The organism is Mediterranea sp. An20 (assembly GCF_002160055.1).
GTDB lineage: Bacteria > Bacteroidota > Bacteroidia > Bacteroidales > Bacteroidaceae > Bacteroides > Bacteroides avicola.
Map to the genome: position 1 here is coordinate 1 of NZ_NFJV01000010.1, position 57671 is coordinate 57671.

Annotated in this window: 49 protein-coding genes and 2 tRNA genes; 39 read left to right on the forward strand and 12 right to left on the reverse strand. The window is 42.2% G+C overall.

Annotated elements, in window-relative coordinates; genetic code table 11:
• The first annotated feature begins 127 nt into the window (after positions 1-127).
• The 7 genes from B5F34_RS07260 to B5F34_RS07290 are packed head-to-tail and all read left to right on the forward strand — an operon-like array spanning position 128 to position 6436.
• The gene (locus B5F34_RS07260) at positions 128-1276 is read left to right on the forward strand and encodes a LegC family aminotransferase (RefSeq protein ID WP_087336650.1); all 1149 of its coding nucleotides are present in this window, start codon (positions 128-130) and stop codon (positions 1274-1276) included.
• Positions 1273-1905 (forward strand): acetyltransferase, encoded by a 633-nt coding sequence (locus tag B5F34_RS07265; protein WP_087336652.1) that lies wholly within the window; start codon positions 1273-1275, stop codon positions 1903-1905. Before B5F34_RS07260 ends, B5F34_RS07265 begins: the two co-directional genes overlap by 4 nt.
• Positions 1902-2915 (forward strand): N-acetylneuraminate synthase, encoded by a 1014-nt coding sequence (neuB, locus tag B5F34_RS07270; protein ID WP_087336655.1) that lies wholly within the window; start codon positions 1902-1904, stop codon positions 2913-2915. Before B5F34_RS07265 ends, neuB begins: the two co-directional genes overlap by 4 nt.
• The gene (neuC, locus tag B5F34_RS07275) at positions 2912-4075 is read left to right on the forward strand and encodes a UDP-N-acetylglucosamine 2-epimerase (protein ID WP_087336658.1); all 1164 of its coding nucleotides are present in this window, start codon (positions 2912-2914) and stop codon (positions 4073-4075) included. The genes neuB and neuC overlap by 4 nt, the downstream gene beginning before the upstream one ends.
• Positions 4072-4794 (forward strand): acylneuraminate cytidylyltransferase family protein, encoded by a 723-nt coding sequence (locus tag B5F34_RS07280; RefSeq protein WP_087336661.1) that lies wholly within the window; start codon positions 4072-4074, stop codon positions 4792-4794. Before neuC ends, B5F34_RS07280 begins: the two co-directional genes overlap by 4 nt.
• Entirely contained in the window at positions 4791-5699 is a 909-nt protein-coding gene (locus tag B5F34_RS07285; RefSeq protein WP_087336664.1) for a Gfo/Idh/MocA family oxidoreductase, read from the forward strand. The genes B5F34_RS07280 and B5F34_RS07285 overlap by 4 nt, the downstream gene beginning before the upstream one ends.
• Complete coding sequence (locus tag B5F34_RS07290) at positions 5696-6436, forward strand: SDR family oxidoreductase (protein WP_239448857.1); 741 nt, start codon at positions 5696-5698, stop codon at positions 6434-6436. Before B5F34_RS07285 ends, B5F34_RS07290 begins: the two co-directional genes overlap by 4 nt.
• 114 nt (positions 6437-6550) lie before the next feature.
• Here B5F34_RS07290 and B5F34_RS17870 read toward each other — a convergent pair whose 3' ends face one another.
• Positions 6551-6724 carry a hypothetical protein gene (locus B5F34_RS17870; RefSeq protein WP_239448865.1) on the reverse strand — a complete coding sequence of 58 codons (174 nt, stop codon included), beginning with the start codon at positions 6722-6724 and terminating at the stop codon, positions 6551-6553.
• Between B5F34_RS17870 and B5F34_RS07295 the strand changes: the two genes are divergently transcribed.
• The 8 genes from B5F34_RS07295 to B5F34_RS07330 all read left to right on the forward strand — a co-directional run bounded on the left by B5F34_RS07295 (position 6641) and on the right by B5F34_RS07330 (position 15835).
• The gene (locus B5F34_RS07295) at positions 6641-7513 is read left to right on the forward strand and encodes a sugar phosphate nucleotidyltransferase (RefSeq protein WP_239448859.1); all 873 of its coding nucleotides are present in this window, start codon (positions 6641-6643) and stop codon (positions 7511-7513) included. The two genes, B5F34_RS17870 and B5F34_RS07295, sit on opposite strands and share 84 nt — an antisense overlap.
• A gap of 25 nt (positions 7514-7538) precedes the next feature.
• On the forward strand, positions 7539-8636 hold the full coding sequence (locus B5F34_RS07300) for an N-acetyl sugar amidotransferase (protein WP_087336670.1): 1098 nt from the start codon (positions 7539-7541) through the stop codon (positions 8634-8636).
• 104 nt (positions 8637-8740) lie between these two features.
• On the forward strand, positions 8741-9928 hold the full coding sequence (locus tag B5F34_RS07305) for a glycosyltransferase (RefSeq protein WP_087336674.1): 1188 nt from the start codon (positions 8741-8743) through the stop codon (positions 9926-9928).
• The gene (locus tag B5F34_RS07310) at positions 9904-11442 is read left to right on the forward strand and encodes a hypothetical protein (RefSeq protein WP_140392977.1); all 1539 of its coding nucleotides are present in this window, start codon (positions 9904-9906) and stop codon (positions 11440-11442) included. The genes B5F34_RS07305 and B5F34_RS07310 overlap by 25 nt, the downstream gene beginning before the upstream one ends.
• Before the next feature lie 5 nt (positions 11443-11447).
• On the forward strand, positions 11448-12425 hold the full coding sequence (locus B5F34_RS07315; protein WP_162609302.1) for a glycosyltransferase family 52: 978 nt from the start codon (positions 11448-11450) through the stop codon (positions 12423-12425).
• Entirely contained in the window at positions 12418-13602 is a 1185-nt protein-coding gene (locus B5F34_RS07320) for an O-antigen ligase family protein (RefSeq protein ID WP_087336683.1), read from the forward strand. The genes B5F34_RS07315 and B5F34_RS07320 overlap by 8 nt, the downstream gene beginning before the upstream one ends.
• A gap of 351 nt (positions 13603-13953) precedes the next feature.
• Positions 13954-15072, forward strand: coding sequence for a UDP-galactopyranose mutase (gene glf / locus B5F34_RS07325; RefSeq protein WP_087336686.1), 1119 nt, complete (start codon positions 13954-13956; stop codon positions 15070-15072).
• Positions 15065-15835: a glycosyltransferase family 2 protein gene (locus B5F34_RS07330; RefSeq protein ID WP_087336689.1), complete on the forward strand. Its 771-nt coding sequence runs from the start codon at positions 15065-15067 to the stop codon at positions 15833-15835. The genes glf and B5F34_RS07330 overlap by 8 nt, the downstream gene beginning before the upstream one ends.
• Positions 15836-16030: 195 nt before the next feature.
• Here the strand turns inward: B5F34_RS07330 and B5F34_RS07335 are convergent, their stop codons facing one another.
• The 3 genes from B5F34_RS07335 to B5F34_RS07345 form a co-directional block, all read right to left on the reverse strand.
• Positions 16031-16627: a DUF4251 domain-containing protein gene (locus B5F34_RS07335; RefSeq protein ID WP_087336691.1), complete on the reverse strand. Its 597-nt coding sequence runs from the start codon at positions 16625-16627 to the stop codon at positions 16031-16033.
• Between the two features lie 268 nt (positions 16628-16895).
• Positions 16896-18263, reverse strand: coding sequence for a S41 family peptidase (locus B5F34_RS07340; RefSeq protein ID WP_087336694.1), 1368 nt, complete (start codon positions 18261-18263; stop codon positions 16896-16898).
• Positions 18264-18515: 252 nt separating this feature from the next.
• Positions 18516-23102: a translocation/assembly module TamB domain-containing protein gene (locus tag B5F34_RS07345; RefSeq protein ID WP_087336697.1), complete on the reverse strand. Its 4587-nt coding sequence runs from the start codon at positions 23100-23102 to the stop codon at positions 18516-18518.
• A gap of 143 nt (positions 23103-23245) precedes the next feature.
• On the opposite strand from B5F34_RS07345, the gene tsaD reads away from it, so the two are divergent.
• The 17 genes from tsaD (at position 23246) to B5F34_RS07430 (ending at position 37878) form a co-directional block, all read left to right on the forward strand.
• Complete coding sequence (gene tsaD / locus B5F34_RS07350; protein WP_087336700.1) at positions 23246-24265, forward strand: tRNA (adenosine(37)-N6)-threonylcarbamoyltransferase complex transferase subunit TsaD; 1020 nt, start codon at positions 23246-23248, stop codon at positions 24263-24265.
• An 88-nt stretch (positions 24266-24353) separates the two neighbouring features.
• Positions 24354-24827 carry a CinA family protein gene (locus B5F34_RS07355; RefSeq protein WP_087336704.1) on the forward strand — a complete coding sequence of 158 codons (474 nt, stop codon included), beginning with the start codon at positions 24354-24356 and terminating at the stop codon, positions 24825-24827.
• 251 nt (positions 24828-25078) lie between these two features.
• Complete coding sequence (rpmB, locus tag B5F34_RS07360; protein ID WP_087336707.1) at positions 25079-25339, forward strand: 50S ribosomal protein L28; 261 nt, start codon at positions 25079-25081, stop codon at positions 25337-25339.
• Positions 25340-25359: 20 nt separating this feature from the next.
• Entirely contained in the window at positions 25360-25548 is a 189-nt protein-coding gene (gene rpmG, locus B5F34_RS07365; RefSeq protein ID WP_087336710.1) for a 50S ribosomal protein L33, read from the forward strand.
• 20 nt (positions 25549-25568) lie between these two features.
• Positions 25569-25727: a DUF4295 domain-containing protein gene (locus B5F34_RS07370; protein WP_010537996.1), complete on the forward strand. Its 159-nt coding sequence runs from the start codon at positions 25569-25571 to the stop codon at positions 25725-25727.
• Between the two features lie 150 nt (positions 25728-25877).
• Positions 25878-26837, forward strand: coding sequence for a signal recognition particle-docking protein FtsY (gene ftsY / locus B5F34_RS07375; RefSeq protein WP_087336713.1), 960 nt, complete (start codon positions 25878-25880; stop codon positions 26835-26837).
• Position 26838: 1 nt separating this feature from the next.
• Positions 26839-28149, forward strand: a complete 1311-nt coding sequence (gene rimO / locus B5F34_RS07380) for a 30S ribosomal protein S12 methylthiotransferase RimO (protein ID WP_087336717.1) — start codon at positions 26839-26841, stop codon at positions 28147-28149.
• 32 nt (positions 28150-28181) lie between these two features.
• Entirely contained in the window at positions 28182-28454 is a 273-nt protein-coding gene (locus B5F34_RS07385; RefSeq protein WP_087336719.1) for an HU family DNA-binding protein, read from the forward strand.
• 90 nt (positions 28455-28544) lie between these two features.
• Positions 28545-29189 carry an HU family DNA-binding protein gene (locus tag B5F34_RS07390; RefSeq protein ID WP_087336722.1) on the forward strand — a complete coding sequence of 215 codons (645 nt, stop codon included), beginning with the start codon at positions 28545-28547 and terminating at the stop codon, positions 29187-29189.
• A gap of 186 nt (positions 29190-29375) precedes the next feature.
• On the forward strand, positions 29376-30371 hold the full coding sequence (locus tag B5F34_RS07395) for an AAA family ATPase (RefSeq protein ID WP_087336725.1): 996 nt from the start codon (positions 29376-29378) through the stop codon (positions 30369-30371).
• A 12-nt stretch (positions 30372-30383) separates the two neighbouring features.
• Positions 30384-31253, forward strand: a complete 870-nt coding sequence (locus tag B5F34_RS07400; protein WP_087336728.1) for a DUF58 domain-containing protein — start codon at positions 30384-30386, stop codon at positions 31251-31253.
• 10 nt (positions 31254-31263) lie between these two features.
• On the forward strand, positions 31264-32352 hold the full coding sequence (locus tag B5F34_RS07405) for a hypothetical protein (RefSeq protein ID WP_087336732.1): 1089 nt from the start codon (positions 31264-31266) through the stop codon (positions 32350-32352).
• A gap of 43 nt (positions 32353-32395) precedes the next feature.
• Positions 32396-33379 (forward strand): VWA domain-containing protein, encoded by a 984-nt coding sequence (locus B5F34_RS07410; protein WP_087336737.1) that lies wholly within the window; start codon positions 32396-32398, stop codon positions 33377-33379.
• A gap of 40 nt (positions 33380-33419) precedes the next feature.
• Positions 33420-34445 (forward strand): VWA domain-containing protein, encoded by a 1026-nt coding sequence (locus B5F34_RS07415; RefSeq protein WP_087336922.1) that lies wholly within the window; start codon positions 33420-33422, stop codon positions 34443-34445.
• Positions 34446-34504: 59 nt separating this feature from the next.
• On the forward strand, positions 34505-35200 hold the full coding sequence (locus B5F34_RS07420; RefSeq protein WP_087336925.1) for a tetratricopeptide repeat protein: 696 nt from the start codon (positions 34505-34507) through the stop codon (positions 35198-35200).
• A 33-nt stretch (positions 35201-35233) separates the two neighbouring features.
• Positions 35234-37039 (forward strand): BatD family protein, encoded by a 1806-nt coding sequence (locus B5F34_RS07425; protein WP_087336740.1) that lies wholly within the window; start codon positions 35234-35236, stop codon positions 37037-37039.
• A 17-nt stretch (positions 37040-37056) separates the two neighbouring features.
• The gene (locus B5F34_RS07430; protein WP_087336929.1) at positions 37057-37878 is read left to right on the forward strand and encodes a tetratricopeptide repeat protein; all 822 of its coding nucleotides are present in this window, start codon (positions 37057-37059) and stop codon (positions 37876-37878) included.
• A gap of 139 nt (positions 37879-38017) precedes the next feature.
• Here the strand turns inward: B5F34_RS07430 and B5F34_RS17730 are convergent, their stop codons facing one another.
• Positions 38018-38284: a hypothetical protein gene (locus B5F34_RS17730; protein ID WP_087336743.1), complete on the reverse strand. Its 267-nt coding sequence runs from the start codon at positions 38282-38284 to the stop codon at positions 38018-38020.
• A gap of 64 nt (positions 38285-38348) precedes the next feature.
• Between B5F34_RS17730 and B5F34_RS07440 the strand changes: the two genes are divergently transcribed.
• A complete protein-coding gene (locus tag B5F34_RS07440) occupies positions 38349-38609 on the forward strand; it encodes a DNA-binding protein (protein ID WP_087336746.1) in 261 nt (86 codons plus the stop codon).
• Between the two features lie 132 nt (positions 38610-38741).
• On the opposite strand, the gene B5F34_RS07445 is transcribed toward B5F34_RS07440, so the two are convergent.
• Positions 38742-39962 (reverse strand): tetratricopeptide repeat protein, encoded by a 1221-nt coding sequence (locus tag B5F34_RS07445; protein ID WP_087336749.1) that lies wholly within the window; start codon positions 39960-39962, stop codon positions 38742-38744.
• 34 nt (positions 39963-39996) lie between these two features.
• Positions 39997-42501: a DNA gyrase subunit A gene (gyrA, locus tag B5F34_RS07450; RefSeq protein ID WP_087336751.1), complete on the reverse strand. Its 2505-nt coding sequence runs from the start codon at positions 42499-42501 to the stop codon at positions 39997-39999.
• Positions 42502-42828: 327 nt separating this feature from the next.
• Between gyrA and B5F34_RS07455 the strand changes: the two genes are divergently transcribed.
• From B5F34_RS07455 to B5F34_RS07475, 5 genes are all read left to right on the forward strand, one after another.
• Positions 42829-45354, forward strand: coding sequence for an ATP-dependent Clp protease ATP-binding subunit (locus B5F34_RS07455; protein ID WP_087336754.1), 2526 nt, complete (start codon positions 42829-42831; stop codon positions 45352-45354).
• A 152-nt stretch (positions 45355-45506) separates the two neighbouring features.
• The gene (gene htpG / locus B5F34_RS07460; RefSeq protein ID WP_087336757.1) at positions 45507-47555 is read left to right on the forward strand and encodes a molecular chaperone HtpG; all 2049 of its coding nucleotides are present in this window, start codon (positions 45507-45509) and stop codon (positions 47553-47555) included.
• A gap of 170 nt (positions 47556-47725) precedes the next feature.
• Positions 47726-50026 carry a patatin-like phospholipase family protein gene (locus B5F34_RS07465; protein WP_087336759.1) on the forward strand — a complete coding sequence of 767 codons (2301 nt, stop codon included), beginning with the start codon at positions 47726-47728 and terminating at the stop codon, positions 50024-50026.
• A 75-nt stretch (positions 50027-50101) separates the two neighbouring features.
• Positions 50102-50175: transfer RNA gene (locus B5F34_RS07470), tRNA-Arg, on the forward strand.
• 23 nt (positions 50176-50198) lie between these two features.
• Positions 50199-50272: transfer RNA gene (locus tag B5F34_RS07475), tRNA-Arg, on the forward strand.
• A gap of 450 nt (positions 50273-50722) precedes the next feature.
• On the opposite strand, the gene dapA is transcribed toward B5F34_RS07475, so the two are convergent.
• Together dapA and ligA are read right to left on the reverse strand one after the other, a co-directional pair.
• Positions 50723-51619: a 4-hydroxy-tetrahydrodipicolinate synthase gene (gene dapA / locus B5F34_RS07480; RefSeq protein WP_087336763.1), complete on the reverse strand. Its 897-nt coding sequence runs from the start codon at positions 51617-51619 to the stop codon at positions 50723-50725.
• A gap of 93 nt (positions 51620-51712) precedes the next feature.
• On the reverse strand, positions 51713-53716 hold the full coding sequence (ligA, locus tag B5F34_RS07485; protein ID WP_087336767.1) for an NAD-dependent DNA ligase LigA: 2004 nt from the start codon (positions 53714-53716) through the stop codon (positions 51713-51715).
• A gap of 86 nt (positions 53717-53802) precedes the next feature.
• Here ligA and trmD point away from each other — a divergent pair, with 86 nt between their 5' ends.
• Positions 53803-54480 carry a tRNA (guanosine(37)-N1)-methyltransferase TrmD gene (trmD, locus tag B5F34_RS07490; protein ID WP_087336770.1) on the forward strand — a complete coding sequence of 226 codons (678 nt, stop codon included), beginning with the start codon at positions 53803-53805 and terminating at the stop codon, positions 54478-54480.
• A gap of 93 nt (positions 54481-54573) precedes the next feature.
• Here trmD and B5F34_RS07495 read toward each other — a convergent pair whose 3' ends face one another.
• The 3 genes from B5F34_RS07495 to B5F34_RS07505 form a co-directional block, all read right to left on the reverse strand.
• Complete coding sequence (locus B5F34_RS07495; RefSeq protein WP_087336773.1) at positions 54574-55485, reverse strand: dihydroorotate dehydrogenase; 912 nt, start codon at positions 55483-55485, stop codon at positions 54574-54576.
• Positions 55473-56249 (reverse strand): dihydroorotate dehydrogenase electron transfer subunit, encoded by a 777-nt coding sequence (locus B5F34_RS07500; protein WP_087336777.1) that lies wholly within the window; start codon positions 56247-56249, stop codon positions 55473-55475. Before B5F34_RS07500 ends, B5F34_RS07495 begins: the two co-directional genes overlap by 13 nt.
• Positions 56250-56329: 80 nt before the next feature.
• Positions 56330-56803: a helix-turn-helix transcriptional regulator gene (locus B5F34_RS07505; RefSeq protein WP_087336781.1), complete on the reverse strand. Its 474-nt coding sequence runs from the start codon at positions 56801-56803 to the stop codon at positions 56330-56332.
• Positions 56804-57671 lie beyond the last annotated feature (868 nt).

Sequence of the window (57671 nt, forward strand, 5' to 3'; positions counted from 1 at the left end):
TGGAAGATATTTTCCATGAGCCTGATTTTACCAAGGCCGAAGTGGTGGAAGCCATCAAACGCTTCCTGCCGAACTTTGAGCATGTGGAGAAAGGAAAGAATCTGGATCAGAAAATGTAAAAGATATGATGTACAATCAAATAACCGATTTTATCCATCAACTGTTCGGGACAGAGGAAACCGTTCCCCTGCATGCCCCGCTCTTCATCGGCAACGAGAAGAAGTATTTGGAAGAGTGCATAGATACCACTTTTGTATCCAGTGTCGGTCAGTTCGTGGACCGTTTTGAGGCGGACATGGCCGCCTATACGGGTGCCAGGAAGGCGGTTGTGTGCGTGAGCGGCACGAACGCCCTGCACATGGCGATGATGCTTGTCGGCGTAGAGCGTGACGACGAGGTGCTGACCCAGGCTCTGACTTTTATTGCCACCTGCAACGCTATCAGCTACATCGGTGCCCACCCCGTGTTTATTGATGTGGACATGGATACGTTGGGACTTTCTCCTAAGGCTGTGAAAGATTGGTTGGTAAAGAATGCAGAGGTTAAAAACGGTGTGTGCTATAATAAGCATACCGGCCGCAGAGTAAAGGCCTGCGTACCGATGCATACCTTCGGCCATCCTGTCAAAATAGACGAATTGGTATCCGTCTGCGAAGAATGGCATCTGGAACTGGTGGAGGATGCCGCTGAGAGCATTGGCAGCCTGTACAAAGGCCGTCATACCGGTACATTCGGCAAGGTGGGTGCCATCAGCTTTAACGGCAACAAGACCATCACTACCGGAGGCGGCGGCATGCTTCTGTTCCAGGATGAGGAGTTGGGCAAATTGGCCAAGCACCTGACCACCCAGGCGAAGGTGCCCCACCGTTGGGCTTTCGTGCATGACCATATCGGTTACAATTACCGCATGCCCAACATCAACGCTGCCTTGGGCTGCGCCCAGTTGGAGAATATCGACCGTTATGTGGCGAACAAACGGGAGACGGCGGCCATCTATGCCGATTTCTTCAAGGATATCCCTGACATCACTTTCTTCACCGAGCCGGCCGATTGCCGCTCCAATTATTGGCTGAACGTGGTGATGCTGAAGGACAAGACCGCCCAGCAGGAGTTTTTGGAATATACCAACGACCACGGTGTAATGACCCGTCCAGTGTGGGAACTGATGAATCGTCTGGAGATGTTCAAGCACTGTGAGACGGACGGGCTGAAGAATACGCAGTGGCTGGCGGACAGGATTGTGAATATACCGAGTAGCGTTCGGCTGAAAGCATGAAACCTTTGGTTCTGATAGGCGGCGGTGGTCATTGTCAGTCCGTCATAGAAGTGGCTGAAAGTTGCGGGCGCACTATCCGCGGTATTCTGGATGTACCTGCGGAAGTTGGCAGGGAGGTATTGGGTTATTCTATTATCGGTACAGATGATGCAATAGCCAATTATGCAGCTTCCTGCGAGTTTGTCATTACGGTCGGTTTCATCAAAGATCCCTCGCTCCGCATCAGGCTTTATGAAAAGGTGCTTGCCGCAGGGGGAGAGTTAGCCACGCTGATAGCTTCTACGGCTTATGTATCCCGTCATGCTGTGATAGGGAAAGGAACAGTGGTAATGCACCATGCTTTTGTCAATGCCGGAGCGGAAGTAGGCGAGAATGTGATACTGAATACCGGTTGTAATGTAGAACATAGTGCTCGAGTGGGAAACCATTGCCATATTTCCACAGGTGTCATGGTTAACGGAGACTGCAACATTGGCGACAACTGCTTTATCGGCAGCCAGTCCGTGTTGGCCAATGCCGTAAGCATTTGTAATGACGTGCTGGTTGGCGCAGGCAGTTTTGTCCGCAAGAGTATCCTTAAACCCGGTGTTTATTCGGGAAATCCGGCAATATTGAAAATAAAGAGATGAATTCCAAGGTATTGATTATAGCCGAGGCGGGTGTCAACCACAACGGTTCGCTCGATTTGGCCAAACGTCTGGTGGACGAGGCTGCAACCGCCGGTGTAGACATCATCAAATTCCAGACATTTAAAGCAGACAAGTTGGTGTCCAAGACAGCCCGTCAGGCTGAGTACCAACGTCGCAATATGGGCGATCCCGCGGACAACAGCCAGTACGCTATGCTGAAGCGGCTGGAACTTTCCCGTGAGCAGCATGAAGAGCTGGTTACTTATTGTCGCGCAAGAGGCATCCGCTTTTTCTCCACGGCTTTTGATTTGGACAGCATCGACTACCTGCATTCATTGGATTTAGGTCTTTGGAAGGTGCCTTCGGGTGAAATTACCAACTATCCTTATTTGAGAAAGATAGCCCGGTATGGCGAGCCGGTCATATTGTCTACGGGGATGTGCGAGCTTGCCGACATTGAGGCTGCCCTTCAAGTCCTGCTGTCCAATGGCGTGCGGAAAGAACAGGTTACCATTCTTCATTGCAACACGGAATATCCTACTCCGATGAAAGATGTCAACCTGAAAGCCATGCTTGAAATAGGCAGGATATTCGGAGTGAAGGTCGGTTATTCCGATCATACCGAAGGGATAGAAGTCCCCATAGCGGCAGTAGCCCTTGGCGCCACCGTCATCGAAAAACATTTCACATTGGATAAGACGATGGAAGGACCGGACCACAAAGCTTCTTTGGAACCGGAGGAACTTCGGGCCATGGTGAAAGCTATCCGTAACATAGAACAGGCTCTGGGTGATGGCCACAAAACCATATCTGAATCTGAACGCAAGAATATGACGGTTGCCCGCAAAAGTATTGTGGCTGCTTGTTCCATCCGTAAAGGAGACTTATTGACCGAACAGAATCTGACCGTCAAGCGTCCTGGAAACGGTATTTCTCCGATGCGTTGGGAAGAAGTGATAGGTACCTGTGCCACCCGTGATTACCAGGAAGAAGAACCTATCGAACTATGAGGAAGATTTGCGTAGTAACCGGTAGCCGTGCCGAATATGGATTGCTGAGTGGATTGATGCGTGTCATTCAGGAAGATAAGGACTTGCAGTTGCAAGTTATAGCAACCAACATGCATCTGTCTCCCGAATTTGGTCTGACTTATCGGGAAATAGAGAAAGATGGTTTCCGGATAGACAAGAAAGTGCAAATGCTTCTTTCTTCGGATACTCCGAATGCCACGACAAAATCTGTCGGCTTGGCAACGATTGGCTTTGCCGATGCATACGAAGATTTGCAGCCGGATCTGATAGTGGTTTTAGGTGACCGTTTTGAAGTTCTGGCGGCTGTTTCTGCCGCTTTGTTCTTTAAAATTCCCGTTGCCCATCTGCATGGCGGGGAAATTACGGAAGGTGCTTACGATGACTGCATCCGGCATGCCATCACCAAAATGAGCCATTTACATTTTACCAGTACGGAAGCCTATCGCCAGCGTGTCATTCAACTGGGCGAGCAGCCCGACCGGGTCTTTTATGTAGGTGCCATTGGTGTGGAGAACATTAAGCGGGTTCCCTTGATGTCCAAGTCTGCATTGGAGGAGAGCATTCGGTTTGAGTTGGGAGAGAAATCCCTGCTGGTTACTTATCATCCGGTGACTTTGGAGAACCATACGGCGGCAGACCAGTGCCGGAACCTGTTGGACGCGTTGGATGAGTTTCCCGATTACAAAATCATTTTCACATTGCCTAATAGCGACACGGACGGTCGTATCATTATCCGGCTGATTCATGAATACGTGTCGCTGCATCCGGAACGCTGTATGGCGATTCCTTCTTTGGGCTTGCAGCGTTATCTGTCTGCCTTGAAATACGTGAGTGCCGTGGTCGGTAACTCGTCGAGCGGTATCATTGAAGTACCCAGTTTTGGTATTCCGACATTGGATGTTGGGGATAGGCAGAAGGGAAGGATTGTGGCGGAGAGTGTATGGCATTGTGAAACATCCCAACAGTCTATTGTGGAAGGTTTGTGTAAGATTCTGTCTTCTTCTTGGATTGCTATGTCCAGAAATGTGCACAATCCCTATGACAAAGAAGGTACCATTGCTTTTATTCATAAAATAATTGGGAGTTATCCGCTGAAAAATCTGCTTCAAAAGTCATTCTATAACATTTATCAGAGATGAATATCTTGATTACTATTTGTGCCCGAGGTGGTTCCAAAGGAATACCCGGCAAAAACATTAAGTCCATAAACGGTATGCCGTTAATAGGTTATACCATTAATATAGCCAATAAATTCAAGGCTTCATTCAAAAATGTAGAGATAGCTCTTTCTACGGATTCCGATGAGATTCGGGAAGTGGCTTGTTCCTGCGGTTTGTCTTCCGATTACAAACGTCCGGATTATCTGGCTAATGATACAGTTGGCAAGATTGATGCCATTAAAGATATCCTGCTTTATTCGGAAGGAAAGAATCATTGTAAATATGATTATGTCCTTGACTTAGACGTAACATCTCCATTACGCACTTTGCAGGACTTAGAGGATGCCTTTGCCATTCTTCAGAAAGATGAAAATGCCGTCAATCTTTTTTCGGTCAATGAGGCCGGCCGCAGTCCCTATTTCAATATGGTGGAACAGAAGTCCAATGGATACTATGCTCAGGTAGTCAAACCGGCAGGGAATGTATTTACTCGGCAATCAGCCCCGAAGTGCTATGACTTGAATGCTTCTTTTTATTTCTACAGACGATGTTTTTTTGAGGAAGGCTATCGTGGTGCCATTACGGACAGGTCATTGGTCTATGTGATGCCCCATATCTGTTTTGATATGGATCATCCCATTGATTTTGAATTCATGTCTTATCTGCTTAGTAACGGGAAACTGGATTTCATGTCATGAAAGTCTTGATAATCGGCTTGGGTTCGATAGCCAGGAAACATATCGCTGCCTTGCGTCAATGCCATCCGGAGGTGGATATTCACGCTCTCCGGTCCAGTTGCGATGCCAAACCTTATGAACGTGTCCATGATTGGCATACGTGGGAAGAGGCATTAAGCTTGCATTATGATTTCGCTATTGTTTCTAATCCGACATCCATGCATCGGCAGGCGATAGAAAGGCTCAAAGAAAACGGAATGCCACTTTTCATAGAGAAACCGTTGTTTGACAGCCTGCAAGGGAAGGATTTAGTCGAAAGATTCAAAATGCGACAAATTCCAACTTATGTCGCATGTAATCTGCGTTTCTTGGAAGTAATCCGTTCGTTGCAAAAGTTATTACAGCGTGTTACCGTCAATGAGGTGAATGTGTACTGCGGATCTTATCTTCCGGATTGGCGTCCGGGTACGGATTATCGCCAATCTTACAGTGCCATTCCTGAATTAGGCGGTGGTGTACATATAGACCTGATACACGAGATAGACTATGTGTATTGGCTGTTTGGACAACCGCAAAACATCCATAAAGTATTTACACACAAGTCCTCCTTAGGTATACGTGCCTGCGATTATGCCAATTACTTATTGGAATATCCGGCTTTCAATGTGAACATCATACTTAATTACTACCGCAGAGATAGTAAGCGTATGTGCGAGATTGTGACTGATGAGGATACTTATACAGCCAATCTGTTAAACAATACACTATCCAATAGCAAAGGAGAAATTCTGGAACAGTATTCCCAAAGGATAACTGATACCTATACTGCGCAAATGCGCTTTTTCCTTTCTATGCTGGAGTCGAAGAATTTCAACTTCAATACCATTGAAGATGCTTATAATGTACTCAAAATCTGTTTGGGATGATGATATTAAAAGACAAAGTAATCATAGTGATAGGCGGTTGTGGTCTGATAGGCCGTGAAATCGTCAAAGATGTCCGTCGGAAAGGTGGCATTTGTATCAATGCCGATATTTCCACTGAAACCGATTGGGAAAAAGGTGAATATAAACTGGATATGACCGATTTCTCCGCAATAGAGAATTTCATAGTATCGGTGAAGGAGAGATATGGTCGCATAGACGGGATAGCCAACAGCGGTTACCCACGTACCAAGGATTGGGGAGCTTTTTTTGAAGATGTTCCTTTGGAATCCTGGCGTAAGAACGTAGATATGCAGTTGAATTCTTGCTTTTTTATTTGTCAGAAAGTTCTGGAGATTATGAAGGAGCAAGGTTTTGGTTCCGTTGTGAACTTTGGTTCTATTTATGGGGTGGTCGGTAACGATTTTACCATTTATGAGGGTTATGGTGGCACTTCACCTGCCGCCTATACAGCCATTAAAGGCGGTATCATCAACTTTTCCCGTTACCTGGCTTCCTATTATGGAAAATACGGCGTGCGTGTGAATGTTGTATCACCGGGTGGAATTATTGACAAGCAACATCCTTCTTTCATCGAACGTTATTCTGCCAAGTCCCCTTTGAAACGCATGGGCAGACCGGAAGAAATAGCCCCGGCTGTCAGCTTCTTGCTTTCGGATGAAGCTTCGTTTATCACAGGGCATAATTTGATGGTGGATGGTGGATGGACGGCAATCTAAAGAATGTAGTGATGATTAATCTTGTACAGACGAATGATAGATATTCACATTATTTCGCAAGATCACATTTTGATTGATGCTCTTCAAAGAATCAACAGCATTTCCAATGGTCCTTTAGTGTTGTTCGTTGTTGATAATTTGCAACGAATGGTGGGGACTTTGACTGATGGTGATATCCGTAGGGCGTTGATAAAAGGAGTCGGAGTGGACAGTCCAATTGAGGCGGCAGTTCATCGTAATTTCAATTTCCTTCGCCGAGGTGTAAACGATGATGTGATTCATCTTCATAAGCAACGGGAACTTAAAATGAAGCTTGTTCCTGTCTTGGATGCAGAAGACCATATCATAGAGATAATCAATCTGGAAAAATACCGTACCAAACTTCCCATAGATGCTGTATTGATGGCCGGAGGAAAAGGAGAAAGACTTCGTCCGCTGACGGAAAAGACTCCTAAGCCTTTGATTAAGATTGGAGACAAGTGTATCATTGATTACAACATTGATAGTTTGATATCATACGGATTAAACCATATATCTGTTACAGTTAATTATCTTCGGGAACAGATTGAGGAACATTTCAGTGTACCTCGCGATGGTGTGGAGATTAATACTGTTCGTGAGCCTAAATACTTGGGAACTATAGGAAGTATTAAGTTCGTAGAAACCTTTTATAATGATACCATCTTGGTAATGAATTCCGATTTGTTCACCAATATTGATTACGAGGATTTCTACCTGCATTTTACACAGAACAATGCCGATATGAGTGTGGCGGCTGTGCCTTACGTGGTGAAGGTACCTTATGGGGTATTCAATCTGGAAGGTCGGGAGATTAAGGGGGTAACAGAAAAACCGACCATCAGCTATTATGCCAATGCCGGCATCTATTTGATAAAGAAAGAACGGTTGGATTTGATTCCGGAGAACGAGTTTTTCAATGCTACGGACTTTATGGATTTATTGATAGAGAAAGGCTATAAAGTAATTCGTTATCCAATTTCGGGCTATTGGATTGATATAGGGCAGCATGATGAACTGGAGAGGGCAAGGGAGATCGTAAAGCATGTTTATAAATAAAATCACTTTAAAAAATTTGATTACAATGAAGTATTGCACTAAATGCGTGATGCCGGATACCCGTCCTGGCATTACTTTCAATGAGAATGGGGTATGTTCTGCCTGTCAGTCATACGAGAATAGGAAGAATGTGGACTATAACGCCCGTTTTGAGGAGTTGAAAGTCTTATGTGATAAGTATAGAGGTATGAATGGTTCCAATGGATATGACTGTATGATAGCCGTCAGCGGTGGCAAGGATTCACATTTCCAGACTTATCTGATGAAAGAAGTATTGCACATGAATCCGTTGCTGGTTTCCGTAGAGGACAATTTCCCTATGACAGAGGCTGGGAAGCACAATTTGAAGAATATCTCAGAAGCTTTCGGTTGCGATATTATCAGTATGAAGCCCAACATCAGGGCTCAGAAAATCATCATGCGCAAGACGTTTGAGCGCTATGGTAAACCCACTTATTTCATTGACCGCTATATTTATACCTATCCGTTGCACATGGCTTTGAAGTTCAATACACCCCTGCTGGTTTATGGCGAAAATGTCAGCTATGAGTATGGAGGTAGTGGTGCTGTTGAAACTTATTCGGCCAGAGATCAGATTTTCAACGGAGTAGGTTCCGGCATACCGGAAGAGGAGTTGTTGGGTGATGGGGTAACAATGAAAGATTTGAATTTCTTTGAGCCACCCACGCAGGAAGACCTAAATCGCTTGGTTCCTATCTATTTGAGTTATTTTGTGGAATGGAACAGTTTTAAAAATTATGAGATAGCCAAACATTATGGCTTCCATGATTTGACACATGAATGGAATCGTACGCACCACGTAGAACAGATGGATCAGGTAGACAGTCGTGCTTATTTGGTACATTCATGGATGAAATATCCCAAATTCGGTCATGCTTCGGCTACGGATTATGCGGCACGCATGGTTCGTTATGGAATGATTACGCGGGATGAAGCATTCAAACTGGTGAAGGAACACGATCATGCTTTGGATCCTCTGTGTGTAAGAGACTTTTGTGAATTCCTTGGATATTCCGAGAAAGAGTTTTGGGATATTGTGGATAAGCACTATAACCGGGAGTTGTTTGAGAAAGACCAATTTGAACGTTGGGTGCTGAAATAGTATTGTTAATAGAATATGAGTGTATGTGCCGAGTTCATATAGCGATTGATTATAGAACTTTGAAGATTGGCACATACACTCTTTTTTAGTAGTTGTTTTGAAAGATGAATTTATTATTTATTTATAGGCGTGATATTCATATTGAGGACTCTGGTGCTTCACGTACAATAATATTGAGGGAAAATTATCTTGCTGCACAGCCAGATGTTTATGTGTATACGTCTTATCGTCATTTGTCTCCGGTTGATAGCCGTATAACGGAGTTGCCTATTAAGAGACTTTCAGCACACAAAATTCATGAGAGTATTGTTGATAAAGGAATAGACATATTATGTGTGCCAGAAGGGGAGCATTTAGCAGAAATGGCTTATGAAGCAATAAAAGGTACATCATGTAAAATAGTTACTGAATTGCATAATATGCCAAATTATGAGCTGCAGTATTTATATTCAACTGTTAGTATGCGTACCTTTACAAATTGTGTCTATAGTGGTGATTTGACATACTCATTAAAGCTTATTATAAAATTACTAATATTCCCTTTGTGGAAAATCCGTGTCAGAAAATCTGCATATAAAAAGAATAGGGAATCTTATTTATTGGCAGATAAGTTTGTTTTATTATCCGAGAGTTTTATAGAGGCTTTTCAGAAAGCGTATCATGTTGACAATCAGAAAATGGTTGTTATTAATAATCCTTGTTCGTTTTCTTCTTTCCTAGAAAATCGTCCTGTCAAGGATAATGTGATTTTAGTCGTTTCTAGATTAGAAGAAGGGGCAAAACGGATTAGTCTTGTTTTAAAATGTTGGAGCCTCTTGTACTTGAAATATCCTAATTGGAAATTGCAAATAGTAGGTAAAGGTCCTAGTAGTGAGTTGTATAAAAAGATGTCAGAAAAGTTGGGATTAAAGAATGTTTCATTTGAAGGATGGCAATCTCCACAGGTTTATTATGAAAAAGCTTCGATATTTTTAATGACTTCTGCAATAGAAGGATGGGGAATGACTTTAATAGAAGCTCAACAAATGGGCTGTGTTCCTATTGCAATGAATTCGTTTGCGGCATTGAAGGATATCATAAAAGATGGACAGAATGGGTTTATTGTGAAGAATAATAACATTAACGAAATGGCTTTAAAAATTGAGAAATTGATAATGAATCAAGATAAAATGTATGAGATGTCCTTAAATGCGATACAGAGTGTTCAAAAATTTTCAATAGAAAAGATTGGTGCCAAGTGGTTGGATTTATATAGAGAGTTATCACAATGTCACGAACAGAGCAAAGCTTGAAGAATTTCAGGATATCATCTGTCTTTTTAGGCATATCGATTATCTTTAATTTTGTTTCAAGAAGCATATTTATTAAATATTTGGGTGCTGATGTTGTTGGGTTAAGTTCAACATTACTTAATATTTTAGGCTTTCTGAATCTTGCAGAATTAGGTTTGACCTCCGCAATTTCGGGCACATTATATGAATTGATTTATAAAAAAGATGAATCTAGAATTAAAGATGTAATATCAATATTTGGTTTTTTATACCGAATTATTGGTGTCACTATTCTTGTTTTAGGAATTATCATCTCCTTTTTTCTTGTACCTTTTTTTTCGGAATCTGGACTTCCTGATATATATATAGTTGGCGGATATTATACATTCTTATTGGCTAATTTGGTTGGTTACTTTATTAGTTATAAGCAGACTTTACTTGTAGCAGACCAAAGGGAATATATTGTAACTTCTTTTACTTATGGTGCGCAGACCTTGAAATTCGCATGTCAAATAGTTGCACTAAAATATTTAGGTTATGGGTATGTTGTTTGGTTAGGCATAGAATTGTTTTGGGGGATAATATATGGTATTGCTATAAATCGTATTGTAAAGAAGAAATATCCTTGGTTGGTTACGAGTTATCATCATGGAAAAGAAATATATAGAAATTATGCGACTTTATTTAGAACAATAAAGCAAGTTATTCCTCATAATATTTCAGCTTTTGTACTGAATCAGAGCACAAATATATTGATTTATGTATTTTCTTCTCTTGTAAAGGTAACGATATATACTAATTATACGATGATATTAGTCAGATTTGTTAGTGTATTGAATATTTGTATGAGAGGGATAACTGCAAGTTTTGGCAATTTGGTGGCGGAAGGTAACAAAGCTAAGATTTTGTCTATATTTTTTCAGTTTAATGCATTATTTTTTATAATAGGTGGCGTTGTTTGTACAACATGTTATTACCAAATAGAATCTTTTATTAAATTATGGTTGGGGGCGGAGTATGTTTTGGATAGATGGATTTTCTTGCTTATGTTATATATTATGTATGTAGGAATTGTTCGTTTGCCAATTAATTATTTTATAGGCGCTTATGTCCTTTATAAAGATACATGGGCTCCTATGGCTGAAGCTTGTATAAATCTATTTGTTGCAATTGTTTTCGGGCACTTGTTGGGTATAGGAGGTGTTGTCTTAGGAGGTGTGATATCATTAAGTTTGATAGTAGTGCTTTGGAAACCTTTTTTCCTTTTTCGAAACGGCTTTTGTTCTTCAGTAGGAGAGTACTGGCAGAAAGTTTTAAAATATCTTGTGGTGTTATTTCCGATATCTTTAATGCCACAAGTTTTATTTCAACATAATCTTTTAAAAGATAATAGTACAGTTGTAGGTTTTTCATTCAATACATTGGTTATAGCTTTTTGCTTATTGATAGTATATTCAATAGTCTTATATATTATCGATAAACCGACTAAAGGTATAGTCAGAAGAATTTATAAAGTAATATTTCATAAATGTTAGGGATTATGAAGAGATTATATACTCAAATTTGTCAAGTTGATACAGTATATTCATTATTTCTTTATTTAATATTATTTCCACGTAATATTGAGAGTACTTTTTTCTTTTTTGGAAGTGGAATTCCAGATATTGTTAAAGAACAGTTTAAAGGTCATTCTTTTATTATAAAGAAAAAGCAAGGTGGAGTACTATACAGCTTATTGAATATATGTAGATGTTGGGTACTGCTCCCGATAGTTTATTTGAAGTATCGATTATATAAAAAGGTGTCGTATGGTCAAGATCATCTGATTTTTGCCCAGTTTGTTATATCAAACTCTTTGTTTTATATATTGCTTGAGGACGGAGTCGGAAATTATACGGATGTAGATACTATAGTTCTATATAAGAAAGAACATTATTTTCTTTGGAAGTTGAAATCTATTATTAACTCTTTAAGAGGCGTTGTGTCTCAGCCTATGGGTTTTCACCCTAAAATAAAGAAAATATATTTAAGTGGGATGATGGAAGTTCCGCCATATAATCGTGAAAAGATTGAAATCTTCTCTTTGCAAGAGAGTTGGGGACGCTTATCTGTAAAAGTTCAAAATGAAATTTTGCATTTACTATGTGCAAATGAGGTATTATTGAAAAAAAACTATAATTATGATATTCTTCTTTTGACTCAATGTTTTTCAGAAGATGGAATGATTGATGAGGATAAGAAAATCCAGATGTATCGAGATATATTGCAAACATATTTCTGTGAAGGTAAAAAAGTTTGTATAAAATCTCATCCTCGTGAAAAAACAGATTATAAGAGTATATTCCCATTTGCAGAATTTATTCCTTCCTACATACCATTCGAATTATTAGTATTAATGTCCAAACATAATATAAAATCTGCTATAACTGTTAATTCGACAGCTATATATAGTTTGGATAAAAGTGTAGAGAAAGTAATATTGGGAATGGGTTATTTGCAAAAGTATCGTAATGAATAGATGTAATACAATAATAATAAAAAGGGATGATGTTACAAGGTTTCTTCTTAATGTTATGTTATTGACAAATTTGTTCTTTGCATTATTCCCCGCTTGGAAAGGAAGCATTATATGGAACTATTTACCTGATATAGAGAAGTATTTTCTATTTACCGGATATGGTGCCATAATGGTGAATTTCTTGCTTTCTATTGTTTTGATATCCTTAAACACAAAAATATATGGAAGATCCATACTTGTATTTTGTTATTTAGCAATGAGTGTATTTACACTTTCAATGTTTCAAAATGGATTTAGTTTTAAAATTCCCGAAGGTATTATGGCTTTGTGTGTATATATGGTTTTAGTTGGAATTTTGCCTAAATTTCATTTTGGTACTAAAATGCAAAATCTTATATTGTTTGTATTACTTTTTTGGTCAATTTTACCAATATTATATTTCTCTCTGGCTCCGATTCATATTAAGGCATTGTTTTATTCAATAGGCGGAACATTTTCTGGATTTGCTTTACACCGTAATTTTTATGCGGTATATGTGGGCATTGCTTTCCTGTTATTAATGTTTGTACGCTATAAAATGTTGTACAAATTCATTTTGTGGATTCTATTATTAATAGGATTATTATTGTCGGAATGCAGGACTGCAATTCTTGCTCTATTTATTGTAACTTTTTATTATAAATATTCAGATAAGAGATCGTTTTATTTTTATTTAGTTATTGCAATTATCGTAGGTTTTATATGCTATTCAATGTTGCTTGATTTATTATCAGAATATACGATGCGTAATGATTTGGATAATAATGTAACTCGTGAAGAACTGTATAAAGGCTTTTGGGATTTTTTCGTAGAGTCACCTATTTTAGGTAAAGGGGAAGATGCGTTATACTATTCTTCCAGTTATCCAGATGGCTCTCCAGCTCATAATTTGGTGCTGCAGATAATGGCTAGTTATGGCGTATTTGAACTAGTATTTTTTTTGGTCTTTTATATTCTGATTTTTAGAACATTGGATATTAATGGAAAGACTTTATTTCTATACCTTTTCATTATCTCAATGTTTCAGCCGTATATAGATGTCGGATTTCCGACTTCTTTGATGGTTATAATTTTGTATTTATGTCGTGTTTTTTCCAAAACAAACTATGTGAGCATTTCCCAATGGCGTATTGCATAAGGCTATAATAATAGGCAAGTGAAGTCATTTCAGAGGCAGTTTGATTACACCTGGCAGGAACGCCTCGGTGACGGATGACAGAAGGTCCGGAAGAAGACTTCCACCAGAGAGCTAGAGAAATCTGAACTAGACTGTGAGGATGAGAAAGAGGGGGACGGAGGGGCGTTGCGTACGGATGCTGGGACTATGTGAATTGCGCCAGAACGATTTTTTACAGGAATCAGTTTATATGACACTCTCTATTGCTATTTTGACGGAGTATGCCCTAAAATTGGGCGCTTACTAAATTAGCATAAAGTATTATTTTAACTTATAGAATTGGATTTGTAATTTTTATTATTTGTAAAGTTTATGACTTACGATTACCTCATTATCGGAGCCGGCCTGTTCGGTTCCGTAACCTCTTATTGTCTTTTCCGTAGCGGTAAGAAATGCCTGTTAATAGACAAACGTCCCCACATTGGCGGCAATGTCTATACCGAAAGTATCAACGGTATTAATGTCCATAAATACGGTGCACACATCTTCCACACCAGCAACAGACGGGTGTGGGACTTCGTAAATTCTTTTGTGGAGTTTAACCGCTATACCAATTCTCCGGTAGCCAATTACAAAGGAAAACTTTACAATCTCCCTTTCAACATGAATACTTTCTATCAGATGTGGGGAGTAACTACACCGGAAGAGGCGGCAGAGCGAATAGAAAAACAGCGGAAAGAATCAGGCATAGTAAATCCTAAGAATCTGGAGGAGCAGGCAATTTCGTTGATAGGGAAAGATATCTATTATACCTTGATTAAAGGATATACTGAGAAACAATGGGGTAGGAAAGCCACTGAACTTCCTGCATTCATTATCAAACGTTTGCCTGTGCGGTTTACGTTTGATAACAATTATTTCAATGACAAATATCAGGGCATTCCTATCGGGGGATATACGGCTTTGATAGAAAAGATGTTGGAAGGCGTAGAAGTCAGATTGGGTACAGATTATTTGGGTGATAAGTCTTATTTCGATTCTATTGCCGACAAGGTGATATATACGGGTGAGATAGACCGTTATTTTGATTATTGTTTCGGGCATCTGGAATACAGGACTGTTCGTTTTGAAACGGAATTGTTGGAAGGTGTTGCCAATTTTCAGGGAAATGCCGTTGTCAACTATACGGATGCCGATACACCTTACACACGCATCATTGAGCATAAACATTTTGAATTCGGGCAGCAACCGGACACGGTGATATCCAGAGAATATTCTGCAGAGTGGAAGCCGGGTGATGAGCCTTATTATCCGGTGAATGATGAAAGGAATTCCACTCTTTATCGGCGGTATAAAGAACTGGCAGATGCTCAGGACAAGGTCGTGTTTGGCGGGAGATTGGCCGAGTATAAATACTATGACATGCACCAGGTGATAGAAAGTGCATGGAAACAAGTCGATAAATTATTGCATACATCATACAATGAGTAAAAGTTTGGTATCTATTATTACCCCCATGTACAAAGGTGCTGCCTTTGTGGGTAAAACCATTGAGTCCGTGTTGAGTCAGACATATACGGATTGGGAGATGATTGTCGTAGATGACTGTTCGCCGGATGATGGGGCGGGTATAGCCGTTGTGGAGAAGTACGCCCAGCAGGATGAGCGGATAAAACTGATAGCTTCGAAACAAAACAAAGGCTCGTCGGGTGCCAGAAACATTGCGTTGCGGGCAGCACGGGGGAGGTTTATTGCTTTCTTGGATTCAGACGACCTTTGGCATCCTACTTTCCTTGAGGAACAACTGGCATTCATGGAGAAAAAGAATGCTGCTTTGGTGTTTTCTTCTTATCGGAGAATCGATGAATTTACTGAAGAAGAAATACTGCGGCCTTTTATTGTACCGGAAAGAGTGACGTATCAATCTATTCTGAAGAGTAACCCGATATTTCCTTCTACCGTTGTCTATGACAGGGAGAGATGCGGACTTTCTTTCTTCGATGAGGGCTTGGGAAGCATGCGGGATGACTTTGTGTATCTGTTGGCTATTCTGAAGAAAATAGACTATGCATACGGAAACCTGAATGTATTGGTGGACTATCGTTTGCGTAAGAGTTCTGTTACAGGAAACAAGAAGAAGGTCATCATTCCGCAGTGGAATGTGTTACGGAAGATAGAGAAACTTCCTTTGCCGCTTTGCTGGTATTACATTACTTGCTGGGCAATTTTGTCTTATTTGAAATATCGGAAATGAGTAGGAGTGTGTTGAAGTACACGGGGAAAATATCCTCGGAAACGGTACTCAAAATAAGACTGGGCAAAATTTAAACAAGTTCTTACTCACCACTGGAAGCTTTTTGCTTCAGTGTTTTAAATAGACAGGAGGCTGTAACCGAAAAAGTTACAGCCTCCTGTCATTATAATCCATACACCGGATACCTGCCTCTCATTACCACGCTCTGCCTTTGAATATTCTTGATTTCTCCAGAGGTATGACTTCACCCCTCAATGTCAAGGTACGTGAGTTGAAATTGGGGTTGATGTTTACCGTGGCTTCGTTGCTTCCATTGCTCATTGTGACGAATACCTGCGCTGAAACGCCTGTGCCCTGGACACTGAAACTATAATAGACATTGCCTTTCTTGTTTACTTCCATTTTGACATTCGATACGCTGCCGTCTACTGTTACTCCACCAATGCCATTAGGACCGGCAACGGTGGTATTGAAAGCTACCTGCACAGTTCCCTGCTTTAAGTTCACCAATACAAAGTTTGTATTGGAATTGACATAGGCATTTTCTCCTGTTTTGAAGATAACCTGGTCTGCCTCGACCACAAACCGGTTTTCTTTTAATGAGTTTAATGCTTCTGTGTACAAAGCCATCTCCAAGGCTTTTTCTTCAGATTTCTGGCGTGCGCGTTCCGCATCCCGTTGTGCCTTGCGGTCACTTTGCTCACTTTGAGAATTCTCCTGGGCATACACTGTTGTAGATGTCATCATACCCAGCATTAATATCAGCATCGCTGACGAAATAAACTTTTTCATACTTTTCTGTTTAGGTTATTACTGTTATTATTATTGCTATCGGTAAGCAAGTGATAAGAATGGATTTTTGTCAAATTAAGGGCATGGAAACGTAAGGTGTTGCGGTTCCTGCCCCGTGGTTCAACATAAACACTGATTTTCACCAGCTGCTTATCATTTCCCCTTACTTATACAAAAACAATGCCAGCCCCTTCTTTGTTCACTCATCCTGCCATTTTTCTGCTTCCGTGTGTCTGACTGTATATCCGGCAGGGTTGCCCGGAGCCTGCTATCTGTTTATTTCGACAGCATGTGACGCCTTTCTGCTTATAGAATTGTGTTGTACAGTAGTCCGAAGTTGGGATGACTGTGTGGGATTCTGTTCGCCACTGATAATACTTAAAGCTGTAGATAGCATCAGTTCATTCGGATGGCCAAAGGGCAGGAAGCGGGCCAGGTCATCATTTTCATTTATAGACACATCGGGTTGGAATCCGTCTTCATAGTCTGATTCTCCTTGTGAGTTGTATATTTTGCAGACTATTGGGCTCATCGTAAGCATAAGTTCCGGGTTGGTGAAGCTGACAGAGCCTACATTTTTCCCTACGGTGGTGGAGTCTATAAGTACTACGTTCATAAAAGGACGCAGGCAGTTTATCAGCATCTCCGAAGCAGAAGCGGTTTCTTCGCTTGTCAGTACATAAAGTGTAGACAAGTTCAAATTGGCGCCATTTTGAATCAGGTTTTCGTCCAGCAGTAATGAGACGCTTTGAAAATTGCTGTTGTATTCCAAGTAGCTCAACTGTTGTCCAAGTGCCGATGCCGGGGCAAGCATGGTGCATAGCAGTTGGGCACAAGTCACCAGGCCTCCATTATTGTAGCGCAAATCCAGTATGAATTCATCGACCTGCCCGGAAGCAAACTGCTGAAAGACAGAGCGGAGCTCGTCGTCATATTCTGTGCCGCTGTCTGTGGCGCCCGCACTGAAGTGGTTGTACACCAAATAACCGACTTGTTTACCTCCTGACTGATATATATTATAATAATGTATAGGATTGTCCTGGATGCTCCGTGCCGATGCAATGGTCTGCGGCCCGTCATTGTAAGAGCGGATTGTATCGTTTTCGGCATCATAATAACCTATGGTTAACTGCATGCTTCCGTCTCCGTACAAACGTCCGTAATTATTTTCTGTGATCGGTTCTCCGTCCATTTCCATAATCCAGTCTCCGCGCTGCAATCCTATTTCGCCTGCAGGACTTTCCGGAACGACATAAAGGACATGTGCATACAAGGCCGTGTCGTTGCCTTCGACCCGGTTCGTAGTAAATTGGAATCCATAACTATAGTCTGTATAGGGAATGCTACGTGTCGCAGGAATCAGGCTGTCGATGGTAGAATAAGGTGTGCCGTTCTTTCCATCTTCATCGGAAAGGAGTGAAGAAAAAAAGGTGAATGGCTCCTGGAAATAGTTCAGGTCATTCGTGTTGGGAATGCTTTGATTCCAATAATACCATACCCGCATGGTGTCATCTATCCAGCGGTCGGATTTGGTTTCTTCCGCATACAATGCCCACCGGTCTTGGGCACATGAACCGAAATAAATCGGCAACAAAACCATCCCTAATAATAATATGTATATACTTCTTGTCTTCATGCCTGCAAATTTAGATAAAATTCTTGAGATTCTACACCGACAGAATGAGAGCCTGTTTAATTTTTCCTCTTTTAAGATTTATAATCAGCTTCTTTTGAGCCTCTTTCCGGTTTCCACTCAGCCATTCTGCCTATATTCAAGAGGGCGGTTCCTAAAGTATAGGAAGCACGTTCCTTATATACATGGCACAGCCTCCTTAGCTATCAGAGTGAAAGAAATGAAATATCCGGAAAGTTTCGGCGAAAGTGGCTGTTACTTTTTTGTAACCATATCCACCTTTTGTAGCAGTGTATCAGACTTTTGCACCAATGTGTCCGCTCTCTGCATCAGGGTATCCGCTTTTACCTCCTGCAGTCTGGAAGCAGGCTTTGTTTTCAACCGGCGCAACTTCCATTTTTTCCAAAACATCAGGTCTGCCCACCGTTCAAAGTCTTTCTTGAAGATGATTCCGATACCCTGGGTAGTCAGATTGGTGCGGGTATAATATCGGTCGTTGGTTTCGTTATAGGCTTTCAGACGGATGTCTCCTGAGCGGTTTACTAACCATTCAGCTTCGAAGTCGCCCACAAAATTAGTATTGGAGAGCGGGTTGTCCCGGTATCCGAAATTGCCGTTGATGAGCAGCCGGTTGTTCAGCAGTTGTCCGGACAACATGCCTTCAAATTCAACGTCGGTCCATCCTTTCTGTCCGGTACTGAAGTTGGTGCCGATGTTCCAGTCGTTGTTGTTGATGATGTTGGAGAGCGCGTTGTTGAGCTGGCCGGAGAGGGTAGAGGAGAGCATGCTGGACATCATGTCTGAATTCTGGGTCGTACCGGAGTTTTCGGGCATATAGAATTTGCCTATACCCAGCAGATATAGAATTTGGGTGCTTTTCTGCTCATCTGTTGAGATATAATTACGAACCAGAGCCTGTACTTCTTCGCGCTCATTGGGCAATTCCAAATCTAACCTGATGTCGGGTGAGGTCAGCTGACCGGCAATATTCATAATGCAGTCTACCTTCACATTGGTTTGTGTGACATATTCGTTAGCGTTTGGAATCAGGTCGTTCAACGAAGCGGAATTGACGGTGTATTTGGCCCTGATATTCAAAAAGGCATCCAAAGGAGATCCGTTGAATGAAATGGAACTTCCTTCGTCAATGGTGAAATCTTTGCGGATTACTTCCTGGAGACTAAATTTGTAAAGTCCCTGGTCTATTTTGTAATTACCGAATATTTTCACGTCACCTTTATTGAAGAAGTCGGTGCGTATATTGCCCGAACCTCGTGCACTGATGTAGTCACCGGCTATCGGGTCCATGATGATACGCATGGTTGCTTCAGGGGTGGCGTCTATCTGCAAGTTCAGGCGAATATCCGTATCCCCCTGCTCTTCTTCGGCTTTTATTTCCTGCCGGGCTATCTCATAATCAGATAAAGCGGTAGAATCTTGGGTAACCCTTCGCGGGGTTTTATCAACGAAGTGTATAAACTGGTTGCTTACGGCCGACGTAACATTGTCTTTGATATACGTGAACTGACTGTTTTTATTGGTTGTCATGGCCACATCAATATTGACTCCGTCGTTTGCATTGCCTGCAATCGTGGCATTGCCGGTTCCGTAGACGGTGCCGTAGAATGGAAAATCCGGTGATTCTGTGGTGTTCATCACCAACATATTATTTATCCCGAAGTTGAAATGATACTTTAAGTTTTTGAAGTGCTGGTAACGCAGATACCCGTTAACTCTTCCTTGATGCCCTTGCGTATCCAGAATACGGTTATTGACAAAAGTCAGGCCATCTGGAGCAATAAAAATACTGTCTTTGATAGAATAGGTTGTATTAAGTACGTCTACTTTGAGCGAAGCATCCCCACGCACGCGTCCTTCCATGGTCAGGGCTTTAAACCTCCCATAGAAGTGTACATTTCCCCATACCCGTCCGCCAAAATCGGACGTGATGCTCCGCATGTAATGGTGTATGAATTTCATGTTGGTACCTTGGGCTTCGATCTGCAAATCAAGGGAACTGGTCGGCTTGATGGGGTAGATGAATCCATGTACACGGGTGCGTGCCGTATCGCGTTCGCGGATGCGTGCGTCCAGGTAGATGCCTTTCACGTCGTGGTGCCATTCCCCATGTATGTTTGCATCGCCCAATAATCCTTCATTCAGACCGAAGTTCCGGATAAACAGGTCGGTGCTCATCACCGGTTTGCCAAGCACACCGCTGGCAAGGGCAGGCCCCGTCGCTTCTCCCTGGAAGTTGACACCCAAATCTGCGATGTCAAATACATATCCGATATTAATATCCTGCAAGTCTGCCCGTATCGTATCCTCCGGAGATTTGGAAATGACACCGCTTATGCTGAGGTGGCGTTCCCGATGTGAGAAGTTGAAGTCATTGATATGTATTTTCCCCGAATCAACAATCACTTCTGAAGGATGTATATTCCATAAGGTGTCGTTGAGAATGATTTCCGTCGGTTGGATTTGCACAATGGTTTTGAGTGGCGCTTCTTTGAATTCGGAAGTTTTTGGGTAGTCGCGTTCAATATGGAGCGTATCATTCTGTTGCTCCCGAATAAACCGGGTCAGGGTGGAGAGCCGGCCGCTGTATGTGGCACCGCTGCTGTTTCCCCAGTTCAGAATGGTCTTTATGCTATCATTCTTTGCATAAGTCTCCAGCGAAATATTTACGGCACCATTCGTTTTCCGGTTGGTAAATCTTAAAGTCGTACGGAAACGGTCGTACGGATTCTCGCATAAGAACATGCCGGATTCGATAAATTTATTCTGGTAGCGCATACGTGGGAAATAGCCTTCGAGCCGCAGGCGGCGGGACGCATCGTTAAAATATCCCTTCACCGTGGAATGCGTGTACACTTTGACCGGAAAATCAAAAAGAGTGGACAATATATCCGTATTATAAATATGTAGGTCGAAGTAGAAATTGTTTTCAGACTTGACTTCCTTAAAACTCTTTCCGGAAGGAGCCAATGCCGGAATATACCTCTGCACGATGTTCAGAAAACTGGCAGGAAGTGTTTTATAGGAGTAGTTGCCCGTGACATGAGCCTCCATAAAATTGGAACGGATGACAAGTGATTTTTCCTCCTTGCCTTGCCTGATAGCCATGATTTTGAGGTTGTCGAGAAGATAATTCTTATCCGGTGCCGTGAAAGAGAGGCTGTCGATATTGATTTCACCATCCATATCGTCGATAGAACCGCCGGTGAAGTCGGCTTTCAATCTGGCAGAAAACTCGGCCTGCTGGTATTTATGGGGAGTCAGTTGTAAGTCGTGGGGCTTTAAATGGTCTATGGTAGCCAAAAAATTGAATGTAGGAATTTGTCCGGCTACATTGATTGCACCGTTCAGTTTGACAGAGCCGTTAGGGTCATCCAACGCTACCTGCCCGTTGAATCCTCCCTCTTTGTATTCCCCGTCCAACGTAATGTTTTTGTAAGAATATTGGCTGTAGTCAATGGATGCGACCAAGCCTTTCAGAATGATTTGAGGGTACTGGTTCTGGCGGTGTTTGCCGTTTACGTTTAGATTGAACGTGATTTTGCCCAGTTTTTTGTTGGATAGCAATGTTCCGAGTTCAAAATCTTCTGTGGCTACCTCCCCGGAATATGCCCAATTTCCTTTTCCTTTGTCAGATGTGATTTTTACGTCTGTCTTGATGACTCCGAGTTCTGTACGCAGTTGTCCGTACGTGACAAGGTCTGTGAAATAGCCGGAAAGTTCCCCATGAAACGCGATGGTGCCCAGATTCTCAATGACAGATGGCTGTTTCTTCCCATTATTGCTCAGGTTTTGCATAAGGAAACTCATGCCTTCCCGGTCGGCATATAATTTAGAGAGGTTGGCAAACACATAGGCATCGCTTGGGTGAGCCAGGTCTTGGAACGATGCCTCTCCCCGCAAATAGAAATGGTTTCGTGGGGAAGCAATGGAAAAACGCGGGCAATTCAGTTGATCCAAAGGCCCGTTTGCCTTGATTTCTGCCCGTAACGGCTCCTTGAAAGAGGAAAAAAACGGAAGAAAAGGAGCTAAATCCTGTAATACGATTTCCGACGGCTTCATGTGGAAAGAGAAGCGGAGTTTTCTCATAGGATCCTTAAAGGCTTCTATGCTGTCGTATTGAAGGTGGATGGTGTCTGTTTGAATAGAAGTATGCGGCAGGTCGACGGAGAAGTTGTCTACAATCATGCCCTGCTCATTTCCTACAAACCTGAGGCTCAGTTTCTTCAGATGAAACCCGGAATTCTGTTCTTCTATGCTCAGTCGCTTGATGGAAGCGTTGATAGAATCGTTTTGCAGAGCCTTCAATGAGATGGTGGCAATAATATTGTTGAACCGGAGGTGTTGCGGATTGAACTTTCCCGGGGTATCCTTTGCTGAAAGTACGTCATAAGAGACTTCACCGCGTCTGATAAGCAGTGAATTGATGCGCAGATGCAGGTCTTTCTCCTTTTTGACCGTGTCGTTGGAAGCCAATGCGTTTATTACAAACTGGAAGTTGGGTTCGCTTTCCGGAGTCCTTTTTTCCAATGCTATGTTGAAACCGAACAACTGGATGTTGCTGATAGAAATCTGTCCGTTGAAAAGAGGAAAAATGTCAAACTTGGCAGACAACCGGGATACTTTCAGCATTTCCTTTCCGGATAAATCATTCAGCTGCAAATCGTCAACGATTACCCGATTCAGCAATCCGAGGTTAACCCTGCCTATGCTCAGCTTGCTTCCCAAAGCCCGGCTCAACTGTTCGGACAGGAGCACGGAAACCTGTTGCTGCACGTAAGGAAGGTTCAGCAATAAAATGGCACCAATGTAACATCCTAACACGATGCCGATTAGAATACGTATGGTTCGCTTAAGCTTTTTGATGGCGCAGTTATTTTTTATAAATCAGCGAACAAAAATAGCAAATAATATATTATGAATCTACTTTTATCACTACTTTTGCAAGGTTTAATACAAATATAATTATGAGTACCCTGATTTTAGGAATAGAATCTTCGTGTGATGACACTTCTGCGGCCGTTATCAGAGACGGTTATTTGCTTTCGAACGTAGTAGCCGGACAGGCCGTACACGAAGCATACGGAGGTGTAGTGCCGGAATTAGCTTCCCGTGCTCACCAGCAAAATATAGTTCCCGTAGTTCATGAAGCCTTGAAACGTGCGGGAGTCAGCAAGGAAGAATTAAGTGCCGTTGCTTTTACGCGAGGTCCCGGTTTAATGGGCTCTCTGTTGGTGGGCGTGTCTTTTGCCAAGGGATTTGCAAGGGCTCTTAATATTCCCATGATAGATGTCAACCATCTGACTGGTCATGTTTTAGCTCACTTTATTAAAGTGGAAGGAGAGGAAAACCGCCAGCCGGAATTTCCTTTTTTGTGCCTATTGGTGTCTGGAGGAAATTCTCAAATCATATTGGTGAAGGCTTATAATGATATGGAGATTCTGGGCCAAACCATCGATGATGCAGCGGGTGAAGCTATCGACAAATGTTCCAAGGTTATGGGGTTAGGGTATCCCGGCGGTCCCATTATAGATAAATTGGCCCGTCAAGGCAATCCCAAAGCGTTCAGCTTCAGCAAACCACACATTCCAGGTCTGGATTATAGCTTCAGCGGTTTAAAGACATCTTTTTTATATTCATTGCGCAATTGGATGAAAGAAGACCCTGATTTCATCGAGCATCATAAAACGGATCTGGCTGCATCGCTGGAAGCTACAATAGTGGATATACTGATGGATAAATTACGGAAAGCAGCTAAGCAATATAATATAAAAGAGGTAGCTGTAGCCGGAGGTGTTTCTGCCAATAACGGCTTGCGGAATGCCTTTAAAGAACATGCGCAAAGATATGGGTGGAATATTTATATCCCTAAATTCAGTTATACTACAGACAATGCTGCTATGATAGCCATCACCGGGTACTTCAAATTCCTGGATAAGGAGTTTTGCCCGATGGAAGCACCGGCTTTTTCTCGCGTTGCCCTTTGATTTGTTTTTCGCAGGCCGGGCAAATGAATCTTAAAGGAATTTGTCTTATGGAATGTCCATAGTTCGATTTTAAGAGTGCATAATAGTTATGAGCTTAGAAGAAAAAATTGGAGAATTGCTGAAAGCAAAGAAAATGACCCTTTCCACCGCAGAAAGCTGTACGGGTGGAAGCATTGCGGCCTTGATAACTTCTGTTCCCGGCAGTTCGGAGTACTTCAAAGGAGGAGTCGTTGCTTATTCCAATGAGGTAAAAATGAATATGCTGTATGTCTCTCCGGAAACACTGCAAAAGTACGGTGCCGTGAGTCGCGAAACCGTAATCGAAATGGTTCAGGGTGTGATGGAATCTATGAAAACCGATTGTGCCGTAGCTACTTCCGGTATAGCCGGACCTGGAGGTGGTACGCCGGAAAAGCCGGTCGGGACGATTTGGATGGCTGTAGCCTGTGGCGGTCTGATAGTAACCGAAAAAGAAGAAGGGGATGCCGGAAGAGCGGAAAATGTAAAGAAAACGGTTCATAATGCCCTGCTCCTGTTAAGTAGGTTGTTGGAAGAAAGGTAATATTTTTCTTTGTTCTCTCAAAATGGCAGAAACAGGAACAACTTCAATTTCAGAAGTTGATAAAACGGAGATGCTGTGTTTGAGGAAGGGCAGGTAAGAGGAAGAAAAGTGCATATTCTTCAAAAAAAATCGGAAAAATACTATCCTGCAACGAATTATTGAGGGAAAAACTTGTGTATTAACAATAAAAGTGCTTACTTTGCGCTCTGTTTGAAATAAGCAATAGATAGAAACTATAAAAAAAGATAGAGATGTCGAAGATTTGTCAAATTACCGGAAAAAAAGCCATGGTTGGCAACAACGTTTCACATTCTAAAAGAAGAACAAAAAGAACTTTTGATGTGAACTTGTTTAAGAAGAAATTCTACTATGTAGAACAAGATTGCTGGATTAGCCTTAGCATTTGCGCTAACGGCTTGCGTATTATTAACAAGAAAGGCTTGGATGCAGCTTTAAAAGATGCAGTAGCTAAGGGCTATTGTGATTGGAAAAGCATTAAAGTTATCGGCTAAAATAAAAGGAGACTACGAAAATGGCAAAGAAAGCTAAAGGTAACAGAGTACAGGTGATTTTGGAGTGCACTGAACATAAGGACAGCGGCATGCCGGGTACTTCTCGTTATATCACTACGAAAAACAGAAAGAATACAACTGAAAGATTGGAGTTGAAAAAATACAACCCCATTTTGAAAAGAGTGACAATTCATAAGGAAATTAAGTAATATCAAAATATTAACCTGTCATGGCAAAGAAAACAGTAGCAAGCTTGCACGAAGGTTCGAAAGAAGGCCGTGCATATACTAAGGTTATCAAGATGGTCAAATCTCCGAAAACCGGTGCCTATATTTTTGACGAACAAATGGTAGCCAACGAAAAAGTTCAGGACTTTTTCAAGAAATAAAAAGAGCATTTGAATGCCTGATATAACTCCCCTTATTGGCTGGATGGCTGATAAGGGGAGTTTTGTCTATAAAATAAAGAGTTACTTTTCATTTTCTCGTTGGTTTTGTATATCTTTGTAGCATAATGTCTTGAAATAAATAATCACGATATGGGTATATTTAGTTTTTTCTCAAAGGAAAAGAAAGAAACCTTGGATAAGGGCTTGTCGAAAACCAAAGAAAGTGTATTTGGTAAGATAGCCCGTGCTGTAGCAGGAAAATCCAAGGTGGATGATGAGGTGCTGGACAACTTGGAAGAGGTGCTGATTACATCGGACGTAGGGGTAGAAACCACGTTGAAAATCATAGGGCGCATTGAAAAAAGAGTAGCAGTCGACAAATACATGAATACGCAAGAGTTGAACAGAATCTTGCGTGAGGAAATTGCAGCTTTATTGGCCGAGAATAATTCTGGAGATGTTGATGATTTCGAAGCACCCATTGCCAACCCGCCTTATGTCATCATGGTAGTAGGTGTGAATGGGGTAGGAAAAACTACTACTATCGGAAAACTGGCCTATCAGTTTAAAAAAGCAGGGAAATCGGTATACCTGGGGGCTGCCGATACGTTCCGAGCTGCTGCTGTAGAGCAGTTGGTAATATGGGGCGAACGAGTAGGAGTCCCCGTAGTGAAACAGAAAATGGGATCCGATCCGGCCTCTGTTGCTTTTGATACGCTAAGTTCTGCTGTGGCCAATCATGCCGATGTGGTCATCATCGATACTGCCGGCCGATTGCACAATAAAGTGGGGCTGATGAATGAACTGACTAAGATAAAGAATGTCATGAAAAAGGTAATGCCCGATGCCCCGCAGGAAGTATTATTGGTTCTTGACGGTTCTACCGGACAAAACGCTTTTGAACAAGCCAAACAATTTACATTAGCTACGGAAGTTTCCGCCATGGCTGTAACCAAACTGGATGGAACGGCCAAAGGAGGTGTTGTGATTGGTATATCAGACCAGTTTAAGATTCCCGTAAAGTATATCGGTTTAGGAGAGGGAATGGAGGATTTGCAAATCTTCCGTAAAAAAGAATTTGTTGATTCGCTATTCGGAGAAAATAAGTGAAATGAAGCGTAAGACAATAGATATTATTACTTTGGGCTGCTCTAAAAATCTGGTTGATTCAGAGCGTTTGATGCGGCAACTAGAAGCATCGGGATATCAGGTAACCCATGATGCCGAGAACCCTCAAGGTGAGATTGCCGTTATCAATACTTGTGGATTTATCGGCGATGCGAAGGAAGAGTCTATTAATATGATTTTGGAATTTGCACAGGCTAAGGAAGAAGGGCGGCTTCAGAAATTGTATGTGATGGGCTGTCTCTCGGAACGTTACCTGAAAGAACTTTCTGTTGAAATTCCACAAGTGGATAAGTATTACGGAAAATTTGACTGGACAGACCTGTTGCATGAGTTAGGGAAGGCATACGACACCAAACTTCACACAGAACGCGTATTAACCACCCCGCACCATTACGCTTATCTGAAAATCTCAGAAGGGTGTAATCGCACTTGTGCATATTGTGCCATTCCCATTATTACCGGCAAATATGTCTCACGGCCGGAGGAAGAAATTCTGGAAGAGGTCAGATACTTGGTTTCTAAAGGGGTAAAGGAATTTCAGGTCATTGCGCAAGAATTGACTTATTATGGTGTAGACTTATATAAAAGGCAGGCTTTGCCTGATTTGATTAACCGCATGGCTGATATACCGGGAGTAGAGTGGATTCGGCTTCATTATGCCTATCCGGCCCATTTCCCAGAAAGTTTGTTTGCAGTAATGCGTAGCCGGGAAAACGTCTGCAAGTATATGGATATAGCCTTGCAACATATCAGTGATAATGTTCTGACACGCATGCATCGCAATGTAACGCAGGAGGAAACTTATCAACTGATTGAGAAATTCCGCCGTGAAGTACCCGGCATTCACTTGCGAACGACGCTGATGGTAGGCTTTCCTGGTGAAACAGAAGAAGATTTTGAAGAACTGAAAGAATTTGTTCGCAAAGTTCGTTTTGATCGTATGGGGGCTTTTGCATATTCGGAAGAAGAAGGAACTTATTCCGCTCTCCATTATGCAGATGATATTCCTACTGAGATAAAGGAGAGGCGCTTGGATGAGATAATGTCTATTCAGGAAGGCATTTCTGCAGAGCTTAACTCGGCTAAAGTGGGTAAAGAGCTAAAGGTTATCATTGACCGTGTGGAAGGAGAGTATTATGTCGGACGAAGTGAATACGACTCCCCAGAAGTGGATCCTGAAATTTTGATTGAACGGGCAAGTTCTCCCACGCTACAGATAGGTGAATTTTATCCGGTAAAAATAATCGGTGCTGACGTTTTTGATTTATATGGTCATGTATCCAGTAAAAAGTAGGTCATTCAGCAATTAATTTAGAAATATAGCGTATGAATAATAAGGAATTTACATCAGAACTTGCCAGAAAGACAGGTACACCCTTAAAAGAAACGACTGATCTGATATCTACCTTGTTGATAGAGATGACACGGCAATTGGTAGAAGGAAATACTATTTATATCCAAGGATTTGGGACTTTTGAGGTGAAGAAAAAGGCTGAGCGCATTTCGGTAAGTCCGCTTACCAAGCAGCGAATGTTGGTGCCTCCCAAGCTTGTGTTATCATACAAGCCCAGTGCTTCTTTGAAAGACAAATTTAAGTAACAGGTTTCTTTCTATAGACTCTGTGTACTTTGAATCCCTCGCTTGGTACATAATTTATATATACTTTCAACAAAAAAATAATCGCTTCTTATGAATGAGAAACTCAACATACAAGATTTGTCGGTTATTCTTGCCAAACAACGTGGCTTGGAAAAAGAAAAAGCCGAGAATTTTGTTCGGGAGTTTTTTGCTTTGATAGGAGAAGCTCTTGAGACTGACAAATACTTAAAGATTAAAGGATTTGGGGTTTTCAAATTAATAGAAGTGGAATCTCGTGAGAGTGTGAATATTCAAACTAAAGAGCGGTTTGAAATTCCAGGATACACTAAAATATCTTTCACGCCAGATGCACTCCTGAAGGATACTATTAATCAGCCTTTCGCTATTTTTGAGACGGTTATTTTAAATGAAAACACAACTTTTGAAGAGAAAAACATCGGCTCTGTCGATGAACTGAAGGATACCGGTGAGGAAGCTGAAGAAAACAATATGGTTCACTTTGAGAATCTTCCCGAAAGCTTTTCCAAATCTGATATGCCGGAAAGGAAATCGGACGAAGCACATAAGAGGGTAGGGGATGTTACAGAAGAAACAGTGCATGCTGAAGATTCTCAGTCACATTTCTTTTTCTCGCACTTGCATCGGTGGGCATTAAAGCGGGTGTTCTCTATATGTGTGATTGTAAGCCTGATTGCAGTCCTGATAGGACTTATTGTGCTATTTATATACATATAATAGGGAATTGGGAAAGAAAAACGAAGTACCTGCATAAATCCTAAACACTCTGAAAGTAGTTTAATCTAAAGGTTTTGCATTGTTTTTTAATGAAAATTAGTTGGAATGGTTAATTTATTGCCGTACTTTTGGAATCAGAAAAAACAATTATAATCAAAAATAGAACAATTAAAAACATAATTATTTATGGCTGAAATAGTTGACATTCGTGAACTGAATGAGCGAATTGAAAAGCAAAGTGCTTTTGTCACCAATCTTACTGCCGGTATGGACCAGGTCATTGTTGGACAAAAGCATTTGGTGGAATCTTTATTGATAGGATTATTATCTGACGGACACGTATTGTTAGAGGGTGTTCCAGGATTGGCGAAAACTTTGGCCATTAAAACTTTAGCGTCATTAATTGATGCACAGTACAGCCGAATTCAGTTTACTCCCGATTTGTTGCCTGCCGATGTAATAGGAACTATGATATATAGCCAGAAGGATGAAACTTTCCTTGTGAAGAAAGGACCTGTATTTGCCAATTTTGTGCTGGCTGATGAAATCAACCGTGCACCAGCCAAAGTACAGAGTGCTTTGTTGGAAGCTATGCAGGAACGTCAGGTTACTATTGGCAATGAAACCTTCCCTTTGCCTGAACCTTTTTTAGTAATGGCTACTCAGAACCCGATAGAACAAGAAGGTACCTATCCGCTTCCTGAAGCTCAGGTGGATCGTTTTATGCTGAAAGTCGTAATCGATTATCCCAAATTGGAAGAAGAGAAGCAAATTATTCGTCAGAATATCAGCGGGGAGAAGAATACAGTCAGACCTATTTTGAAAGCTGATGAAATCATTGAGGCCCGAAAGGTTGTACATCAGGTTTATTTGGATGAAAAGATTGAAAAATACATTGTAGACATCGTTTTTGCTACTCGCTATCCCGAAAAGTATGATCTGAAAGACTTGAAAGGCATGATCGGCTTTGGAGGGTCGCCCCGTGCTTCCATTAATTTGGCTTTGGCCGCGCGGAGTTATGCGTTTATCAAGCGACGTGGCTATGTTATTCCTGAAGATGTACGTGCCGTGACACATGACGTGTTGCGCCATCGTATTGGATTGACTTATGAAGCTGAAGCGGATAATCTGACTTCAGACGAAATTGTAAGCCGCATCTTAAATAAAGTAGAAGTGCCTTGATGTCTAAAGTGAATGGAAACAACTGAGTTATTGAAGAAAGTTCGCCAGATTGAGATTAAAACGCGTGGATTGTCCAACAATATCTTTGCTGGGCAATATCATTCTGCTTTTAAAGGCAGAGGAATGGCTTTTTCTGAAGTGCGTGAATATCAATTTGGTGATGACATACGTGATATAGACTGGAATGTAACTGCCCGTTTCCACAAGCCTTACGTGAAGGTGTTTGAAGAAGAGCGTGAATTGACAGTGATGTTGTTGGTGGATGTTTCCGGAAGTCTGGAATTTGGAACGGTCAAGCAGATGAAGAAAGATATGGTTACGGAAATAGCAGCTACTTTGGCTTTTTCCGCTATTCAGAATAATGACAAGATTGGGGTCATTTTCTTCTCCGACCGAATAGAAAAGTTTATACCTCCAAAGAAAGGGAGAAAACATATTCTTTTTATTATCCGTGAATTGCTTGATTTCCAACCAAAGAGCCGACGGACCAATATCCGTATGGGGTTAGAATATCTGACTAACGTAATGAAACGTCGTTGTACTGCCTTTATTTTGTCAGATTTTATCGATCAGGAAAGTTTTAGGAATGCAATGACGATAGCTAACCGCAAGCATGATGTCGTGGCTATTCAGGTATATGATCGTCGGGTGGAAGAACTTCCTCCAGTAGGTCTGATGAAAATAAAAGATGCTGAAACCGGTCATGAACAGTGGATTGATACCTCATCGAAAGCTGTACGTAAGGCTCACCGTGAATGGTGGCTGAAGCGTCAGGTAGAGTTGAGTGAATCTTTTGCAAAGAGCAATGTAGACAATGTTTCGGTGCGTACAGACCAGGATTATGTGAAGGCGCTGATGAACTTGTTTGCGAAACGAAATTAAAAATGAAAGAATGAAAAAGAAAAGCATTCTATTTCTTATTGTATGTTTGGCCTTCTTGGGAGGACAAAGAGTTATGGCTCAATCTGTTCTTGTTGATGCCACAATTGACTCTTTACAGATCTTCATCGGAGAACAAGCTAAAATTAAACTTCAAGTAACCCTTGATGCGGATAAACGGGCAATTTTCCCTGTTTATCCGGATACATTGGTGCGTGGAGTAGAGGTGCTGGATGTTGCCAAGCCAGATACGCAGTTGCTGAACAATGGTCAACGAGCTGTCATATCGCAAACCTATACAATAACCTCTTTCGATTCGGCTCTTTACTATTTGCCCCCGATGGAGGTTTTGGTAGATAACAAGCCTTATTACTCTAAAGCATTGGCATTGAAAGTATATTCTGTCAATGTACCTTTAGACCCCAATAATCCGGAGCAATATTTCGGACCGAAAAGTGTAATGAGTGCCCCCTTTGCATGGGAAGATTGGTATATAACGATAGCTGCAGTGCTTTTGTTTGTGCCATTCCTTTTATTGCTGATATTCCTTGTGAAACGCATTCGAGATAATAAGCCTATTATTCGAAAGATAAAAGTCGAGCCGAAGCTGCCACCTCACCAGATAGCAATGCAAGAGATAGAACGCATTAAATCTGAAAAAATCTGGCAGAAGGGACATCCCAAGGAATATTATACCGAATTGACCGATGCTTTGCGCACTTATATTAAGGAACGTTTCGGTTTTAATGCTTTGGAAATGACTTCATCAGAAATCATTGATAAACTGATGGAAAATAATGATAAGGAAGCGTTAGCCGATTTACGGATTTTATTTCAGACAGCAGACTTGGTTAAGTTTGCCAAGCATAATCCGATGATGAATGAAAATGACGCAAATCTTATTAATGCCATTGATTTCATTAATGAAACGAAGGAAAATGAAGATCCAAATGCCAAGCCACAACCCACTGAAATAACTATCGTAGAAAAACGTTCTTTGCGTACCAAGCTGCTGTTGGGAACAGGTATTTTAGTGTTAGTGGTAGTTTTGATAGGTTCTATCATATATGTGGTCTCGGAGTTGTACAATTATTTTGCCTGACCGTATATGAATAGATGACGTTCAATATATAAATGTGTGAATTATGGTCTTTGCTAATATCGGATACCTTTTTTTATTAATATTGCTGGTACCATATATAATATGGTATATCATGAAGCGGAAGAATAACGAAGCCACGCTTCAGATTTCGGATGCACGGGTATATGCTCATACCCCTAAAAGCTATAAGAATTATCTGCTTCATGTTCCTTTTATATTGAGAATCATAGCATTGATTCTTGTCATATTAGTTCTGGCGCGACCGCAAACAACCGACAGTTGGCAGAATAGCGAAATAGAAGGAATTGATATTATGCTGGCTGTGGACGTATCGACCAGTATGCTGGCAGAAGATTTGAAACCCAACCGTCTGGAGGCTGCCAAAGAAGTTGCAGCAGAGTTTGTAAACGGACGCCCCAATGATAATATCGGCATTACTCTTTTTGCAGGAGAGAGTTTTACACAATGTCCGCTGACTGTAGATCATGCAGTGCTCTTGAATCTTATTAAGGATGTGAAATGTGGTCTGGTAGAAGACGGGACAGCTGTGGGCATGGGTATAGCCAATGCTATTACACGCCTGAAAGATAGTAAAGCCAAATCAAAGGTAATCATCCTGCTGACGGACGGTACCAACAATAGAGGAGACATCTCTCCTTTAACAGCTGCTGAAATGGCTAAAAGTTTTGGCATACGTGTCTATACCATTGGTGTGGGTACCAATGGCACAGCTCCTTATCCTTACCCTATCGGTGGAACGGTGCAATACATCAACATGCCTGTTGAAATTGATGAGAAAACTTTGACACAGATAGCAGGCATTACCGAAGGTAATTATTTTCGTGCTACAAGCAACTCAAAACTGAAGGAAGTCTATGAAGAGATTGATAAATTGGAGAAGACTAAGCTAAACGTGAAGCAATACAGCAAACGTCAGGAAGAATATCAGTGGTTTGCCTTGGCTGCTTTCCTTTGCATATTGCTTGAAGTTTTATTGCGCAATTCGGTATTGAAGAAGATTCCTTGATCTATCCGATTTATGTTGAACTATCGTAAAATTTATGGCCATGTTTCGATTTGAAGAACCTGCTTATTTATACTTGTTACTGCTTCTGCCTTTGCTCGCAATTTTCTATTTATATTCCAATTATAGAAAGCGGAAAGCTATACGCCGCTTTGGCGACCCGGAATTGATGGCTTCACTGATGCCTGGTGTCTCTAAGTATCGGCCAGATGTAAAATTTACTCTTGTTTGGATAACGGTGGGCTTATTCAGCGTCCTTTTAGCCCGTCCCCAGTTCGGTTCCAAGCTGGAAACAGTAAAGCGGCAAGGTATTGAAGTTATTATCGCATTAGATATATCGAACTCAATGCTGGCACAAGATGTGCAGCCAAGTCGTTTAGAAAAAGCTAAACGACTTGTATCTCAATTAGTTGACAAAATGCAGAACGACAAAGTGGGTATGATTGTATTTGCGGGCGATGCCTTCACGCAGCTTCCCATTACAAGCGACTACATATCGGCCAAAATGTTCTTGGAAACAATCACTCCTTCGTTGATTTCCAAACAGGGGACGGCTATTGGTGCTGCCATTGATTTAGCTACCCGCAGTTTTACTCCCCAGGAAGGAGTAGGGAAGACGGTGATTCTTATTACGGATGGTGAAAACCACGAAGGTGGTGTGGATGAAGCAATTAACCGCGCTACAGAGAAAGGTATTCAGGTGAATGTTTTAGGTGTTGGTTCACCAGATGGTTCACCTATTCCAGCAGAAGGAGGGAACGATTATCGACGTGACCAAGATGGTAATGTTATTGTAACCCGCTTGAACGAACAAATGTGCCAGGAAGTGGCTCAAAAAGGGAAAGGTATTTACGTGAGGGTGGATAATACAAATAATGCTCAAAAGACCATCAGCAAAGAAATAGACAAATTGGCTAAGGCTGACGTAGAAACGAAGGTCTATACCGATTTTAACGAACAGTTTCAGGCTGTGGCATGGATTATACTCATCCTGTTGTTGGGTGAGATGCTGATATTGGAAAGCAAGAATCCACTGTTTCGAAACATACACTTGTTTTCTAAAAAATAATTAGTAACGTCCTATTTATTACCGTGTTAAAAGATTTGTCTGATATGAAGCAAAACTTTATGATGCATAAAAAATATTTGTGTCTGTTGGTGGTGGCCATCTTTTCTGCCACAGTTTTTGCACAAAAAGCAGAACGTGACCATATCCGGAAGGGAAACCGTTATTTTAAAGATAGCGTTTACGTAGATGCAGAGGTTAACTACCGTAAAGCGTTAGAAGTCAACCCTAAGTCTACCATTGCAATGTTCAATCTGGGAAATACACTTTTGTGGCAGAATAAGTTACAAGAAGCTATGGACCAATATGTCAGTGCGGCACATATTGAGAAGGATAAGGGGCGAAAGGCTCAAATCTTTCACAATATCGGTATCATTTTTCATTCGCAGAAAGAATATGCCAAGGCTATTGAAGCTTACAAAGAATCGCTCCGCAATAATCCCAAGGACGATGAAACGCGTTACAACTTGGCTTTAGCTCAGAAAATGCTGAAAGACCAACAACAAAACCAACAAAATCAGAATCAGCAGAATCAAGATCAACAGCAGCAGAAACAGGAGCAGCAAAAGCAAGAGCAACAGCAAGATCAGCAGAAGGATCAACAACAACCGAAGGACCAGAATCAGAAAGACAATCAGATGTCCAAAGAAAATGCCGAACAATTACTGAATTCTGTGATGCAGGATGAAAAGAATGTGCAAGATAAAGTAAAAAAGCAGCAAATCATTCGGGGCAGCAAGTTGGAAAAAGACTGGTAAACGTGAGTAAATGAAAAAAATGTACGCAAAAATATGAAAAGGATTATTTCTTTATGGGCCATGTTGTTGATGGCCTGCCTGACCATTTGGGCTGATGAAGTGACATTTACGGCATCAGCTCCCGATGCAGTAGCCGTGGGAGACCAATTCCGGTTGTCTTATACAGTTACAACGCAAAAAGTGAGAGATTTCCGGGCTCCATCAATCAAAGGGTTCGATGTACTGATGGGGCCTAGCCGTTCGGAACAGACCAGTATGCAAATGATAAACGGAAAAACCACTTCTACGCAAAGCATTACATTTACATACATTCTGATGGCTACGACTGAAGGGACTTTTACTCTACCGGGAGCAACCGTGACAGCTGACGGTAATCAGATGGTTTCTAATTCAGTGACCATTAAGGTCTTGCCTGCCGACAAATCCTCCGGGTCTAATGGAACAACGGCTGCTGGCAACACCTCTATCTCCAAGAACAATCTTTTTATTACAGCTACAGTAAATAAAACCAATGTCTATGAACAGGAAGCTATCTTGTTGACTTACAAAATATATACTCAAGTAGATTTGCGTGCCTTTGATAATGTGAAGCTGCCAGATTTCAAGGGATTCCATTCACAGGAAGTGGAATTGCCTGCTAACCGGCATTGGGGTTTGGAGCATTACAAAGGGCGTAATTATCAGACAACCATTTATCGTCAGTTTGTGCTTTTCCCACAGCAAACAGGTAAACTCACTATAGATGCAGCTCGTTTTGATGCATCTATAGCTGTTGCCAACCAAACGATTGATCCGTTTGAAGCTTTTTTCAATGGGGGAAGCAATATGACGGAAGTCAAAAAATCTCTTTTTACTCCTGTACAAACAATCGAGGTCAAGGCTTTGCCTGACAAACCTGCTGGCTTTTCTGGTGGAGTGGGGGATTTTAGCTTGTCGTCGTCTATAAACAGCACAAATGTTAAAACCAACGATGCCATTACGGTGAAGTTGGTTGTTTCGGGCACGGGAAATCTGAAGTTGGTTGCTGATCCTGAAGTTAAATTCCCGGAAGACTTCGAAATTTATGACCCTAAGAGTGACAATAAGTTTCGTCTGACCACCGAAGGATTGTCGGGAAGCAAAGTTATCGAATACTTAGCCATTCCTCGTAATGCGGGGGATTATAAAATTCCTCCTGTAGAATTTACATATTTTGATATAAAATCTAAAACGTATAAAACCCTTAAATCGGAGGGATACAACATACATGTGGAAAAAGGAGAAGGCAATGCCACTCAAACAATTGCTAACTTCACTAATAAAGAAGAATTGAAAGTCTTAAATGAAGACATACGCTTTATAAAACAAAATCCTGTAAAGCTAATTCCGCGTGGAGAGTTTTTCTTCGGAACGTTTGGATATATCTTATGCTATCTGATACCTGTACTTATTTTCATCATTCTCTTTATTATCTACCGTAAGCAGATTGCAGCCAATGCCAATTTGGCGAGAGTACGCACGCGCAAAGCGAATAAAGTAGCCGTAAAGCGCCTGAAAATGGCTGGTAAGCTGTTGTCAGACAACAAGAAAGATGAATTCTATGATGAAGTTTTAAAAGCTTTGTGGGGATATGTCAGTGATAAGTTAAACATTCCGACCTCGCAACTTTCTAAAGACAATATTGAAGAGGAATTGCGCAGTTATGGTGTTGCAGATAATTTGATAGCGGAATTTTTGAGTGCATTGAATAATTGTGAATTTGCGCGTTTTGCTCCTTCCGATAATAATCAGGGTATGGACAAAATATACCAAGCAGCATTAGAAGTTATTAGCAAAATGGAAAATTCTATTAAACATTGAATAAGAGAATGATAGATATGAAAAAGATATTATTTATTGCTTTGCTTACGCTCATCTCCAATTGGGCTCAAGGACAAAAGATGCTAGTAGACACAATATCAAACGATAGTGTGACTACAGCAGAAAGTTTTGTTTCTTTCAATCCAGATCAGGTAACGAAAGCTGCCGGAGACAGTGCTTATCTGCGTAATGATTTTCAGACAGCGATTCAGATTTATGAAGCACTTTTGAAACAAGGTGAAGCTGCCGAGGTATATTATAACTTAGGCAATAGTTATTACAAAATTAATGATATTGCTCATGCTATTCTTAATTATGAACGAGCCTTGTTGCTTTCGCCCGGTAACAGTGATATCCGCGCCAATTTGGAGATAGCTCGTGCTAAAACAATTGATAAGATTGCATCTATTCCTGATATATTTTTCATAGGTTGGTTTAAAACTCTTATTAATAGTTTGAGTATTGATGCTTGGTCTTATTTGGCTATTGTATGTTTTGTATTCTTTCTATTATGCTTAGGCTTGTTTTTCTATTCCAAATCTGTAAGAGGGAAGAAGATTGGTTTTATCAGTGGGTTCATTTTACTAATTATTGTAATTCTCTGTAATGTGTTTGCCTTACAGCAAAAGAAAAACCTTACCAATCGTTTTAAGGCTATTGTTATAGCTCCAAGTGTTACTGTTCATAGTACTCCAAGTGAGAGTGGTACCAATTTATTCATCTTACATGAAGGACATAAAGTAGAGATCAAAGATAATACCATGCATGAGTGGAAGGAAATCCGTTTGGAAGACGGAAAAGTTGGTTGGCTTCCGTCATCAGCCATTGAAGTCATTTGACATTTCGAATAGTTTAATGATGCCAATAAAAGAGAAATAAACCATAGGTTTTAAACCTTTATATACCACAATAGCGATTGTCACTATGAACCCAATAGTTGCAGTCGCTATTGTTTAGTTGAATCGTAACCATCCGAAATCATCCGTGTTTCAAAACATTGTTTTTTAATAGTTTGTAAATAATCTGCATTATGTTTAATATGATAACTTGATATGGCAGGGACGAAAGATTGCCAAGATCAGGAAGAAAATCAACACTAGGCCCAGGGAAAGGCTCAATTTCCTGACGCCTAAGGAGGTCTTTTTCAAAAATATTTCGTAATGTTGCACTCGCTGGTTGACTCTGCCAGCTCATTTTCTTGACGCCTAAATGAAAAAAGATAGCTCTTTTATTTTGAGAAATCATTTTTTTCTTCTAAGTTTATGGCGTAAATATGCAACAAAATTATTAACCTTCAATTTTTACAAATATGAGAGCAATAACATTCAATGAACTTAGAAAGATTAAAGATTCCCTGCCTGATGGTAGCATGCACAGAATAGCCGATGAATTGGGCTTAGACGTTGACACTGTGCGCAATTTCTTTGGGGGACAGAATTTCAAGGAAGGTAAAAGCGTTGGCATTCATTTAGAACCAGGTCCAGATGGTGGCTTGGTTATGCTTGATGACACAACAGTACTTGATTGGGCGTTAAAGATATTAGATGAGGAAGCTCGTGCATCAGATTAAGCAAGAATAAAGTAAATAAACTCGTGTCTAAGGAAACTATAAGACAGAAAGAGTCAAGCGAACATGGTTGAATTTAGCAATGCTGTCCAACAATGTTCGCTTGACGCATTTTAGGAAATAGTCTGAAGAAAATTAATTATTCATCAACTTTTCTATTTCTTCAAATTCTGCACCCATTTGCAGGTTATAGTAAACACTGTATAAGCCATTTACCCACAAATCTTTTTGGTCAGGTTTCAATTCTCTAGCCTTTTCATAATAAGGCTTAGCCTGTTCATAGAAAGATTTTAAAGTAGCTTGGTCTTCTTTATATTTAGGATCATTTACATCACTTGTAGCACTGGTCGAGAAATTTTGTGCCTTGAGGCAGTAAATCAAGCCTACGTTAGAATAAGCTTCTGCATAATTAGGATCTACTTCAATGGTTTTCTTATAATATTCCAGTGCATTATCATAATCTTCCATATTATGATACAAGTATCCTTTTACATAAAGATTGAAAGCATTATTAGGATCCTTAGCTAACATTTCATCTGCAAAAGCCATCGCATCATCAAATTTTTTGCTGTTGCTGTAGTAATCAATAAGATTTCCAAAGAAGAATGGATGTTCAGGATATTTCTCGACACCTTCCTTTAAAGATTCAACCCATTTAGCTGTATCACCTTCTGTTTTAAGGGCTGTAGAATAGAACTCCATTGCATATTTTCCAACTTCCTTATCATCTTTTGCAACAGGGGCATACTTCATGACACTGGGATAATCTTCTAATTTCATGGCGGCTAATGCTGCATAATAAGCAATTTGCGGCATCAGTGTATCAGCTTTTACGATTTCATTGTCAGCGAACATTGGATGGCTGGCGATATCTACATAAGTAGAAAAGAAATCGAGTGCTTCTTTGTTCTTATCTTCATTGAAGAACTGAATACCACCATTAATCAGATTGCCACGTTCGCCTAAAATGGCAGCAGCATTCGCTTTGCGGTACTTATTCTTGATTTTACCCTTTTCATTGGGAATCTGTGCCAATTCATCGCATTTGAAATAGTATTTGCACATGTTTAAGGCGCTGTTATACACTTGCAGTGTGTCGTAAGGCTTGCGCAAATAGGCATTTTCCATTTCTTTTTCGCTCCGTCTTTTTTGGATAAAGCCGGCTACATTCCACGTTTCAGCTTGGTCTTTAGTTTCAGGATTGGTCAAGGCTCCATTGATTAATTCTTCTGCCTTGGCAAAATCCGGAGTAACTCCATTGGCAATTTTCTTGGCCTCTTTTACAGCTTTCTCTTGTGCAAAAGCAGTAAAACTTGCCGCCAATAACAAAATTACAGAAAATACAATTTTTCTCATAATTGTAAGATAATTAAAAGATTAATGATTATGTCTATTCATTGTTTTCTTCGTCATTTATTGTGCCATTGTCTTCCAAAGCTTCTTCTGCTGTTTCTGAAGTCACCTTGCAGACTGAGCCAATTTCGTCATTACGCTTTTCCAAGTTAATGAGTCGCACACCTTGGGTGGCACGCCCCATCACACGTACATCTGCTACTTTCAGGCGGATAGTAATACCAGACTTATTAATAATCATCAAATCGTTTTCGTCCGTTACAGATTTGATTGCGACCAGTTCGCCGGTTTTTTCAGTGATATTCAGCGTCTTCACGCCTTTTCCACCACGATTGGTGATGCGATAGTCTTCCAACTCAGAACGTTTGCCATAGCCCTGTTCCGACACAACCATAATGGTTTCCGTTGCTGAGTCTTTGATGCAAATCATGCCCACTACTTCATCATTTCCGTCTTCATCAAGAGTCATGCCGCGAACACCTGTAGCTGTGCGCCCCATTACACGTACGGCATTTTCATGGAAACGAATAGCACGTCCCTTACGGTTAGCTATGATGATTTCATTATTTCCATTCGTCATACGTACTTCGATTACTTCATCGCCTTCACGCAAAGTGATAGCGTTTACACCGTTTTGGCGGGGACGTGAATATTGCTCCAACAAGGTTTTCTTGATGACGCCCTGACGGGTACAGAAAAGTACATAGTGCGAGTTAATGAACTCCTGATCATTTAGATTCTTAACACGCAAGTATGCATTCACTGCATCATCTGGATCGATATTCAACAGATTTTGGATAGCACGTCCTTTGGCATTTTTAGCTCCTTCAGGAATCTCATATACCTTGAGCCAGTAGCATTTTCCCTTTTTGGTGAAAAACAGCATCGTGTTGTGCATCGTGGCAGGATAAATGTGTTCCACAAAGTCCTGTTCCCTTGTGTCTGAGCCCTTTGAGCCTACCCCACCCCGATTCTGTGCATGAAATTCGCTCAAAGGCGTACGCTTAATATAGCCCATGTGCGAAATGGTAATAATCATTTCGTCATCAGCATAGAAATCTTCGGGATTAAATTCTTCGGATGAATAAACAATTTCCGAACGGCGTGGGTCGCCATATTTTTCTTTCACCACCAACAGTTCGTCTTTTATGACTTTACGGCACAACTCCTCATCAGCCAAAATTTGCTCGTAGTAAGCGATTTTTTTCTGAATTTCGTCATATTCGGCATGTAGCTGTTCTTGTTGGAGTCCCGTAAGCTGTCGCAGACGCATTTCCACAATAGCACGTGACTGCATTTCGGACAGTTGAAACCGGTTCATAAGGTTGTTCACTGCCTCATTGGGGGTTTGAGAAGCCCGGATAATGCGAATTACTTCATCGATATTATCTGAGGCAATGATAAGACCTTCTAATATGTGGGCACGTTCCTGAGCTTTGCGCAAGTCGAATTTCGTGCGACGAATGACTACCTCGTGACGATGTTCTACAAAGTAACGTATAAGGTCTTTCAGGTTAAGCACGCGGGGGCGTCCATGCACCAGAGCCACATTGTTGACACTGAACGATGTCTGCAGTTGTGTCATTTTATACAACTTGTTCAGTACTACACTGGCATTGGCATCCCGTTTTACATCAATGACAATGCGCATGCCCTGACGGTCTGATTCATCGTTAGCGTTGGATATTCCTTCTATCTTCTTTTCGTTAGCCAGATTGGCAATATCCTTGATAAGTTCGGCTTTATTAACCCCATACGGTATTTCGGAAACCACGATTTTGTCGTGCGTCGTACCGGTCTCAATTTCAGCCTTTGCGCGCATGATGACACGCCCTCTTCCTGTGGTATAGGCCTCACGCACACCGCTCATGCCATAAATATAACCTCCCGTGGGGAAATCTGGAGCTTTTACATAATTCATCAGCTCCTCAATGCTTATATCATTATTGTCAATATAGGCTACACATGCATCTATTACTTCGCTCAGGTTGTGTGTCGGCATATTAGTCGCCATACCTACAGCTATGCCTGAAGCGCCATTTACCAATAAACTGGGAATGCGGGTTGGCATTACGGTCGGTTCCTGCAATGTATCATCGAAGTTGTTCTGCATGTCCACCGTTTCCTTATCGATGTCCTGCATCATGTCTTCACCGATTTTGCGCAAACGACATTCCGTGTAACGCATCGCCGCTGGACTGTCGCCATCCACGGAACCATAGTTACCTTGGCCGTCCACCAGCATGTAACGCATGGACCACCATTGTGCCATGCGGACGAGGGCGCCGTACACCGACGAATCGCCGTGCGGGTGGTACTTACCCAGCACCTCACCCACTACTCTTGCCGATTTTTTATAAGGTTTGTCAGACGTATTTCCCAACCCCATCATGCCGAAAAGAATGCGGCGGTGTACGGGTTTGAAACCGTCACGTACATCGGGAAGGGCACGTGCTACAATGACCGACATAGAGTAGTCAATGTACGATGACTTCATTTCCTCCTCGATGTTTACTTTTATAATTCTGTCTTGTTCAACCATTTACAATTATTGATTAATTAATTATGTGCGGTTCGCAGAAAAACCACGCTAAGGTAAGACTTTTTTTCGATATACGAAAGTTTTCAGCCAAAAACTTGCCTTGGAGCCCTTGTGCGTTTCGGTTACATTCCAGTCTTGATAAAGATTCACAGCATGCAGAGGCGTATTTTTCAGAGGGAGAAATGCCTGTGTTTAACCTTTGCAATACTTTGGCATGCTATTTGTAGGAATTACATAAAAAAGGTCAGCAGATAACGCAGATATGATATTATATGCGTATCTTTGCCGACTGATAATCTCAAAACGAATACGGAGAATAAAAAAATCATGGAAAATCAATTTTCACAACGAGTTTCAGACATCATCACATACAGCAAAGAGGAAGCCAACCGACTGAAAAGCAGAGCTATCGGCCCGGAGCACCTGCTACTGGCCCTTCTGCGCCAGGGCAATGGCAAGGCAATAGATGTGCTTGACCGTTTGGGGGTGGACAGAAAGAAGTTGAAACAGCGCATTGAACACTATCTGGAAATACAGGCAGACCACTCCTTAGAGGCCGATGCAGACATTCCGTTGTCGCCCGTAGCCTCCCGGATTCTCAAAATTTGTATGCTTGAAGCCCGCTTGCTTAAGAGCCCCTCAGTAGATACAGAACATATCTTGTTGGCAATCTTAAAAGACGGGGACAACTTAGCGGCGAGTGTATTAGAAGAAACGGGTGCTGACTATCAAACCGTCTTTGACCTGGTGTCAATGAAGTCGGCCAACCCCACAGCGGGTATGGGCTATCCAGACGATGAAGAAGAAGACGAGATGGAAGACGGAGCAGGTCGCCAGTCGGCGTCGGGCAACCGGCAACAGTCGGCCCAGGCAACCCCCGGTAAGTCGGCAGGAAGTGATACGCCCGTACTTGACAATTTTGGCACCGACATGACCCGCGCTGCTGCCGAGGGCAAGCTGGATCCTGTGGTGGGACGTGAGCGTGAGATAGAGCGTGTCGCACAGATTTTGAGCCGCCGTAAGAAAAATAATCCGGTACTTATAGGTGAGCCGGGTGTCGGTAAGTCGGCCATCGTAGAAGGGTTAGCCCTGCGCATCACACAACGCAAGGTATCACGGGTTTTGTTCAACAAGCGTGTCATTATGCTCGATATGGCTTCCGTGGTGGCCGGAACAAAATACCGCGGACAGTTCGAAGAACGCATCCGGTCCATCATCAATGAGTTGCAGAATAACCCTAATGTCATTCTTTTCATTGACGAGATACACACCATGGTGGGAGCCGGAGCAGCTACCGGCTCGATGGATGCGGCCAATATGCTGAAACCGGCTCTGGCGCGTGGTGAGATACAATGCATCGGTGCCACTACTCTTGATGAATACAGAAAAAGCATTGAAAAAGATGGAGCATTGGAGCGACGTTTCCAAAAAATCATCGTTGAACCTACTACGGCAGACGAAACTTTGCAAATTCTGAGAAATATCGAAGAAAAATATGAGGAACATCATAATGTGACTTATACAGATGCGGCTCTTGAAGCTTGTGTCAAATTGACAGAGCGGTATATCACCGACCGGCATTTCCCCGACAAAGCCATTGATGCGTTGGATGAAGCCGGTTCGCGCGTGCATCTTACTCATATAAGTGTTCCTAAGGAGATTGAAGAACAGGAAAAACTGATTGAAGAGGCACGTCGTTTGAAGGCTGAAGCGGTGAAATCGCAGAATTTTGAGCTGGCGGCCGGTTATCGTGACCAGGAACGCGAGGCAACAAACCGGTTGGATGCCATGAAGGCTGAATGGGAAACCCGGGTTAAGGAAGCGCGTCAAGTGGTGGATGAAGACGAAATAGCCAATGCTGTGTCTATGATGTCGGGAGTGCCCGTACAGCGTATGGCGCAAGCCGAGGGAGTTAAGCTGGCGGGTATGAAAGACGCCCTGCAGAGCCAGGTCATCGGACAAGATACTGCTATTGAGAAAGTTGTAAAAGCCATATTGCGAAGCCGGGTGGGCCTGAAAGACCCCAACCGTCCTATTGGAACCTTTATGTTCCTGGGACCTACGGGCGTAGGAAAGACTCATCTGGCCAAACAGCTGGCCAAATATATGTTTGGATCTTCGGATGCTTTGATACGTATCGACATGAGCGAGTATATGGAGAAATATACAGTATCGCGCATGATTGGTGCCGCTCCCGGATATGTAGGTTATGAAGAAGGAGGACAGCTTACCGAAAAAGTACGTCGGCGTCCCTACTCTATCGTGTTGTTAGATGAGATTGAAAAGGCGCATCCAGATGTGTTCAACATCCTTTTGCAAGTGTTGGACGAAGGCAGGTTGACTGACAATGCCGGCCGCACCATCGACTTCAAGAATACAGTCATTATCATGACTTCAAACATCGGCACCCGTCAGCTCAAGGATTTTGGGCGCGGCATCGGATTTGCTGCACAGAACCGTGGCGCTGATGATAAAGAGTATTCGCGCGGTGTCATACAAAAAGCTCTCAACAAGAGTTTCTCGCCTGAGTTCCTGAACCGTTTGGATGAAATCATAACTTTCGACCAGCTTTCGTTGGATTCTATCATCCGTATCGTAGACATTGAGCTGAAGGGACTTTACAATCGCTTGGAAGCCATAGGTTTTCATCTGGAGGTGGATGATGCAGCCAAAAACTTTTTAGCGGCTAAGGGATACGATGTGCAGTATGGTGCCCGCCCTCTGAAACGTGCTATCCAGAATTATCTGGAAGATAAACTTTCGGAGCTTATTGTGTCGGGAGCCGTGCAGCCTGGAGATGTGCTTTGCGTATCAGATGCAAAAGATGCACTTGAAATACGTAAGAAAGAGTAATTCGGTAGTTTTTTTGACATATAAAAGCGACAAAGTGTCAGTCCGTGAGGGCTGGCACTTTTTTTGTTGAAATAAGAAGTGCGCATGCTGAGAAATCAAGAATGCGTATTATATTGTTGATTCAAAAATAATATTTTTAAATAGCCATAGATATGCAAAAAGGAAACATTGGGGTAACAACTGAGAACATATTCCCCGTCATAAAGAAATTCTTGTATAGTGACCACGAGATTTTTCTCCGTGAGTTGGTAAGCAATGCAGTGGATGCCACGCAAAAATTAAAAACCCTTTCTTCCATGGGTGACTTCAAAGGTGAGTTGGGTGATTTGACCATACATATTTCCTTGGGTAAGGATACCGTCACTGTGTCAGACCGTGGCTTGGGACTTACTGCTGAAGAAATAGACAAATATATCAATCAAATAGCCTTTTCGGGTGCCAATGATTTTCTGGAGAAGTACAAGAATGATGCAAATGCCATTATCGGCCACTTCGGACTTGGATTTTATTCGGCTTTCATGGTAGCCAAAAAGGTGGAAATCGTCACCAAGTCTTATAAGGAAGATGCTAAAGCAGTAAAATGGACTTGCGATGGAAGCCCAGAGTTTACATTAGAAGATTCCGACCGTACAGACCGTGGGACAGATATTATTCTTTACATAGACGATGACTGTAAGGAATTTCTTGAAGAATCGCGTATTTCCGCCTTGCTGAACAAATATTGCCGCTTCTTGCCCGTTCCTGTGGCATTCGGTAAAAAGAAAGAGTGGAAAGACGGGAAACAGGTTGAAACAGGCGAGGATAACGTTATCAATGATACGACTCCTCTTTGGACGAAGAAGCCCAGCGAATTGAAGGATGAGGATTATAAGAAGTTCTATCGCGACCTCTATCCAATGGCTGATGAACCTCTTTTCTGGATTCATCTGAATGTGGATTATCCTTTCCACCTAACCGGTATCCTATATTTCCCGAAGGTAAAGAGCAACATCGAACTGACGAAGAACAAAATCCAGCTTTATTGCAACCAGGTGTACGTTACCGATTCTGTAGAAGGTATTGTGCCTGATTTCCTCACCCTGCTGCACGGTGTGCTTGATTCGCCGGATATTCCGTTGAATGTATCACGCTCGTATCTGCAAAGCGATTCGAATGTGAAGAAAATCTCGACATACATCACTAAGAAAGTATCCGATCGCTTGCAGAGCATCTTCAAAAACGACCGTAAACAGTTTGAGGAGAAGTGGGACGACTTAAAGATATTCATCGATTACGGCATGTTGACACAAGAAGATTTTTACGACCGTGCCAAAGACTTCGCCTTGCTGGAGGATACCGATAAGAAATATTACACCTTTGATGAATACAAAACTCTCATCAAAGATGCGCAAACAGATAAAGATGGTACGCTTATCTATCTTTATGCCAACAATAAAGATGAACAATACAGCTACATCGAAGCAGCTAAATCCAAAGGGTATAATGTCTTGTTGATGGACGGACAGCTGGATATAGCCGTAGTGAGCATGTTGGAGCAGAAGCTTGAAAAATGCCGCTTCACACGCGTAGACAGTGATGTGATAGATAAACTCATCGTGAAAGAAGACGCAAAAAACGAGGAGTTGGAAGCAGGTAAGCAAGAGGTGCTTTCCATCATGTTTAAGAGCCAATTGCCTAAGATAGAAAAAGCTGAATTCCATATTACAGCCGATTCTCTCGGAGAGAATGCCTTCCCGGTCATGATTACACAGAGTGAGTATATGCGCCGTATGAAGGAGATGGCTAACATACAGTCTGGCATGAGTTTTTATGGTGAGATGCCCGATATGTATAACCTCATCTTGAATTCCGACCATAAACTGGTGAAGGATATCTTGAGCGATGAAAATGCTTCGTGTGAGGATTCGATTGCCCCGATTCAGAAGAGTTTGGACGAAACAGATTCACGCCGAAAGGAATTGCGTAAATCTCAGGAAGGTAAGAAGGATGAAGATATTCCTACTGCCGAGAAAGATGAACTGAGCAGTCTCGACAAGAAATGGGATGAATTGAAGCAACAGAAAGAAAAAGTGCTGGCTGATTATGCGGCAGGCAACAAAGTTGTACGTCAGCTCATTGATTTGGCTTTGCTTCAAAACGGTATGCTGAAAGGAGAAGCGTTGAACAACTTCCTGAAACGTAGCATTGAACTGATTGGATGAGGATAGGCTGACTCAGTAGAGCCATTATAATGGCATTTATCTTCTTTTATCGGCATTGTGGTGTAAAATACAGCCATAATGCCGATTTTTATTTGCTATTATAAAAACTATTTCCTACATTTGAATCGAATTCTAAAACCTGCTTTATTCTTTTTATCTGAAAAACTGACATGAAAAAATCATTTCTACTCTGGGCATTGATGATTCTCTGCTTGCTTCCGGCTGTACAGGCTCAACGTGTAGGCCTGGTGCTGAGCGGAGGTGGGGCCAAGGGGATGACCCATATCGGAATTATCCGCGCCCTCGAAGAAAACGATATTCCCATCGATTATATAGCCGGTACTTCGATGGGGGCCATTATAGGTTCTCTGTATGCAATGGGATATTCGCCCGATGAAATGGAGGAATTGCTGCGTTCGCCAAACTTTAAGCAGTGGTATACGGGAACCGTTGAGCCGGAAAATGCTTACTATTTCAAACATAACCGTCCTACGCCAGAATTCTTCAATCTCCGCTTTTCTTTCCGCGGGTCGGATAAGGTGAAACCTAAAATTCCGACCAACATGATAAATCCCATCCAGATGAACCTGGCTTTTATGATTTTGTTTGGGCAAGCTACAGCTTCGTGTCAGGGAAACTTCAATAACTTGTTTGTGCCGTTCCGGTGCGTGGCATCTGACGTCTACAACAAACGCCCGTTGGTAATGCGTACGGGGGATTTGGGGGATGCTGTGCGCGCCTCGATGAGCTTTCCGTTTGTTTTTAAGCCCATTGAGATAGACAGTGTATTGGTGTATGACGGAGGCATTTACAACAATTTCCCGGCCGATGTGGTATATGAGGATTTTCATCCTGATATCATCATAGGAAGTGTGGTGGCTGACAATCCGAAAAAGCCCCAGGAGGGTAATCTGATGAGTCAGTTGGAAAATATGATTATGCAGAAAACCGACTACACCATTCCGGATTCGGCGGGAATAGTAATGAGTTTTAAGTATAGCGACGTGAATCTGCTTGACTTCAACCGGCTGGACGAGCTCCACGATATAGGCTACAAACGTGCTATCAGTCTGATGGATTCTATTAAAGGACGCATTCACCGGCGGGTTGACAGCAAGGAGGTGCAGTTGCGTCGCAAAATATACCGGCATAATTTGCCCGATTATGTATTCAGGGATATATATATCGAAGGAGCGGATCCGCAGCAGCAGGCCTACATCCGCAAAGAATTTTATGGTGAAGAAGGCGACACGTTCACGATTGACGATGCCAAGCGTGGTTATTTCCGGCTTTTGGCGGACAATATGATTTCTGAGATTATTCCGCATGCCGTCTATAACAGAGACGAGGGTCTGTTCGAACTCCATCTGAAGGTACAGATAGAGAGCAACTTTTCGGTGCGCATCGGTGGAAACGTATCTACCACCAGTTCCAACCAGATATATCTGGGAGTCGGTTATCAGAACTTGGATTTTTATTCTAAGGAAATAATACTTGACGGGCAGTTGGGTAAAATCTACAACAACGCCCAACTGATGGGACGTATTGATTTGCCTACGCGCATTCCTACCTCCTACCGTCTTATTGCCTCTTTCAGTTCTTTTGACTATTACCGCAAGGACAAGCTGTTTTCAAAAAACGATATGCCATCGCTGAATTCAAAAACGGAACGTTTCGTGAAAATGATGGTGGCTCTTCCCTTTTTGTCCAACAAGCGGGCTGAGTTCAGTTTAGGGTATGGGTATCTGGTCGATAACTATTTCCAGACCAAGGTGATTGACTTTAATAATGACAAAGCAGACCGCAGTTCCTATAATTTGTTTGGAGGTGCTGTCGGCTTTTACGGGAGTACGCTCGATACACGTCAGTATGCCATCAGGGGTTACTACGAGAAGCTGATTGCACAGGTTTTCACCGGCAGCGAGCACTACAGGCCAGGAACATCGGCATTTTTTGAAGATTCTCCTTTCAAACAACGCAAGACTTGGTTGCAAATCTCTTACGGAAAGGAATCGTATCATTCCATAAGCCCAAAGTTTACCTTAGGCTGGATGGTGGAGGCACTCTACTCATCCAAAAACTTTTCTACCAATTACACGGCCACTATGATGCAGGCTGGCGAGTTCTCACCCACACCGCATAGTAAGCTGATGTATAATGCGGCCTTTCGTGCCAACCAGTTTGTGGCTGCGGGCATCAAACCTATATGGCGTTTTAGTGATATGTTTCATCTGAGGACAGAACTCTACGGATTTATGCCGATTTTTCCTATTTTGTGTGATGAGCAAAACAATGCTTATTACGGAAAAGCCTTCTCGCGCTTTGAATACATGGGAGAAATATCAGTCGTATGCCGTTTGCCCTTCGGCACCATTGCAGCTTACCTAAATCACTATAGCTCACCGCGTAGGGAGTGGAATGTTGGTCTGACTATTGGCTGGCAGCTGTTCAACTATCGTTTTATTGAATAGTTTTTTTGAAAAAAAATAAGGCGAACGCTTGCTGATTCAAAAAAAGTCCGTATCTTTGCACCCGTTAAAACGAAAGGCTCCTTAGCTCAACTGAATAGAGCATCTGACTACGGATCAGAAGGTTACAGGTTTGAATCCTGTAGGAGTCACTAAGTAGTGTGTAATATAAGCAGGCTCCTTAGCTCAACTGAATAGAGCATCTGACTACGGATCAGAAGGTTACAGGTTTGAATCCTGTAGGAGTCACAAAAGGGAATCTTACAAAGACATTGTAAGGTTCTCTTTTTTTTTATGCGCGTATGGAGTTTCAGTTCAAGCTCCGGGGTCCGAAGTTGGTCCTTATATTGGGGAAATCTGCTTCTAAGGTACTTGAATTTTGCTTATTATATATGAGGAAATCTATTCTTGGGTATTGGGATTCCTAACCCTTAGGTTTAGCGGTCTAACCCTTAGGTTTAGCAACCTAACCTTTAGGTTTGGCTGGCTAACCTTGAATGTACGCATATCCCCCAAAAAACAAGAGGGTGTGTCAAAATTCAAAATCACTATCATTCATTCTGTCATGTTGAGCGGAGCGAAGCGAAGTCGAAACATCTCACATTACGCATAGTGAGACCCCTCGACTAAGCTCGGGGTGACAGAATGATAGGTAATATTTATTTTGACACACCCTCTTGTTTCCTACTGTTTAAAGTGTCAGCACTTGATATTCAGTTCATTTAATATCTTGCGCATGGCTTCAAATGTTGTGATGCGGGTGGGAACCAACGGCAGCCGAAGCTTGTTTTCCACCATTCCCATGGCATTGAGCATGGCTTTTACTCCGGCCGGATTGCCGTCTACAAAGAGCAGCTTAAACAATTCTGCAAACTTGTGATGAATGGCCAGGGCATTGGCATAATCCCCTTGCAGGGCTAAACGCACCATTCGGCTGAATTCGCGTGGGAAAGCATTCCCGATGACAGAGATAACCCCCACGGCTCCCAAGGTGATGAGTGGGAAAGTAATGCCGTCATCACCGGATATGACATCGAACGAATCTGGTTTGTTTTTAATAATATCATCCATTTGGGTGATATTTCCGGAGGCTTCTTTTACGGCTATCACGTTCTTGAAGTCACGGGCTACCCGCAAAGTGGTTTCGGCTGTCATATTTACTCCCGTACGGCCTGGCACATTGTAGAGCACGATAGGCATGTCCGGGCGTGCTTCGGCAATTGCTTTATAATGCTGGTAAATGCCTTCCTGCGAAGGCTTGTTATAGTAAGGCACTACAGAAAGCACGGCATCTACCCCGGTGAAATCATCGTTTTTGAGCGTTTCTACAATAGAACGGGTGTTGTTTCCGCCTACACCCAGCAAAATGGGGATGCGGCCCCCGACGCGCTCTATCACTCTTCTTTTGATTTTTTGTTTCTCATCCTCTGTCAGCGTAGGAGTCTCGGCCGTGGTGCCAAGCACACAAAGAAAATCTGTATTGTTCTGCACCTGGTAATCAACCAGCCGCATCAGGGCGTCGTAATCAACGCTTTCGTCTGACTTAAAAGGGGTAATCAAGGCTACTCCCATACCTTTCAACTTGGTACGTATCATAAATCCGGTATAAATCTGTTTATTTTGAGACTGACAAAAGTACTACTTTTTTCTTTCTCTTGCGATTTTTCTCAAGAAAAAAAATAGATTTGCTTACGATTCGTCAATCATTTGCAGGAATTCTTCTTCATCTACAATGCGAATGCCCAGCTTTTGGGCTTTCTCCAGCTTGGCGGGGCCCATGTTCTCGCCTGCCAGGATGAAGCTGGTCTTCGAAGAAATACTTCCTACATTTTTTCCTCCGTTTTTCTCTATAAGCTCTTTGTATTCATCGCGGGAGTGATGCGCAAAGACACCGCTAATGACAATGCTTTGTCCTGCCAGCCGCTCGGTGCGTCCCTGCTGCCCCTCTTCCAAGCGTCGGAATTGAAGACCGGCGTTCTCAAGCCGTTCCACCAATGCGCAATTCTGTGGGTTAGCGAAGTAGCTTACAATACTTTGGGCGATTTTCTCTCCTATTTCGTCAATGTTTGTCAGTGTGTTGACGTCGGCCGACCGGAGATGGGCGATGTCAGAGAAAGAACGCGCCAGTTTTTTGGCTACGGTTTCTCCCACAAAACGGATGCCCAAGGCGAAAAGCACGCGCTCGAAAGGCACCTCCTTGCTGGCTTCGATGCCGCGGATAATGTTCTCTGCCGATTTCTTGCCCATGCGCTGCAATCCCATGATGTTTTCTGCACGCAAAAGATAAAGGTCGGAGACATCTTTTATAAGTCCCATCTGGTAGAAAAGATCTACGGTTTCAGGACCCAGGCCGTCGATGTTCATGGCGCGCCGGCTGATGAAATGCTCTATCTTGCCCTTTATCTGAGGTGGACAGGCTGTTTCGTTGGGACAATAATAGGCTGCTTCTCCTTCATAGCGGACCAGTTGGCTTCCACACTCAGGGCAATGCGTAATGAAGCGCACTTTCTCGCCGAGTGAAGCGCTCCGCGCCTCTTTGTCAACCCCTGTTATCTTGGGAATGATTTCGCCGCCCTTTTCCACATAAACCATGTCTCCTATATGCAAATCCAGACCTTCAATGATGTCGGCATTATGCAGGGAGGCTCTTCTGACAATAGTGCCCGAAAGTTGGACAGGGTCGAGGTTGGCTACCGGGGTTATGGCTCCCGTGCGGCCTACCTGGTAAGTCACCTTATTGAGCCGGGTCAAAGCCCGTTCGGCCTGAAACTTGTAGGCAATGGCCCAGCGGGGTGATTTTGCCGTATATCCCAAATTGCGTTGCTGCCGAATGCTGTTAACCTTCAGCACGATGCCATCGGTTGCCACGGGCAGGTTCTTTCGTTCTGTATCCCAATACTTGATGTACTCAAAAATTTCCTGCAGGCAGCTTGCTTTCTTCATGTGTTCGGAGATTTTAAATCCCCACGTACGAGCCACTTGCAGGTTCTCATAGTGCCCGTCCGATGGCAAATTGTCTCCCAACAGGTAATACAGATAGGCATCCAGCTTGCGGTTGGCTACCACAGCCGAGTTTTGCGACTTTAAAGTGCCCGAAGCAGCATTCCGCGGATTGGCAAACAGTGGTTCTTCCCTCAACTCCCGTTCACGGTTCAATGCTTCAAATGACGTCCAGGGCATCAGGATTTCCCCCCTTATTTCAAACAGGGGTGGATAATCGCCATGAAGTATCAGGGGGATACTCCGGATGGTTTTTACATTGTCCGTCACGTCATCTCCTTTTTCGCCGTCACCGCGTGTAACGGCCTGCACCAGTTTGCCATTCTCGTAGGTCAGTGAAATAGATGTACCGTCGTATTTCAGTTCACAGCAAATCTCAAAATCCTCATTCAACGCCTTGCGCACTCTTTCGTAGAACTCAGCCACTTCGGTTTCCGAATAGGTGTTGCCCAAAGAAAGCATGGGATATTTGTGTGCCACTTGCCTGAAGTCTTTGTTCAAATCGCTACCCACGCGCATAGTGGGCGAATTTTCATCCTGATATTCGGGGTGCGCTTTCTCCAAATCCTGCAGTTCGCGCATCATGTCATCAAATTCCTTGTCGGAGATTTCTGGCGCATTCAACACATAATAATTATAGTTGTGTCGGTGCAACTCTATACGCAGATGATCTATCTTTTCTTTAATCGTCATATTTCCTCTGATTGTTTGTTTGCAAAAATACGGGTTTCTCCCTGAATATTCGTAATTTTGCGCCCAAAATTGAACAATATACATATATGCGCATTGATATCATTACTGTTTTGCCGGAAATGCTGGAAGGCTTCTTTAACTGCTCCATCATGAAGCGTGCCCAAAACAAAGGGCTGGCAGAAATACATATCCATAACCTTCGTGATTACACCCTGGACAAGCATCGCCGCGTAGACGATTATCCTTTTGGCGGATTTGCCGGCATGGTTATGAAAATCGAACCTATTGAACGCTGCATCGATGCTCTGAAGGCTGAGCGTGAATATGATGAGGTCATTTTTACTACCCCCGACGGAGAACAGTTCAACCAGCCTATGGCCAACACCTTATCTTTGGCGAAAAATCTTATCATTTTGTGTGGCCACTTTAAGGGAATTGACTACCGCATCCGTGAACATTTCATTACAAAAGAAATCAGTATCGGCGATTATGTGCTAACCGGAGGAGAATTGGCAGCAGCCGTGATAGCTGACGCAATTGTAAGGATTATTCCTGGTGTTATCTCGGATGAACAATCGGCTCTTTCTGATTCTTTCCAAGATAATCTGCTGGCTGCACCGGTATATACCCGGCCTGCAGATTACAAAGGATGGAAGGTTCCTGAAATTTTACTCTCCGGGCATGAGGCTAAAATTAAAGAATGGGAGTTGCAGCAGTCAATAGAAAGAACGCGGAGACTCCGTCCGGACTTGCTGAATGAATAGACTCCGTGATGTTGATAAAAAAGAAAAGGACATTCTTTGTGGAATGTCCTTTTTTATGATATATAAATGCGAATGCCGTCTGTTTGTTAGCGGTCATACCTCAAGCGCACCGATTATCTGGCGTACTGACGTATAATTATGTCGCTTGAGATAATCATCGATGCCTTCGATTACTTTGAGTGTGACAGTAGGATCAATGAAGTTTGCAGTACCAATCTGAATGGCAGAGGCTCCGGCTAACATAAACTCAACAGCGTCTTTCCAATTCATGATTCCTCCCAATCCTATGACCGGAATTTTTACTGATTTCGCAACTTGCCAGACCATACGCAAAGCTATGGGCTTTACCGCTGCTCCAGACATTCCCCCCGTTACAGTGGAGAGAACCGGACGCCTACGTTCTGCATCAATGGCCATCCCTAACAGTGTGTTAATCAGGGATACACTGTCTGCTCCTCCGTTCTCTGCCGCACGAGCTATCTCGGTAATATCGGTTACATTGGGCGACAGTTTTACAATAAGTGTTTTCTTGTAGACCTCGCGCACTGCCCTTACAACCTCTTCTGCGCCTTTGGCTGTAACCCCAAAAGCCATTCCTCCTTGCTTCACATTGGGGCATGAAATATTCAGCTCAATAGCAGGAATATTTACAAGTTCGTTGATAATAGAGGCAGTTTCCACATAATCTTCAATGGCCGAACCCGATACGTTGACAATCATATTGGTTTCAATGTCCTTAATGCGCGGATAAATGTGCTCTACAAAATAATGTACACCCTTATTTTGCAGTCCTACAGCATTTAACATGCCTGATGGGGTTTCTGCCATGCGCGGATATGGGTTCCCTTCACGTTTGTGAAGAGTAGTCCCCTTTACAATAATACCACCTATTCGCGATATATCTATAAAATCAGCAAATTCCTCACCGTATCCAAAAGTACCCGATGCAGTCATCACCGGGTTTTTCATTTGTAATTTACCAATGTTTACATTTAAATCTGCCATAATAGTTTATTGATGTTAAATACAGGACCTTCTTTACATACACATAAATGACCTTCCGTGGTATTTTCTACGCAACACAAGCAGGCTCCGATGCCACAAGCCATTGTATTTTCCAGAGAAACTTCACAATTAACGTCTTTGCTTTTGGCAAATTTGGCTACTGCCATCATCATGGGTTTAGGGCCACATGTATATATGTGTTCAAAATTTTTCTTAACGAGAATGGAGTGCTGAGTGACGTATCCCCGCTCACCGTGGCTGCCGTCTTCTGTTGTCGTATATACTTCACCGTAATTCTGAAATTGTTCCAACTGCAGCAGGTCTTTACTGGTTCGGGCTCCCAGCAGAAAAGTCGGATGACTTCCGCTTTTGGCAAGTTGTTCACCCAGATAAAGCATAGGGGCAGTGCCTACACCACCACCTACCAATAAGAGCTTGTCAGAGGGATTTTGAGGCATTGTAAAGCCATTTCCGAGCGGCAATAATACATTGATAACATCGCCGACTTTTGCCTCTCCTAAATGCTTTGTACCTTCGCCGATAAGCTGAATCAAGAACCAGACTTCATTCTTCCCGCGATCCACATAATTAATAGAAATGGGGCGGCGCAAGAAGGTGGCAGGTGAGCCGTCCACACGGATTTCAGCAAACTGCCCCGGATGCATTTCAGGGAGCTTTTCCGGAGCGGTGAGCTTTAATAATGCATAGTGACTATGCAACCGGAGGTTTTCGGTCACCGTCAAATCTAACATGTATTTTTTCATAAATCAACTACATTGATGATAAAATTCTTTTGCTTGGCAAAGATACACCATTTTTGTGCAATTCTAAGAGGCTTTGCATCTCAATTTGCAGGTTTAAAAGTTTCATAGGTGTTGTCATCGAAGAAAATGCGTATTTCAGTGATTTTCCGAGGAGGTCTTTCTTTATATACAATCTCCTGTTTTACAATCTCTTTAGCCTCGTTTGATGGCTGTTCTAACGGCTTTTCCTTGCGATTTTCCGCACGACCTTGTCCTGCGCTCGAATATTCTGCATTCTCAGCGAATAAAGGATAACAAGAATCGGCGTTTAAAGAATCGGTAGAACCAAAATTAAGGTCATTGCTCATGTTGCCCTTGCCGGTCAATAACCATTCCAGGTTGATGTCGGCATAACGTTGGTGAATGCGCAATACCAAGTCTACGCCAGGCTTGTTTCTCCCACTCAAAATGTGAGAGATGGCAGCTTGCGAGGCACCCACGCTTTCGGCAAAAGCTCCAGCTGTGAGCTTTTCTCGCTCCATTATCAGTTTAAATCTGTCTTTAATATCGTCCATATATAGAATATTACAACTATAAACTTTTCCGTTGGAGATTACAAAGGTATATTTTTTAATTTACAACTCCAAATTTACTACTGTATATCTTTAATATTACAATCGTATTACCCATCTGTACGATTATAAATTATACATGTGTAAAGACGGTTTCGTTAATCGAAAATCTACTTTAATAAAGTAGCCTAATAGTCTAATTATAATATAGATAAATAGATGTATTTGCATATATAACCTATGATTTACAAATGTCCCTTTGAAATAATCCAGCATGTGTGACTATTTGATTTAATATAAGCATATAACATTCATATAAACAAGGTGTTATATTCAGATATAGACGTTATAAAAAACAAGTGTAAAGAGTAATTATACCTTCTGTTTATGAAGGTATTTAGTGCGTATTACATCTGTATATATTACATATGGAATATATTATGCTACAATATGAACATTGTACAATTACAAAAATAAATGCAGATAAGTATGATTGTGAATATCTATGGTTGCAAAGAGAACCATTTAAGAGATTTGCCAGGTGGGTTTTAGCGTATATTGGAACAGAAATATCAAATATTCATTATTTGCATCTCTCTATTTCCATTAGATTATGTCGTACAAAAAGGAAGACATCTGTGTATTGAGTAGGCTTGGTGTTATGTGTTACACCTCCCACATGGGGCATGCCTTTTTCTAAATAAAGTTTGCAAGCCTCTCCGTAAGTTGAATACGTGCATTTTTCTTGGCGATAAAGAGTGAGCATTTCCTCACGTTTATCCCATTTTCCTGGATGGTGATGCTGAATGTAAATAAGAACAGTCTACTTAAGCCATTTTCCTTGCAAAATTTGCAGTCACCTCCTACTTCA

What these genes read in the sequence shown, in the direction of transcription:
- B5F34_RS07500 (WP_087336777.1), bottom strand. Translation starts at nt 56,249, where the DNA reads ATGAAAAAATACATGTTAGATTTGACGGTGACCGAAAACCTCCGGTTG.
- B5F34_RS07455 (WP_087336754.1), top strand. Translation starts at nt 42,829, where the DNA reads ATGGAAAATCAATTTTCACAACGAGTTTCAGACATCATCACATACAGC.
- rimO (WP_087336717.1), top strand. Translation starts at nt 26,839, where the DNA reads ATGAAGCGTAAGACAATAGATATTATTACTTTGGGCTGCTCTAAAAAT.
- neuC (WP_087336658.1), top strand. Translation starts at nt 2,912, where the DNA reads ATGAGGAAGATTTGCGTAGTAACCGGTAGCCGTGCCGAATATGGATTG.
- B5F34_RS17730 (WP_087336743.1), bottom strand. Translation starts at nt 38,284, where the DNA reads ATGATTTCTCAAAATAAAAGAGCTATCTTTTTTCATTTAGGCGTCAAG.
- ligA (WP_087336767.1), bottom strand. Translation starts at nt 53,716, where the DNA reads ATGACGATTAAAGAAAAGATAGATCATCTGCGTATAGAGTTGCACCGA.
- B5F34_RS07315 (WP_162609302.1), top strand. Translation starts at nt 11,448, where the DNA reads ATGAAGAGATTATATACTCAAATTTGTCAAGTTGATACAGTATATTCA.
- B5F34_RS07405 (WP_087336732.1), top strand. Translation starts at nt 31,264, where the DNA reads ATGAAAAAGAAAAGCATTCTATTTCTTATTGTATGTTTGGCCTTCTTG.
- trmD (WP_087336770.1), top strand. Translation starts at nt 53,803, where the DNA reads ATGCGCATTGATATCATTACTGTTTTGCCGGAAATGCTGGAAGGCTTC.
- B5F34_RS07330 (WP_087336689.1), top strand. Translation starts at nt 15,065, where the DNA reads ATGAGTAAAAGTTTGGTATCTATTATTACCCCCATGTACAAAGGTGCT.
- B5F34_RS07300 (WP_087336670.1), top strand. Translation starts at nt 7,539, where the DNA reads ATGAAGTATTGCACTAAATGCGTGATGCCGGATACCCGTCCTGGCATT.
- B5F34_RS07385 (WP_087336719.1), top strand. Translation starts at nt 28,182, where the DNA reads ATGAATAATAAGGAATTTACATCAGAACTTGCCAGAAAGACAGGTACA.
- B5F34_RS07465 (WP_087336759.1), top strand. Translation starts at nt 47,726, where the DNA reads ATGAAAAAATCATTTCTACTCTGGGCATTGATGATTCTCTGCTTGCTT.
- B5F34_RS07355 (WP_087336704.1), top strand. Translation starts at nt 24,354, where the DNA reads ATGAGCTTAGAAGAAAAAATTGGAGAATTGCTGAAAGCAAAGAAAATG.
- B5F34_RS07445 (WP_087336749.1), bottom strand. Translation starts at nt 39,962, where the DNA reads ATGAGAAAAATTGTATTTTCTGTAATTTTGTTATTGGCGGCAAGTTTT.
- B5F34_RS07390 (WP_087336722.1), top strand. Translation starts at nt 28,545, where the DNA reads ATGAATGAGAAACTCAACATACAAGATTTGTCGGTTATTCTTGCCAAA.
- dapA (WP_087336763.1), bottom strand. Translation starts at nt 51,619, where the DNA reads ATGATACGTACCAAGTTGAAAGGTATGGGAGTAGCCTTGATTACCCCT.
- B5F34_RS07370 (WP_010537996.1), top strand. Translation starts at nt 25,569, where the DNA reads ATGGCAAAGAAAACAGTAGCAAGCTTGCACGAAGGTTCGAAAGAAGGC.
- B5F34_RS07285 (WP_087336664.1), top strand. Translation starts at nt 4,791, where the DNA reads ATGAAAGTCTTGATAATCGGCTTGGGTTCGATAGCCAGGAAACATATC.
- B5F34_RS17870 (WP_239448865.1), bottom strand. Translation starts at nt 6,724, where the DNA reads ATGAAGATGAATCACATCATCGTTTACACCTCGGCGAAGGAAATTGAA.
- B5F34_RS07425 (WP_087336740.1), top strand. Translation starts at nt 35,234, where the DNA reads ATGAAAAGGATTATTTCTTTATGGGCCATGTTGTTGATGGCCTGCCTG.
- B5F34_RS07265 (WP_087336652.1), top strand. Translation starts at nt 1,273, where the DNA reads ATGAAACCTTTGGTTCTGATAGGCGGCGGTGGTCATTGTCAGTCCGTC.
- B5F34_RS07335 (WP_087336691.1), bottom strand. Translation starts at nt 16,627, where the DNA reads ATGAAAAAGTTTATTTCGTCAGCGATGCTGATATTAATGCTGGGTATG.
- B5F34_RS07310 (WP_140392977.1), top strand. Translation starts at nt 9,904, where the DNA reads ATGTCACGAACAGAGCAAAGCTTGAAGAATTTCAGGATATCATCTGTC.
- glf (WP_087336686.1), top strand. Translation starts at nt 13,954, where the DNA reads ATGACTTACGATTACCTCATTATCGGAGCCGGCCTGTTCGGTTCCGTA.
- tsaD (WP_087336700.1), top strand. Translation starts at nt 23,246, where the DNA reads ATGAGTACCCTGATTTTAGGAATAGAATCTTCGTGTGATGACACTTCT.
- neuB (WP_087336655.1), top strand. Translation starts at nt 1,902, where the DNA reads ATGAATTCCAAGGTATTGATTATAGCCGAGGCGGGTGTCAACCACAAC.
- B5F34_RS07340 (WP_087336694.1), bottom strand. Translation starts at nt 18,263, where the DNA reads ATGAAGACAAGAAGTATATACATATTATTATTAGGGATGGTTTTGTTG.
- B5F34_RS07420 (WP_087336925.1), top strand. Translation starts at nt 34,505, where the DNA reads ATGATGCATAAAAAATATTTGTGTCTGTTGGTGGTGGCCATCTTTTCT.
- B5F34_RS07495 (WP_087336773.1), bottom strand. Translation starts at nt 55,485, where the DNA reads ATGGCAGATTTAAATGTAAACATTGGTAAATTACAAATGAAAAACCCG.
- B5F34_RS07505 (WP_087336781.1), bottom strand. Translation starts at nt 56,803, where the DNA reads ATGGACGATATTAAAGACAGATTTAAACTGATAATGGAGCGAGAAAAG.
- ftsY (WP_087336713.1), top strand. Translation starts at nt 25,878, where the DNA reads ATGGGTATATTTAGTTTTTTCTCAAAGGAAAAGAAAGAAACCTTGGAT.
- B5F34_RS07320 (WP_087336683.1), top strand. Translation starts at nt 12,418, where the DNA reads ATGAATAGATGTAATACAATAATAATAAAAAGGGATGATGTTACAAGG.
- rpmG (WP_087336710.1), top strand. Translation starts at nt 25,360, where the DNA reads ATGGCAAAGAAAGCTAAAGGTAACAGAGTACAGGTGATTTTGGAGTGC.
- gyrA (WP_087336751.1), bottom strand. Translation starts at nt 42,501, where the DNA reads ATGGTTGAACAAGACAGAATTATAAAAGTAAACATCGAGGAGGAAATG.
- rpmB (WP_087336707.1), top strand. Translation starts at nt 25,079, where the DNA reads ATGTCGAAGATTTGTCAAATTACCGGAAAAAAAGCCATGGTTGGCAAC.
- B5F34_RS07305 (WP_087336674.1), top strand. Translation starts at nt 8,741, where the DNA reads ATGAATTTATTATTTATTTATAGGCGTGATATTCATATTGAGGACTCT.
- B5F34_RS07280 (WP_087336661.1), top strand. Translation starts at nt 4,072, where the DNA reads ATGAATATCTTGATTACTATTTGTGCCCGAGGTGGTTCCAAAGGAATA.
- B5F34_RS07440 (WP_087336746.1), top strand. Translation starts at nt 38,349, where the DNA reads ATGAGAGCAATAACATTCAATGAACTTAGAAAGATTAAAGATTCCCTG.
- B5F34_RS07395 (WP_087336725.1), top strand. Translation starts at nt 29,376, where the DNA reads ATGGCTGAAATAGTTGACATTCGTGAACTGAATGAGCGAATTGAAAAG.
- B5F34_RS07260 (WP_087336650.1), top strand. Translation starts at nt 128, where the DNA reads ATGTACAATCAAATAACCGATTTTATCCATCAACTGTTCGGGACAGAG.
- B5F34_RS07290 (WP_239448857.1), top strand. Translation starts at nt 5,696, where the DNA reads ATGATGATATTAAAAGACAAAGTAATCATAGTGATAGGCGGTTGTGGT.
- B5F34_RS07400 (WP_087336728.1), top strand. Translation starts at nt 30,384, where the DNA reads ATGGAAACAACTGAGTTATTGAAGAAAGTTCGCCAGATTGAGATTAAA.
- B5F34_RS07415 (WP_087336922.1), top strand. Translation starts at nt 33,420, where the DNA reads ATGTTTCGATTTGAAGAACCTGCTTATTTATACTTGTTACTGCTTCTG.
- B5F34_RS07430 (WP_087336929.1), top strand. Translation starts at nt 37,057, where the DNA reads ATGAAAAAGATATTATTTATTGCTTTGCTTACGCTCATCTCCAATTGG.
- B5F34_RS07410 (WP_087336737.1), top strand. Translation starts at nt 32,396, where the DNA reads ATGGTCTTTGCTAATATCGGATACCTTTTTTTATTAATATTGCTGGTA.
- htpG (WP_087336757.1), top strand. Translation starts at nt 45,507, where the DNA reads ATGCAAAAAGGAAACATTGGGGTAACAACTGAGAACATATTCCCCGTC.